Annotated in this window: 49 protein-coding genes (2 of these 49 running past the window's edge); 40 read left to right on the top strand and 9 right to left on the bottom strand. The window is 42.9% G+C overall.

Going from position 1 to position 57,671, the window contains the following annotated elements; all coding sequences use genetic code 11:
* From KIH87_RS09875 to KIH87_RS09915, 9 genes are all read left to right on the top strand, one after another.
* Positions 1-1,213, top strand: partial view of an ATP-binding protein gene (locus tag KIH87_RS09875; protein WP_232361367.1) — the 3' portion only. Its footprint begins 158 nt before the window's first position; 1,213 of the gene's 1,371 nt are visible here — the last part of the coding sequence; the start codon falls outside the window, past its left edge; it ends in the stop codon at positions 1,211-1,213.
* Positions 1,200-1,583, top strand: a complete 384-nt coding sequence (locus KIH87_RS09880; RefSeq protein ID WP_232361368.1) for a cupredoxin domain-containing protein — start codon at positions 1,200-1,202, stop codon at positions 1,581-1,583. The genes KIH87_RS09875 and KIH87_RS09880 overlap by 14 nt, the downstream gene beginning before the upstream one ends.
* Complete coding sequence (locus tag KIH87_RS09885) at positions 1,573-2,373, top strand: FTR1 family protein (protein WP_232361369.1); 801 nt, start codon at positions 1,573-1,575, stop codon at positions 2,371-2,373. The genes KIH87_RS09880 and KIH87_RS09885 overlap by 11 nt, the downstream gene beginning before the upstream one ends.
* Positions 2,370-3,071: a hypothetical protein gene (locus KIH87_RS09890; RefSeq protein ID WP_232361370.1), complete on the top strand. Its 702-nt coding sequence runs from the start codon at positions 2,370-2,372 to the stop codon at positions 3,069-3,071. Before KIH87_RS09885 ends, KIH87_RS09890 begins: the two co-directional genes overlap by 4 nt.
* 126 nt (positions 3,072-3,197) lie before the next feature.
* The gene (locus tag KIH87_RS09895; RefSeq protein ID WP_232361371.1) at positions 3,198-3,929 is read left to right on the top strand and encodes a thermostable hemolysin; all 732 of its coding nucleotides are present in this window, start codon (positions 3,198-3,200) and stop codon (positions 3,927-3,929) included.
* Positions 3,926-5,404, top strand: a complete 1,479-nt coding sequence (locus KIH87_RS09900) for an AMP-binding protein (RefSeq protein ID WP_232361372.1) — start codon at positions 3,926-3,928, stop codon at positions 5,402-5,404. Before KIH87_RS09895 ends, KIH87_RS09900 begins: the two co-directional genes overlap by 4 nt.
* A gap of 26 nt (positions 5,405-5,430) precedes the next feature.
* On the top strand, positions 5,431-6,102 hold the full coding sequence (locus KIH87_RS09905) for a TenA family transcriptional regulator (protein WP_232361373.1): 672 nt from the start codon (positions 5,431-5,433) through the stop codon (positions 6,100-6,102).
* Positions 6,103-6,133: 31 nt separating this feature from the next.
* Positions 6,134-6,952 carry an SDR family oxidoreductase gene (locus tag KIH87_RS09910; protein ID WP_232361374.1) on the top strand — a complete coding sequence of 273 codons (819 nt, stop codon included), beginning with the start codon at positions 6,134-6,136 and terminating at the stop codon, positions 6,950-6,952.
* Positions 6,949-7,614 (top strand): tetratricopeptide repeat protein, encoded by a 666-nt coding sequence (locus KIH87_RS09915; protein ID WP_232361375.1) that lies wholly within the window; start codon positions 6,949-6,951, stop codon positions 7,612-7,614. Before KIH87_RS09910 ends, KIH87_RS09915 begins: the two co-directional genes overlap by 4 nt.
* A gap of 78 nt (positions 7,615-7,692) precedes the next feature.
* Here KIH87_RS09915 and KIH87_RS09920 read toward each other — a convergent pair whose 3' ends face one another.
* The 4 genes from KIH87_RS09920 to KIH87_RS09935 all read right to left on the bottom strand — a co-directional run bounded on the left by KIH87_RS09920 (position 7,693) and on the right by KIH87_RS09935 (position 15,947).
* A complete protein-coding gene (locus KIH87_RS09920; RefSeq protein WP_232361376.1) occupies positions 7,693-8,775 on the bottom strand; it encodes a methyl-accepting chemotaxis protein in 1,083 nt (360 codons plus the stop codon).
* 144 nt (positions 8,776-8,919) lie between these two features.
* A complete protein-coding gene (locus KIH87_RS09925) occupies positions 8,920-13,464 on the bottom strand; it encodes an aminotransferase class V-fold PLP-dependent enzyme (RefSeq protein WP_232361377.1) in 4,545 nt (1,514 codons plus the stop codon).
* A gap of 223 nt (positions 13,465-13,687) precedes the next feature.
* Positions 13,688-15,334: an AMP-binding protein gene (locus tag KIH87_RS09930; protein ID WP_232361378.1), complete on the bottom strand. Its 1,647-nt coding sequence runs from the start codon at positions 15,332-15,334 to the stop codon at positions 13,688-13,690.
* Positions 15,335-15,392: 58 nt separating this feature from the next.
* Positions 15,393-15,947, bottom strand: a complete 555-nt coding sequence (locus KIH87_RS09935) for a DUF2058 domain-containing protein (RefSeq protein ID WP_232361379.1) — start codon at positions 15,945-15,947, stop codon at positions 15,393-15,395.
* A 382-nt stretch (positions 15,948-16,329) separates the two neighbouring features.
* On the opposite strand from KIH87_RS09935, the gene KIH87_RS09940 reads away from it, so the two are divergent.
* The 5 genes from KIH87_RS09940 to KIH87_RS09960 all read left to right on the top strand — a co-directional run bounded on the left by KIH87_RS09940 (position 16,330) and on the right by KIH87_RS09960 (position 23,358).
* Positions 16,330-16,746: a hypothetical protein gene (locus KIH87_RS09940; protein WP_232361380.1), complete on the top strand. Its 417-nt coding sequence runs from the start codon at positions 16,330-16,332 to the stop codon at positions 16,744-16,746.
* A gap of 389 nt (positions 16,747-17,135) precedes the next feature.
* Complete coding sequence (locus KIH87_RS09945; protein WP_232361381.1) at positions 17,136-18,536, top strand: sigma 54-interacting transcriptional regulator; 1,401 nt, start codon at positions 17,136-17,138, stop codon at positions 18,534-18,536.
* Between the two features lie 236 nt (positions 18,537-18,772).
* Positions 18,773-19,414 (top strand): hypothetical protein, encoded by a 642-nt coding sequence (locus KIH87_RS09950; protein ID WP_232361382.1) that lies wholly within the window; start codon positions 18,773-18,775, stop codon positions 19,412-19,414.
* 261 nt (positions 19,415-19,675) lie between these two features.
* The gene (locus tag KIH87_RS09955) at positions 19,676-21,262 is read left to right on the top strand and encodes a S8 family serine peptidase (protein ID WP_232361383.1); all 1,587 of its coding nucleotides are present in this window, start codon (positions 19,676-19,678) and stop codon (positions 21,260-21,262) included.
* 515 nt (positions 21,263-21,777) lie between these two features.
* Positions 21,778-23,358 carry a S8 family serine peptidase gene (locus KIH87_RS09960; RefSeq protein WP_269751491.1) on the top strand — a complete coding sequence of 527 codons (1,581 nt, stop codon included), beginning with the start codon at positions 21,778-21,780 and terminating at the stop codon, positions 23,356-23,358.
* 126 nt (positions 23,359-23,484) lie between these two features.
* Here the strand turns inward: KIH87_RS09960 and KIH87_RS09965 are convergent, their stop codons facing one another.
* On the bottom strand, positions 23,485-24,165 hold the full coding sequence (locus KIH87_RS09965) for a Fe2+-dependent dioxygenase (protein ID WP_232361384.1): 681 nt from the start codon (positions 24,163-24,165) through the stop codon (positions 23,485-23,487).
* 98 nt (positions 24,166-24,263) lie between these two features.
* Positions 24,264-26,591, bottom strand: a complete 2,328-nt coding sequence (locus KIH87_RS09970) for a TonB-dependent receptor (RefSeq protein ID WP_232361385.1) — start codon at positions 26,589-26,591, stop codon at positions 24,264-24,266.
* 578 nt (positions 26,592-27,169) lie between these two features.
* Between KIH87_RS09970 and KIH87_RS09975 the strand changes: the two genes are divergently transcribed.
* From KIH87_RS09975 to KIH87_RS10055, 17 genes are all read left to right on the top strand, one after another.
* A complete protein-coding gene (locus KIH87_RS09975; protein WP_232361386.1) occupies positions 27,170-27,409 on the top strand; it encodes a hypothetical protein in 240 nt (79 codons plus the stop codon).
* A gap of 46 nt (positions 27,410-27,455) precedes the next feature.
* On the top strand, positions 27,456-29,615 hold the full coding sequence (gene tssC, locus KIH87_RS09980; RefSeq protein ID WP_232361387.1) for a type VI secretion system contractile sheath large subunit: 2,160 nt from the start codon (positions 27,456-27,458) through the stop codon (positions 29,613-29,615).
* A gap of 24 nt (positions 29,616-29,639) precedes the next feature.
* On the top strand, positions 29,640-30,185 hold the full coding sequence (locus KIH87_RS09985) for an Hcp family type VI secretion system effector (RefSeq protein WP_232361388.1): 546 nt from the start codon (positions 29,640-29,642) through the stop codon (positions 30,183-30,185).
* Positions 30,185-30,604, top strand: coding sequence for a hypothetical protein (locus KIH87_RS09990; RefSeq protein ID WP_232361389.1), 420 nt, complete (start codon positions 30,185-30,187; stop codon positions 30,602-30,604). Before KIH87_RS09985 ends, KIH87_RS09990 begins: the two co-directional genes overlap by 1 nt.
* Positions 30,601-32,430, top strand: coding sequence for a type VI secretion system baseplate subunit TssF (gene tssF / locus KIH87_RS09995; protein ID WP_232361390.1), 1,830 nt, complete (start codon positions 30,601-30,603; stop codon positions 32,428-32,430). The genes KIH87_RS09990 and tssF overlap by 4 nt, the downstream gene beginning before the upstream one ends.
* A complete protein-coding gene (gene tssG / locus KIH87_RS10000) occupies positions 32,394-33,509 on the top strand; it encodes a type VI secretion system baseplate subunit TssG (RefSeq protein ID WP_232361391.1) in 1,116 nt (371 codons plus the stop codon). Before tssF ends, tssG begins: the two co-directional genes overlap by 37 nt.
* Entirely contained in the window at positions 33,506-36,373 is a 2,868-nt protein-coding gene (locus KIH87_RS10005; protein WP_232361392.1) for a contractile injection system protein, VgrG/Pvc8 family, read from the top strand. The genes tssG and KIH87_RS10005 overlap by 4 nt, the downstream gene beginning before the upstream one ends.
* A 2-nt stretch (positions 36,374-36,375) precedes the next feature.
* Positions 36,376-39,024, top strand: coding sequence for a DUF2169 domain-containing protein (locus tag KIH87_RS10010; RefSeq protein ID WP_232357753.1), 2,649 nt, complete (start codon positions 36,376-36,378; stop codon positions 39,022-39,024).
* Positions 39,002-40,063, top strand: coding sequence for a pentapeptide repeat-containing protein (locus KIH87_RS10015; protein WP_232357754.1), 1,062 nt, complete (start codon positions 39,002-39,004; stop codon positions 40,061-40,063). The genes KIH87_RS10010 and KIH87_RS10015 overlap by 23 nt, the downstream gene beginning before the upstream one ends.
* Before the next feature lie 10 nt (positions 40,064-40,073).
* A complete protein-coding gene (locus KIH87_RS10020) occupies positions 40,074-40,661 on the top strand; it encodes a DUF3540 domain-containing protein (protein WP_232357755.1) in 588 nt (195 codons plus the stop codon).
* A gap of 79 nt (positions 40,662-40,740) precedes the next feature.
* Entirely contained in the window at positions 40,741-41,079 is a 339-nt protein-coding gene (locus KIH87_RS10025) for a PAAR-like domain-containing protein (RefSeq protein ID WP_232357756.1), read from the top strand.
* Between the two features lie 11 nt (positions 41,080-41,090).
* Positions 41,091-41,600 carry a hypothetical protein gene (locus KIH87_RS10030; protein ID WP_232357757.1) on the top strand — a complete coding sequence of 170 codons (510 nt, stop codon included), beginning with the start codon at positions 41,091-41,093 and terminating at the stop codon, positions 41,598-41,600.
* A gap of 1 nt (position 41,601) precedes the next feature.
* Positions 41,602-43,011 (top strand): type VI secretion system baseplate subunit TssK, encoded by a 1,410-nt coding sequence (tssK, locus tag KIH87_RS10035; protein WP_232357758.1) that lies wholly within the window; start codon positions 41,602-41,604, stop codon positions 43,009-43,011.
* 15 nt (positions 43,012-43,026) lie between these two features.
* Entirely contained in the window at positions 43,027-43,878 is an 852-nt protein-coding gene (locus tag KIH87_RS10040; protein ID WP_232357759.1) for a DotU family type IV/VI secretion system protein, read from the top strand.
* Positions 43,878-47,942, top strand: a complete 4,065-nt coding sequence (locus KIH87_RS10045) for a type VI secretion system protein (protein ID WP_232357760.1) — start codon at positions 43,878-43,880, stop codon at positions 47,940-47,942. The genes KIH87_RS10040 and KIH87_RS10045 overlap by 1 nt, the downstream gene beginning before the upstream one ends.
* Positions 47,943-47,953: 11 nt before the next feature.
* Entirely contained in the window at positions 47,954-49,069 is a 1,116-nt protein-coding gene (gene tssA, locus KIH87_RS10050) for a type VI secretion system protein TssA (protein ID WP_232357761.1), read from the top strand.
* 32 nt (positions 49,070-49,101) lie between these two features.
* Entirely contained in the window at positions 49,102-49,620 is a 519-nt protein-coding gene (locus KIH87_RS10055; protein ID WP_232357762.1) for a GNAT family N-acetyltransferase, read from the top strand.
* 39 nt (positions 49,621-49,659) lie between these two features.
* On the opposite strand, the gene KIH87_RS10060 is transcribed toward KIH87_RS10055, so the two are convergent.
* Positions 49,660-50,106: a hypothetical protein gene (locus tag KIH87_RS10060; protein ID WP_232357763.1), complete on the bottom strand. Its 447-nt coding sequence runs from the start codon at positions 50,104-50,106 to the stop codon at positions 49,660-49,662.
* A gap of 124 nt (positions 50,107-50,230) precedes the next feature.
* Here KIH87_RS10060 and KIH87_RS10065 point away from each other — a divergent pair, with 124 nt between their 5' ends.
* Entirely contained in the window at positions 50,231-50,509 is a 279-nt protein-coding gene (locus KIH87_RS10065; protein ID WP_232357764.1) for a DUF6150 family protein, read from the top strand.
* 14 nt (positions 50,510-50,523) lie between these two features.
* On the opposite strand, the gene KIH87_RS10070 is transcribed toward KIH87_RS10065, so the two are convergent.
* Entirely contained in the window at positions 50,524-51,192 is a 669-nt protein-coding gene (locus KIH87_RS10070) for a hypothetical protein (protein ID WP_232357765.1), read from the bottom strand.
* Between the two features lie 243 nt (positions 51,193-51,435).
* On the opposite strand from KIH87_RS10070, the gene bfr (KIH87_RS10075) reads away from it, so the two are divergent.
* On the top strand, positions 51,436-51,906 hold the full coding sequence (bfr, locus tag KIH87_RS10075) for a bacterioferritin (protein ID WP_232357766.1): 471 nt from the start codon (positions 51,436-51,438) through the stop codon (positions 51,904-51,906).
* A 4-nt stretch (positions 51,907-51,910) separates the two neighbouring features.
* Positions 51,911-52,378: a bacterioferritin gene (bfr, locus tag KIH87_RS10080; protein WP_232357767.1), complete on the top strand. Its 468-nt coding sequence runs from the start codon at positions 51,911-51,913 to the stop codon at positions 52,376-52,378.
* 18 nt (positions 52,379-52,396) lie between these two features.
* Here bfr (KIH87_RS10080) and KIH87_RS10085 read toward each other — a convergent pair whose 3' ends face one another.
* The gene (locus tag KIH87_RS10085; RefSeq protein ID WP_232357768.1) at positions 52,397-52,867 is read right to left on the bottom strand and encodes a hypothetical protein; all 471 of its coding nucleotides are present in this window, start codon (positions 52,865-52,867) and stop codon (positions 52,397-52,399) included.
* A gap of 312 nt (positions 52,868-53,179) precedes the next feature.
* On the opposite strand from KIH87_RS10085, the gene ccoN reads away from it, so the two are divergent.
* The 6 genes from ccoN to KIH87_RS10115 all read left to right on the top strand — a co-directional run.
* Positions 53,180-54,616: a cytochrome-c oxidase, cbb3-type subunit I gene (ccoN, locus tag KIH87_RS10090; protein WP_232357769.1), complete on the top strand. Its 1,437-nt coding sequence runs from the start codon at positions 53,180-53,182 to the stop codon at positions 54,614-54,616.
* Positions 54,617-54,626: 10 nt separating this feature from the next.
* A complete protein-coding gene (gene ccoO, locus KIH87_RS10095; RefSeq protein WP_232357770.1) occupies positions 54,627-55,232 on the top strand; it encodes a cytochrome-c oxidase, cbb3-type subunit II in 606 nt (201 codons plus the stop codon).
* Positions 55,232-55,417: a cbb3-type cytochrome oxidase subunit 3 gene (locus KIH87_RS10100; protein WP_232361459.1), complete on the top strand. Its 186-nt coding sequence runs from the start codon at positions 55,232-55,234 to the stop codon at positions 55,415-55,417. Before ccoO ends, KIH87_RS10100 begins: the two co-directional genes overlap by 1 nt.
* Positions 55,414-56,364, top strand: a complete 951-nt coding sequence (gene ccoP / locus KIH87_RS10105) for a cytochrome-c oxidase, cbb3-type subunit III (RefSeq protein ID WP_232357771.1) — start codon at positions 55,414-55,416, stop codon at positions 56,362-56,364. The genes KIH87_RS10100 and ccoP overlap by 4 nt, the downstream gene beginning before the upstream one ends.
* Positions 56,365-56,454: 90 nt before the next feature.
* Complete coding sequence (locus KIH87_RS10110; protein ID WP_232357772.1) at positions 56,455-56,949, top strand: FixH family protein; 495 nt, start codon at positions 56,455-56,457, stop codon at positions 56,947-56,949.
* Positions 56,950-56,974: 25 nt separating this feature from the next.
* A protein-coding gene (locus KIH87_RS10115; RefSeq protein WP_232357773.1) for a heavy metal translocating P-type ATPase crosses the window boundary here: on the top strand, positions 56,975-57,671 show its 5' portion. The gene runs 1,775 nt beyond the window's last position; only the first 697 of its 2,472 coding nucleotides appear in the window; it begins with the start codon at positions 56,975-56,977; the stop codon falls past the right edge of the window.

The raw sequence follows: 57,671 nt of genomic DNA on the forward strand, positions 1-57,671 counted from the left end.
ACCCACAAGCAAAGACAATCCGCAATTAATAAAGCTACATCAGCAAGATCATCTGGCGTTTCAGATTTGGCATCATGATCAATTGGTACTGAGAACCGACAACACTCCTAACACCGCCATCGGCCCCTTGGAAAAAGGCTTTTACGAGCAAAACTTTTCAGGTAAACGTTGGCGCGTGTATGCCACATACGAAACAAAGAATGAGCGTTTTATTTTAGTGGCTCAATCTATTGATGAACGCTTTTCTGTTGCTGAACAGTTGATCGTCGCAGCAATGAGTCCTTTGATTATCAGTATTCCGTTTTTGGCTTTATTGATCTTTTTCCTGATTGGCGCAGGTTTAAAACCGTTACGTAAACTGTCCGACCGACTGGATACCAAAAAATCAGATGATTTTAGCGAAGTTCGATTAACCAATATTCCGGTTGAGCTAAACCCGGTTGTCAGCAAGCTCAATTCTCTACTTTCCCGTTTGGGCGCCTCGTATCAACGAGAGCGTCGATTTGCCTCGGATGCAGCCCATGAATTAAGAACGCCGCTAAGTGTGCTAACTATTTCCCTGCACAATCTGGCTAATGAACTGCAAGAACAAAACCTGGATACCGCACAAGCCAAAGCATTGAATAAAGGCGTGGAGCGAATGGGACACGTCATTGAGCAAATGTTAATGCTGAATCGCACCAATCCAGACACCTTTATGCAACAGTTTTCTACGTTCTCTCTTGATGCACTGGTTCGCGAGCAAATTGGTGATTTTTATCCCAAATTAGAAGAAAAGGAACAAACCATAGAGTTTTATGGTCAAAACGTCCGGTTAACAGGCGATGAAACCTCGGTAGGCATTTTAATCTTTAATTTATTAAGTAATGCTAACAAATACATTCCTGTTCATGGCAAGATCGTGCTCAGTTCGGAATACAGGGAACAACAACCCACCTTGATCATTGAAGACAGTGGCCCGGGCATACCAGAACAAGAATATGAACATGTTTTTCAACGTTTTTACCGTATTGGTGGAGACAGACATAATTCCAATGAATCAGGATGTGGGCTCGGCTTGGCAATAGTAAAACAAATCTGTGATCTTCATCAGGCACGTATAGAATTATCTCGCTCGGAGTCTCTGGGAGGGTTACGCATAACTATATTTTTCAATGAGAATGCTGATTCTAAGCCTAATTACGAGAATGGAGGCTCAATTGTTAAAGCTTAGAGCCCCGCGCCTGGCTTCCCTATTGTTCTTCACTTTTTCCTGTTCGGTTTTTGCCGTAACGGAAGAGTATTTCCTGACCATAGAAAACCATTTGTTCTATCCCTCAGAGCTGAAAGTACCCGCGAATCAAAAAATCAAGCTCACCATTATTAACAAGGATGATGAAGCTGAAGAGTTCGATAGCTTTGACTTAAACAGAGAAAAAGTCATCTTCGGTAATCGTAAAGGCACTATCTATATTGGGCCTCTTGAACCGGGTGAATATCATTTTATTGGTGAATACAATCCTAATTCTGCACGAGGATTAGTCATTGCCGTTTCCCCTGAACAATTGGCAACAGAAGAAACAGGAGTGAGCGATGCTAATTAATACCGTCGTTTTATTCCTGAGTGATGCTTTGCCAACCTTTTTATTGATGGCACTTCTTTTAGCGAATAGCCATAGCCCTTCATTAATGTCCTCAATGACCAAAAGTATGGTGTACGGCACGATATTGGGGGTGTTTGTGTCGATTGTATTGATGAAGATTGTGGCTAATGCATCGGACTATTTTGAAGGCAATCTCTACGAGCTCATCTTGTCGTTCCTATTACTCGTGTTTTATAGCACCGCGATGGCTTATCTATTTACCCTTAATGGTCGTTTCCAAGGTTACAACCCAGTCATTGCGTTAATCTTGATTAGTATCAGTGTGGGTATCAATGGAGCCAGCCTGTTTACCTATTTATATACATTTTGGTCGCATACCGCAGCGAATGTATTGTCATTGGGTATCGTATTAGGAACAGGGATCAGTGTGTGTGTCGCAGTGATCCTGTTTTATGCCGCACAATGGACGTACATCAGTTGGCATTACAATGCCCCTATTTGGTTGTTTATTTGTCATATCGCCGGTCAAATGCACCAAATTATCCACTACCTGGAACAAATTGGCTGGCTTCAAAGTGGTATGCCGGTCTGGAATACTCGTCAGCTATTGTCTGAGCGTTCTGAAGTTGGGCATTTCCTGACTTCATTTATCGGTTATAAAGACTCTCCCAGTATGCTGCACCTCCTTGTGTTCATGTTAGCAATAGGTTTTGGTGCTGCTATTTACTACTGGAGTAAACATAACAACTTTCAATCCACACCTCGTAAAGATACAGAGGTATTATCATGATGTTACGTCTATTACTGCTGCTGGCTATAAGCCTGTATATCACCTCAACACAAGCCAACGAAGCCATTATTGATAAGGTTTATCACCCCTATGTACTTAGCACTGAGCGTAAAGTGGAATGGCGCTTTGTCTCCCGTGAATCCGATAATGGCAACATTCTGGCGCAACGTTTGGGTTATGGTCATTCACTACGCGAAGACTTGTCCCTTGAAGTCTATCTGATCGGTGAGCGCGATAGTGAAGACAACTTCGGTATTCAAGCCTATGAAATAGAATCTCGTTGGGTGTTGACCGAACAAGGTCGCTATTGGGCTGACTGGGGAATTCTGGTCGAGCTGGAAAAAGAACGGGCTGAAAACACCTGGGAATCCTCAATTGCACTGTTGTTTGAAAAAGAAATTAATCGCACCAGCTTAACCATGAACCTGTTCGTGGGCAAAGAATGGGGAGACGATGCTGACGAAGATGAATTACAGGTCTCATTTAGAATGAATTATCGCTATCGTCTATGGCCAGAGTTTCAACCCGCTATAGAAGTGTATACCGGCGATGAAGTGTTCGGAATTGGCCCAGCTTTCACAGGTGTTTATCGTTATGAAGGGAAAAAACAACTTAATTACGATTTGGGCTTTATTTACGATACCAGTGGAAAAGGCCAAGAACGAAGCCTCAGGTTCTCTCTGGAATGGGAGTTTTAAATCATTAAAAATCAAATAGTTAAAATAAATTAATAGAAATTCCTTTAATCTTAAGCACTCCTAAGAATTTCTTAAGAACTATTGACTATTGTTGTTACCATGAAAATGATTAAAGGTAACAACAGCATGCAACTGCTTGACTCAATTTCCTTTGAATGTGCCAGTGTAGAGCCGCAATTTAAAACACCTTCTTTTGAGAATATTGTTGCTCCTGCGTTATATACCCAGCCTCTGGAAGCGCTGATAGCACAACAAGGTGATATTTCTCGTGCCACTGTCGAAGCCTTTATCAAACAAGGTTTTCAGCAGGTTCATCAGGCTTCTATTCATTCCTTTATGCCTTCACTGTTGTATTTAAGAAAGTATGGTTTGATTCAGTCAGCCCTGGGTGTACGAGTATGCTCCGAGAACACATTTCTAGCTCAATACTTTGACCAACCTTTAGCGCAAGAGCTTAATCAGTCGGGTTTTCAGGTGGAATTGCAAGATTGTGTCGAAATAGGCAACCTGCGCAGCATTTCCAACACCTATACGCAGCATCTGTTTTTAATGGCTGTTCTTGCCTTATCGTTGCGCGACAAGTCAGTCATGCTGTTTACCGCGATACCACCGGTAGTCAATATTCTGGTTAAGCACAATATTCCTTATGTGGAATTAGCGGCCGCGGATGAATCCAGAGTGTCGGGTGGCCCAGATAGCTGGGGAAGTTACTACCAACACAAACCAATGGTAATGGCCGTGCGTATTGCCGATGTTATCTCCTGTATTGCTGAATCCAAGCTGCTATCCGCTTTATCGCTAACCTTTGACGGATTAATCCAGCAATTGGCAGAGCAACTAGAGGATGCTGGTGTATGAACTCCTATTCATTTCCTTACCCAAAGGCGTCTGATTGTAATGCTCATGCCTTGGTATATGGCTCTACTACATTAACGTATTCTGATTTAAAAGAAGCCGTTGCAGAACGCGCTAACTGGTTGCAGGAAAACCAGATAGAGCGAGTGGCCATTGGCATGGATAATCATCTTGAATGGGTATTATTCGATCTGGCTTGCCTAACCAGCAATGTATGCTGTATTCCCCTGCCCGGTTATTTTACAGAAAGCCAAACCAACCACATTTTGATGGAAACCGGCACGTCATCAATATTGACGTTGAAACCCGAGCCCATTTTAAATAGAGCACTTTCCTGTGAAACGCCTTTTGATGGTGTATACCTGCAAAATGTGGAAATAGAACAAGTGGTTCACCTTCCTGAAGGAACACAGAAAATCACCTTTACCTCGGGTTCTACGGGCTCTCCCAAAGGTGTGTGTTTAAGTATTGAAAACCAGATTAACGTGGCTGAATCACTGAAAACGGTCACTGGATTATCACGCCCGGTATTTTTGAGCCTTCTTCCATTAGCGACTCTGCTTGAAAATGTAGCCGGTGTTTACGGTACGCTTATGGCTGGAGGAACCGTTGTTCTTGCTAATGAAAACGACAGAGGCTTTTCTGGAAGCAAACTGGTGTCACCCGAATCCATGTTGGTATTGTTGAGTAAAACCAGCCCCAATGCCTTAAACCTGGTGCCAGAACTGTTGATGGTATTGCTTAATGCGTGTCAACAAGGATGGAAAGCGCCGGAGTCCTTACAGTTTATTGCCGTTGGCGGCAGCAAAGTCGATCCGAAACTGCTCACTGCCGCAGCGCAGTTAGGTTTACCGGTGTATCAGGGCTATGGGTTATCGGAATGCGCATCGGTTGTTGCTATCAATCATATTAATGATAACGACCTAAACAGCGTTGGGCAGATCCTGCCTCACCTGCAAGGTCATTGCCGTATTGAAAACGGTGAGCTGGTCGTGAGCAATAATGTGTTCCTGGGCTACATTCATGATCCACAAACCTGGGCTCCTAAAGAGGTTCGAACTGGTGATCTGGCATCCCTGGGGAGTGAAAACGAGAATCGCCTTTTTATTGAAGGGCGTAAAAAGAATCTCTTGATTAACTCATTTGGTCGAAACATTTCTCCGGAATGGCCTGAATCATTGTTACTGGCGACCGGACAGTTTCGACACGTAGTTGTATTTGGTGATGCCAAGCCTTTCTGTACGGCATTATTGGTTCCACTTAACCCTATGTTGACGGCTAGCGACTTAACGCCAGTGATGGCGGCGGTAAATGCTCAACTTCCTGATTATGCACAAATTCAAAAGTGGTTCATTGCTGACCAACCGCTTAGCAGTGGCAACGGACTATTAACGGCCAATATGAGGCCAAAACGAAACGCTATTTTTAACTATTTCTCGGCACAAATCGAAGAGCTATACAGCTCCCAACAAGCGTAACGCAGTTGGACTATGGAGAACGACAAATGACTTTTTATTCTCAATTAGTAAATGCAACACTGAAAGAAAAAGAATACTTACGTTCATCAAGCATCGTACAACGTTGCTTTACGGGTGATATTTCTCTGGATGATTACGTGGCATTCCTGCAACAAGCCTATCATCACGTAAAACATACCGTTCCCCTATTAATGGCAACCGGTTCCAAAATCCCATTTGATAAAGAATGGCTACGTGAAGCCATTGGTGAATACATTGAAGAAGAAACCGGGCATCAGGAATGGATCTTGAACGACATTGCAGCCTGCGGTTATGACAAAGAGCAAGTACGTCGCAGTCAACCGGCAATGGCAACCGAGCTGATGGTTTCCTATGCCTATGATTCGATCAATCGCATTAGCCCATTGTGTTTCTTCGGCATGGTCTTTGTGCTGGAAGGTACAAGCATTGAGTTAGCTGACGCAGCTGCAAAGAGCATTGGTGACAAGTTAGCATTACCGTCGAAAGCCTTTTCTTACCTGCGTTCACATGGTGCATTGGATCAAGAACATATCGTCTTTTTCCAATCCTTGATGGATCGCATTACGGATCCACAAGAGCAAGCCCTGATCATTCATAGCGCAAAAATGTTCTTCAAACTTTATGGTGATATTTTCCACGGCCTAACGACTGAACACGGCGTTAAATTGGCTGCCTAGTCACCTGTTACAGAATGAGCGGAGAAACGAAATGAACTGGCAGAACATTAACTGTCTGTTAACTGGAGCCTCAGGAGGCATAGGGCAAGCCATCGCTTTTGAACTGGCGAGCCTTGGCGTTAACCTGACGCTAACAGGGCGCAATGAAATCAAGTTAAAAGACATGGTGCAGCAGTTATCCCTTGTCTCAGCAGGAAATCATCGCTATGTGGTTGCCGATATTGCGCAAGCAGAACAAAGAGAAGCATTGATTCAGAAATTAAAAGGATCAGGTGGCATTAATATGGTGATCAATAATGCTGGCGTGTCGAGCTTTGGTGAGTTTGACCAGCAAAAAGCCTCTGACATTCAGCAGCAAATTGAGTTGAATCTGACCATTCCCATGATGTTGATCCACGGCTTATTGCCCGTGTTAAAGCAGCAACCAGAAGCCTATATTGTCAATGTGGGTTCCACCTTTGGCAGTATCGGGTTCCCCTGCTTTACCAGCTATTGTGCCAGCAAGTTTGGGTTAAGAGGATTTACCGAAGCCTTACAGCGAGAATTGGCAGATACCAAAGTCAAAACCCTGTATTTCGCGCCTCGTACCACAACCACAAGCATTAACAGCCCAACGGTAGTGGCGATGAATCAGGCATTAGGAAACCATTCCGACACACCTGAACAGGTCGCTCGTAAACTGGTTAATCAACTACAGAGCGCTCGCGCCCGTGAATTTGTTGGTTGGCCGGAAAAACTGTTTGTTCGGGTTAACGGCTTTTTGCCAAAACTTGTCGACAACGCACTAATGAAAAAACTACCTGTTATTAAGAAATTCGCCAATTTAACTACTGTGGAGAACCAATCATGAAACCACTTATCGCTTTAACTTGTGCATTGGCTCTATATGTACCATTAAGCCAGGCCGACATGCCACAAACACCTCAAGCGACCACTTCAATGTCGACGCTTTTGGATATTCAACATAACTGGGCCAAAGCCAACTATCAGTTACGTGACGATGCTCAGGTTGCCGCTTTTGAAGCCTTGCTGAAAGATGCCAAAGCCTTATCTGACAGCGATCCACTTAAAGCTGAAAGCTGGATTTGGTTGGGTATCACTCAGTCTACCTTTGCCGGCGTAAAAGGCGGATTAGGTGCCTTGTCACTAGCCGAAGATGCAAAAAAATCATTAGAGAAAGCTCTGGAAATCAACCCGGATGCGTTACAAGGCTCAGCCTATACAAGTCTGGGGACGCTGTATCATAAAGTTCCGGGCTGGCCGATTGGCTTTGGTAGTGACAAAACCGCGAAAGAAATGCTGCAAAAGGCACTAGAGATTAACCCGGAAGGTATTGACCCTAACTATTTCTACGGTGAGTTCTTGTACGACAAACACAAATACAAAGCCGCTAAAAAATACTTACTGAAAGCGCAAAATGCCCAAAGCCGTCCAGATCGCCCTGTTGCTGACAGCGGTCGTCAGCAGGAAATTAAGGATTTGCTGGCTAAAATTGAACGTAAGCTGGATTAATCCTCTTACTGTATCGATATGATGAAATAGCAAAAAGCCCGTACAAAACGGGCTTTTTCAATTTATTTGTGCAGCGTTCTAGCCTGCCAATGAATCCAAAAGCTTCATCACTTCCTGGCTTGCTTTTTCCATAGCAAGCAGATTACGTATGCCTTCATCCTTATGACCTTGCTGAATTTGCTTAATCGCTTCAACGCCTGAGCGGTGAACTTCAGCATGAGGTCTATCCAGGTCTCTATAAGATTTGTTTTGGGCAAAACGCTGGCGACCACCATTGTTGTACCATTTTCCTAATCGGCATGAGGTGTGGTCGGCAAATTCTCCGACCGATTTATTGCTCAGCCCATAAACAACGGAATACACATCGGTTTTCCATACAATGTGATCCAGTTTAACGGTTTGAATAAAGGTTCTTAAGGAAGAATCCGAAATGGTTCCTTTCATGGAATTACAATAGGACACCATCGAATCATATTGAGAATTTAGCTGGCTAACGCCAACTGATAAGGTGTCATTGTTACTTTTAAGATCGCCAACGGCGCCAACGGCTTCTTTGGTGGAGCCGATAATACTGGTCACCAAATCAGACACTTCACTTGCCGATTTATTGGTTTCATTCGCCAATGAGCGCACTTCATCGGCAACCACACTAAAACCTCTACCTGCATCCCCTGCTCTGGCGGCTTCAATGGCAGCGTTTAATGCTAACAAGTTGGTTTGATCTGAAATGCTGGTGATGGTGGTTACGAAGGTGTTGATACTATCAGCAGTATTGGAAAGTCCGGAAATACTGGTAGTCATCCCTTCCATTTTGGTGCTCATGCCATTCATGGAAGACACAATTTCATTGAGAGAGCGAGAGGAAACGTCGAAAAGTTCATTTATAGAGGAAATGGCTTCACTTTCTTTACTGATGCGCTCATAAGCATCCAATACCGTTTGCCTGACCCCTTCAACCTGGTTGAGAGAATCAATCATGCACTGTACCAGCATATTATCGTAAGTTTTATCGACCGATTGTTCTTGTAACAATAATTCCAGTTTCAGTTCTTCGTTCTCGGCTTTAACACTTTCAAGCTCATTTTCCAGTTCAATAATACGTTGATTTAGACGCTGATTATCTGACTCTGAACCTTTGTATTTTGAGGATAGTACAAACATTAATTAGACCTTTCGCTATCACATCGCCTAAGTTACCGCAGTTTGAACGATGTTGACTTAGTGATAAAAATTCGCCGGGTATTATTCCACTCTCAAGCGTCACCTGTCGATAATTAACTGGATAAATGCTGCAATAAATAAAACTCAGGTTTCAGATTTATTTTCGCTTATTGCTTTTGAGCAGGAATGCAGATCTATTTTTCCATTAGGTAAGGTGGGTATCGTCTTAAAAATATAGATCTGCTCAGGAATCATAAAACTCGGCAAACGAGCGGCTAGCTCCCGCCTTACATGCTCTTCCACCAATATTGTATCGGCTGAATCTGATGGCTGAATGTAAGCAACAACAAATCCTTCCGATTCAGTAGCCGAATCAAGCTTCACCACTTTGGCAATTTGCACAATGGATAATTTCATTAAATGAGCTTCTATTTCATCCAGCTCTAATCTATGCCCATTAATTTTTACTTGATGATCGCTGCGACCACAAAATTCTATATTGCCATTTCGTCGTCTGGCTAAATCCCCCGTGCGATACATGCGCTCAAATCCCGCGCTTTGGGAAAAGGGATTGGCAATAAAGCAACGGTCTGTCATCGCTGGTAAGTTTTGATATTCCCGGGCTAAACAGCAACCTGACACATACACCTCACCAATAACGCCATCAGGTAATAATTTTAAATTCTGATCCAGAATATAAAGCTGGATATTGGCAATCGGTGTTCCAATAGGCACAACCGCTCTGTCTGGTACAGAATGGCTAGCCTGGAGAGAGTTTCCAAGGACTAATCGTTGAGGAATTGGGTCGTTTTCTATGATTTCTGACGCAATCTGAAGTTGATCGTTCAATACCGCTAATAAATCCTCATATCGAGTCAGTGGATTAATAGGCACAACGCGAAAAACGGTAATCTTCTCTTCGCCATAGCGCTTATGCAATATACGCGTTTTCGAGACAAAGGTTTCACCACGCAAGAATTGTTGTGTCTGGATGTCATCTGTCGCAGCACTAATCTGAGCATTTTCGGAGGCAGAATAAGGCTTCTTGTTCTGATTATCCTCAATACTGGTCGCTGTATTTCGTAATGCTTTAGGAATATAACGGTAGTTAATAATGTTTAAATCGTTCTCGCCGACCAGTTCAAAAGCGTCTGATTGCTCGATCAATTCACGAAAATAAGCCGTCTTTTCCATGCTCTGACTCAACATCCAGGAATAGCCTTGGTGTGAGAACAGGTGCAATGAGGCGTGAAGCATCAAGGAAGCGGCGGGTCGAGAACCTTCCAACGTAAATTGGCCTAAATCAAAACTACCTGATGCGGCCTGATAATCGGCATGAGTGGTAACAGCAAAGACACTTTGCGGATCCTTAAACAAACACAAGCTAATCCCTTGAGCCAGATACAGCTGCTTATGAGCACAGAAGGTAATGGTGTCGGCGTGCTCAATGCCATTGAGCTTAAATCGATAATCGTCTGAAAAAACAAATGCCCCTCCCCAAGCAGCATCAACATGGAAATGAATATCGTGCTGTTGGGCGATTTGAGCCATTTCGGGTAGAGGATCGATCGTGCCGGTTTCGGTTGCACCCGCAATACCGATGATGGCGATAATAAACTGTTTATTCTCTCTGCATTGCTGGATCTGCGCTTGTAGCTCGGCGGTTTTAATGCGTTGCTGCTCATCCTGCTCGATCAGGATCAGGTTGTTCTCGCCCAAGCCTAACAAACCAACGGTTTTCTTAATGGAATAATGGGCTAATCGCGATACAAGAATAACCGCTTTCTTATAACCCAAAGACAGCAACGCTTCGTTTGCGCCAATTTGCTGTAATTGAGCTTTATTGATGCCTTGCGCGATAAGCCCTTTATTGCGAGCACAATACAGCGCAGTGATATTGGCAAGTGAGCCTCCGCTGGTCACAATACCAAACATATTGTGAGGATCCTGAACTCGCTCACGATAATAAGCATTCTCATCATTGAAGAATAATTTGTGCAGCATTGCCATCACTTGTCGTTCCATCAAGGTCAGGCTTTTTGAGGTTTCGACTTTAACCACATTCTGGTTAGCCTGGCTTATAAAGCGGCTAAATTCGGGAATGAAATTAGGAAGCGCCGATGTCATGTGACCAATGTATTTCTTGGATGAAACATTGATCATATAAGGAAACAGATCTTGCTGTAACTGTTGAAAATAGGCTTCAAAATCTTTGGGATGCGCCGGCAATTCAACCTGTGAAAATTTCTCTTTCAGCTCTTCCAAAGGCACATTAGGTTGAGTGATCTTCTCTCCCTGATAATGGGACAATTCGGTTTTGCCTAGTTGAGAATAAGCATTTTTAAACGTTCTGGCTCCGGGAATCGAATCCTGTTCTTGCTGAAAGTATTTCAGCACTCCCATGTATTCCGGGTACTGCGCGTGGTACAGCGTTACGTCAGCACCGGTCTCAGTGGAGCCATAAACATTGACCAACTCCACTTTACCCTGAAAATACCAATGAAATTCATCAACTAAATGCTGAAACAAAGGCTCTCCACTACTAAAAACCATCTTCAATGCACGTAAGAAATGATTATTCTCGTGGGCAAGCATTGCCTGTAGTTGTGAAGGTATTAATGTAATGCGTTGAATAGAATAAGAACGGATCGCCTCAAGTAATGGAGATGCTCTATTCTCTTTTGAATCCAGCATAACCAAAGTGCTACCAGAAACCAGAGGTTGTAACACTTCGGCAATATGATCGATGAAGCTAATGCTGGTTTTACCGGCAAATACAGTATGTTTATCCGCAGGGAATTGTTCTTGAAACCACATCAAGCGATTAATAATACTGTCGTGAGTTCCGACAACGCCTTTAGGTACACCTGTTGAACCGGATGTGTACATTACATACGCTGGTAAACCGGAAGCATTCGCGATAGCCGGAAGCTGCGAAGGCATACCATCTAAATTGGAAATTATTGAGGGTGAATCCAGGGTAATGAAAGAAACATCATGGGACTTAAATACATTGCGAGTTGATTGCTCATTAATGACGTATTTCAGCGCGGAGTCACCCACCATAAAATCCAAGCGTTGTGATGGATACTCAGGATCCAGAGGCACATATTGAGCCCCGCATTTGAATATCGCCAGCATCGCAATAAGGACGTTAGGGCTATATTGCAAGCACACTCCAACGCGATCCGATTTCCCTGAACCTTTATCAGCATCTAGTCCAACGCCCATAGAAAGCAAATAATTAGCGAGCCGGTTAGCCTGTTCGTTCAAATCCCGATAGCTAAGCCGGATAACATCACCATTATTATCACGCCAAATTACAGCATCATTGTTCGCGTAACGTTGAGCTATTTTGTCTATCTGGGCGAGCAATTCATTTTCAGCACTAAAATACTCGGGTTTCTCGAACATGTTATTGGTTAATAACGACTGGCGATGCTCTTCTGAAAGCAAGGAATAACAGAATATATCGTTGCCCGGATTACGAATAGTTTGTAGCAACAATTCGCTGAATGAATTGCAAAACTGATGAATGGTTTTCAGATTAAACAAATTGGCATCATAGCCCCAGTGCCATGAGTATTCTGTTTTACTCTCTGCTTTTTGCTTCGATTCGTTCTTGGCGTTGTCCTTCTCTGTGTTGGTGCTCTCATTTTTAGCGCGTATTGTCGCAGACAGGTTTAATTCCAACTCCACATTATGAAAATGCGTCGAAATATCATTAAAAGTTTCGAAATCACTCGAAAAGTCAAAATTTCCAATTTGATTAATTACTGAGATGTTCAAAGAACAAGCTTTATGACCACTGTTCAGTAATGAATTTGGGGTTAATTCATGCTCAAATAGCGCTTCTTTCAACTGCTTTTGAACTTGAGCAAGCAATGCTAAATAAGAAGAACTATCTTCTGCGTTCACACATAAAAAGAAGGGCTGACTATTTGAAGAATTGGAAATAGTCACTTTAAGTAATGCCTGCCGACGCAGAGTGTATCTGATTAGCCAAACTGAAAAAGTGGTGAGAACATGCACAACATCTGAAAATGGCTCAAGTGATAGAGGCAATAACGTTCGTTCTTGTGCTTTTGCTTTTAATTCTGGTTTTAGCTCAGAAAGTGCGACACTTAGCTCGTCAGGAAAATCAGGCACGGTTTCAAGCATAAATGACTTTTGTTTTGCCTGCTTTGGCTTGTCGTAGGGTAAGCCGACATTTGTGGTTAAGAATCGCTTGATAAACGCTTCAAGATTACCTTGCTTTCTACGATTACGTTCCAACCAGTAACGGTTAATGCTTGATATATCTTCGCTATAGGGCAACATGATGGGAAAACAGCATTCAGGATATTGGCTTTGCAACCTGGTTTCCAACTCCCAAACAAGGTTCGTCAATTCCGTTGATCCTGAAGAAGAATATTGATTCCTGTTTATTTCTTGTGCTTCCAATGCTGGAGAAATTAACAGCAAAATCTCCCCTTGAGCTGTGCCTTCTACCACTTCAACGGCTTGAACTGAGTCTATAAATGGTTCGGAACTTAAAAGCTGAATCAATTCATCTACAGAGATGCCCTGCTCCTTCATCGCATTATTCATGCGGCAGTGCGAAATAATAAAATCGCTGGATATAGGTTTTAAAGATGCAATGACGGAAGAACGAGGCGATGACTTCGCCTCAATTTGCTTGTTTGACATTCAACTACACCAGATACGGAAAGGTATTTGATCCTAAGCTACAGCTATTGGGAAAATAAGTATTCTTGTTGTTCCAAACATAAGCAAATCTTCTTATTCAATCGGCCTATATCTGAAATCACCTATACCTGAAATTATTTGGGGCGTGAGTTTAACACAGTCAAGATAGAAAAAGAGAGCGCTATACGCTCTCTTCTTAAACAATTTGATTTGTCCGCAAGCTTTATTGCCAAATGACCTGCCCTGGTTTTACCTTTTGAGCTTCATCCAGGTACTGCTTTTCAACTACATGTCTTTTCACTTTTAGCGTTGGGGTCAATTCACCACTTTCTGTTGTCCAGTTTGTATTGGTCACAATGATGCCACCTACTTTTTCATGGGACTCCAGCTTTTCATTAATCTGGTGCATAGTATTCGCTAAACTTTCCTGCAACACTTCTCTGGCAACGCCATCAGCATGAGAGCTCAAGTTTGCAATTAAAATAGGCTGAACCAAATGAGTTCCCATCAGGCACATCTGTTCGATATATTCATTTTCGGCAAACTCAGATTCGATAGGAATTGGCGCAACGTACTTGCCCTTTTCAGTTTTGAAGATATCTTTCTTACGACCAACGATAGAAACATAACCATCTTCCATTTTCCCTAGATCGCCAGTATGAAAGAAACCGTCAGAACGTAGTATTTCTCGACTTTTTTCTTCATCCTTAAAATATCCCATCATGGCAGACGTCGACTTCAACAAGATTTCATCGTCATCGGCGATCTTGATATCAACCTCAAATCCTGGCTGCGAAATAGTGCCGAATCTCACTTCGGTATTTGGTCCTGGCAAGCAGCCACAAGCGAAGGTCTCGGTCATGCCCCATCCTTCCGCGATATGGATATCCAGCTTTTTATACCATTGCAACAGTTTCTCAGACAAAGGCGCAGAACCACTTAAAAACACTCTGGCACTGCTTAGCCCCATCTGCTTCTTGATCTTGTTTTTAACAATGCCGCTCACTACTGGAATTTTCAGTAATAGCTGTAACTTTCTATTGGGAAGTTTGTGCAAAATCTTCTTTTGAAACTGAGTCCAAAGTCGGGGAACTGAACCAAAAACCGTAGGATTGGCATAAATGAGGTTGTCTGCAAACGTCTCAAGTGATTCAACAAAATAGGCATTGAAACCATAATTGATGAAAACTGAACACACATAATTTCGCTCGGTACAGTGTGACATAGGCAAGTAAGACAAAATGCGATCCTGTGGTGTCGCTTGCATACTTGCCCCAGTGTTTTTCCCTGAACGCACAAAGCTGTCGTAGCTATGCATGGCTCCCTTGGGGTCTCCCGTACTACCAGAAGTATAGAGAATGGTCATTAAATCAGAGCCTTCAACTTCTGGCACATCATAATCAGGCTCATATTCATCCATAATATCCTGCCATTGAAACTGAGCTGGCATTGTAGGATATGGCATAGAAACTCTAGGGATGTCTTGCGGAATAGCTTGCTCGACCGACTTCCAGTCATCCAGCTTACCCACGACAACAAACTTGCATTCCGCATGTTGCAGGATATAAGAAATGGTTTCGGCATTTGCAGTAGGATATATAGGAATACTGACATACCCGCCTAACATCAAGGCAAGGTCGGCAATAATCCATTCAGCACAGTTTTTTGACAAAATAGCAACGGTGTCGCCTTTATTAAGCCCTTGGCGTTTTAAGAAAGCGAATAGTCGATGCGCATTGTCAGATATTTGTTTCCAGTTGTAAGTTTTATATTGCCCGTTAACAGGTTGATGCAGTACGGCTCTATCACCATCGTTCTCGACCCAATATGCCAGCTTGTCTTTCGGTAGAGGGATATGCGTTGTATTCATTATTATTTCCTCGGTATAGGGCACGTTTCAGGTAGCTGTTCTATTGTTTTTTACTGCTTTACCACATCAAATCATCCGGTACTTTGAAGTCTGCATACCAATCATCTTCATCTGAGCTTGATGTTTCCTGTGGCGATTCATTATCAGAGACATATACAACGATATCCGCGTCTCTTTGTGAGATTTTGTCTGCTGCTGGCATAGGAATGATCTCGTAACCATCCTGATAACTTACAATTGCCAGTTTCCCATCTTGAAGAGCCTGCTGTGTGCGAACATCTACGTGAATGCGCTTGATGAGATTGTCATGAGTAAAATTAAATGAAATATCACCGTTCTTAATATCAATTTTATTAAGTTGGATAATTTGCAATATTTGATAAGCAATCGCTTTTCTTTCAGCTTCTTCTTTAGTCTTTTGGTTCAAAGCTCTATCGCGTGCTTTCTTCTCTTCAATCTGTTGCTCAACAGACAGCTTGGTTTCGTCAACATCCACACGCTTTTGGGTACGCTTGATTTTATCTTTCTTGCGTTTTTCCTGTTTAATTTGCTGTGATTTCTTTTTATCAGCGAGACCAGCTTTAAGTAATTGTTCCTGTAGTGACAAAGCCATGCCTTAACCTACCGTAATACATTGAAAAATGTGGAGTATACCACCACGAAATGAAGTAAGCGTATATGCTACTTCAGGTTTAAATTCATTAACACCTTTTTAAACTAACCAGAGATACGCATAAGAAGAGTCTATGCCAGTGATTTCGTTGCCTCATAAACATTTTGATATAGATAAACATACCCGATTCAACACCTTAAAACAGCTTTTTTCCCTTGAGATGCTAGACCCATTGGCGGTTTTAAACAGTTGCCAAATAGATTAATTAAAATACAATACAGGCATAAAAGTATTACTAATCGTACTTTTAGATCCCTATTAAGATGTTTCAGGGAAACTTCTGGGCACTGGATATAGTTATAACTGAGGTTATCCGAAGTAGATGTTCGATAAAAAATTACAAGTAGAAAAAGTCGAAATGGTGAAGAAGATCATTCGCCAGAATAGCTACCTCAACTTCGACAAGTCACACAAACAATGTATAGAGCTTGGCATTCGAGTAAACCGCCCCGCTCTGGACAACTTCGGCAAGAAGCTTAAACAGCTTGATCTCGCTAAAAAGCCCCCAAATGCAAAAGAGCAGAATAGTAATCGCATTCACTCTGGCGGTGAAATTCTGGAATTCAAGAAACCGGGTTCCAATGGAAAGAGCAATGTAGCCATTGATATCGTTTCCATGACACTGGAAGAAGCTAAACAACGAGAAACAGAAATTACGTACGAACTCGGGGAATTAAAAATTAAGGAGAATGCACTATTAAATGAATTGGCAGTTATTAATAAAAAATTTGGATTGTAATTCATATCTGCTTTTTCCAATTTCTTCTGTTTTTATTGGCTATGTTTTCTTATTCGGTTTTGTCCAAGTTACAGCTTTGCGTTAAACAAAATCACTCTACAAACCCGATCCCCTCAAGCAATTAAAAAGATAAATTTAAATCAAATAAACCGATCAATAACTCACTGGTCTGACTAGAGTTTTTTACCTTTTAACTCATTTATCTTTAGACAAAACTCACCTTTCACTGTATGTAAAAACATGATTTTGATCTAAAAAAAACCGCCCTTTGTTACGCGTAACCAATATTATGAAAAAATGTGTATATTTTTGGTAAATTTGCTTGAAAAAACGTGAGTATTTAACTAATCATATTCGTTCCGTAGCAAAAAAATTAATTTGGTTTCAGCATGATACTTAGGGATTCACAGGTACGTGTTGTATCTTTCGTTGATGAATATACAAGCTATTCCGTAATCGAATTACTCGGTTCGGGGCAAATTAAAACGCGTCAATTTGAAACGATTACACACGAGGAAACAGATAATAGTGCACCAATTATTTGGTTGATACTTATTAATAATGTTGATCAGATCTCTGAAATTGATATTCGTCGTTATCATGCCAACCACGAGCAATACATATATCTTGTATGTAACCAGCTCCCTACTGTATTACCGTCACAATTAAGTCATAACACCATATTCTTAAAAACAGGTGAGAATAACCTGCTTGAATCCATTGCATACTCAGAGCAGCGAATACTGCAACGACAGCATTTTGTGCCCCTGGATGTGGATGAGGCATTCATTAAACTTAATTTCTACGGTCGTTCTAGCCAATTTGTCAAAGCAGTTAAATTAATCAAGAAAGTATCCAAAGCCGATGCCAACGTTTTTATCAAAGGCGAAACCGGTACAGGTAAGGAATTAACAGCAAGAGCCATTCACTATCTTAGTGAGCGTAAAGAAGCCCCCTTTATACCCATTAACTGTGGTGCATTTTCTGATGATCTGATCCTTAGTGAGTTATTTGGCCATGAAAAAGGTGCATTTACCGGCGCAGATAAATCCAAGAAAGGCCTATTGGAAATGGCTGATAATGGAACTGTCTTCCTGGATGAAGTCGACAGCTTGTCCAGCAAAGCTCAGGTTGCCCTTTTACGCTATTTGCAAGACAGTGAAGTTCGCCAAATCGGTAGTAACAAGTTCAAAAAGCTCAATGTAAGAATTATCGCAGCGAGTAACGCAAATATCCGAGAACATATCTCTAACGGTTCATTCCGGGAAGATTTAATGTATCGTCTGGATGTGCTGCAAGTCACTTTGCCACAACTCAAAAAACGTGGTGAAGATATTCAGTTGTTAGCGCAACACTTTTTAGCTGGTCTTGCTCTCGTCAACGATAACAAAGTTAAAGTGTTTCACCCCTCCCTTATTGCAGCTATGCATACCTATAATTGGGAAGGTAACGTCAGGGAATTGGATAACTTCGTTAAACGCGCCTATTTTCTTACGGAAGATTATGTCATTAATGATTCATCTTTACTTTCAGGATTGGAAGATCTTGATGGTGAACTTCAAGCATTACCAATGGCTACAATTAAACCCCGACTGGGAAGTAGTTTTCAGGATGCAAAAGATCAACTCATCTATCAATTTGAGCGTGATTATCTGGCTCAATTGCTCACACACACCCGTGGCAATGTGTCAAAAGCGGCAAAAATCGCCAAAAAAGAGCGTCGTTCTTTCTGTCGTTTGATGCAAAAACACGGTCTGGATAGAAGCCAATTTATTGTCCAGGCGCAGTAACTTTTAAGCTCCCAAACATCCTTTACCAAACATCTCTAAAAAGTTAATCGTTTTAGATTTTCTGTTTAATCTCAATTTCTATTAACGATATTTCTACTACGAGAAAGCTTCTATAGCTATCTTAAAAAATTTTAAATCTGGATGATAGAAATAAAATTATTAACTCATTGAAATATAAATATTTAAATATCAATTTTGAGGTTTTGTCGCGTGCAATAATTTCACCCCGCTGCATAATGTATTCTTCGGTTAAAAAAGGGAACTATTTATCTTTAAAACCTTTTTTAGACCTAAATCAAAATGATCAATGGGATGAAAATGAAGAGTTCCTATCAGAAGTAAATTTGATACAGAAAAATAAAACATTTAGAAAAAACGTTACAAACAACAGCATTAAACTTTATGGAATAGATGCTTACAATCCCAAAACATACACCATTGATGATGAGGAATTAAACAACCCTTTCATTACGCCAAAATATCAGGATATTAAACTTGAATCTCATCCTGGTGGTGAAGTTGAGCTTAAAATTCCTTTTTATATTCATTTTGAAATTGAAGGAGAAATTCAACTCTTTGATGATGATAACAATCCCATAGAGCGAGTCGGCCAACTGCCTCTTAATCTATACAAATATAATGATGATGAACAGGGAAATGAACAACCCGAGCTATTTAAAACATACTGGTCAGAGCCTGATGGCTTCTATGTTTTGGATAAGGTAAGGCCAGGAAAATACATGCTTAGGATAGATAATGAATTTATTGCTGGACAAGAAATAACCTGTACCACATGTGAATTTATTCTAAATACCGAAGAAGCCAAAGATTATGTTTTATTTGCGAATACACTTACTTTAAAAAAACAAAAAAGATAACATTAAATATAAACCCCATTTGTTTCACTTATATAAAAAAAACCATCCTTTATTTAACATCCACAAAAACAGAAATAACCAATTTTTATTTTTATTTATCTTAATTAAGAATTGCAGCCAATACCTTATAACTAAAAGGGATAAATATTATCACCATTTTGTTTGCACAAAACTTAATTCAAGTGCATTAATATATCTACGGTTACTATATTAACCGTTAATAATAGTCTTTCATCTAACAACTATATGAGAGTACATATAATGAAAAAATTAAATAACAAGTTTGTAGGAATAGGTGTTTCAGCGTTGTCATTAATTGCTTCTGGCGTTATGGCAGCAGGTCTTAACCATGTAGGCACTACTGAAAGTGCGGCATCATTAAAACTTGCCGGCACTAATGGGCAAGGCGCACAAGTTGAGATACAAGGTCGTTATATCATTGTATATAAACCTGAAGTATCCAAATTCACTGACAATGCTCAGTCTCGCACTGCTCAAGTCAATGCGATTGAAGCTGCCGGTGGTAAATTCATTAGCGCAATTAAAGGCCAACGCATGGCTGTCGCTAATCTGGATAAAATGGCATACAACAAGCTATTAAAAGACGAAAGCATTGAATCAATCTCTCTTGATGCCAAGCGCTACTTAATGGCTCAAAGCACACCATTTGGTATTCCAATGGTGCAAGCTGACCTGTTAAACCAACCTAATAAAACCGCACGTAAAGTGTGTATTATTGATACGGGTTATTCTTATGGTCACGAAGATTTACCAACCGACGTAACGGGCGTAGCGAATAGCAGCCAGGTAGGTAGCTGGAACAACGACGGTCACGGCCACGGTTCTCACGTTGCTGGTACTATTGCTGGATTAGACAACACTGTAGGCGTTGTGGGCGTATACCCAGATGTTGATTTGCACATCGTTAAAATCTTCAACGATCAGGGTAGCTGGACTCAATCTTCAGACCTGATCGTGGGTATGCAACAGTGTGCTGATGCTGGCGCGAACGTTATCAGCATGAGTTTGGGTGGTGGCGCTTCTTCTGCCGCTGAAGAAAATGCCGTTAATGGTTTCGTAAGCCAAGGTATTTTACTGATTGCTGCTGCGGGTAACGATGGTAACAGCAGTATGTCTTACCCTGCATCTTATGACGGCATCATGTCTGTTGCTGCGGTAGACTCTTCTTCTAATGTTGCGTCTTTCTCTCAGTACAACAGCCAGGTTGAAATTGCAGCACCAGGTGTTGCTGTAAACTCAACTTTGCCTGGTAATACTTATGCAGCATGGAGCGGTACTTCCATGGCAACGCCTCACGTTTCAGGTGTCGCAGCATTGGTATGGTCGTTCTATCAACAATGTTCTAACGAGCAAATTCGTGAAGCATTACAAGCAACTGCACAAGATCGCGGCGCGGCAGGTAAAGACAACTTCTATGGTTGGGGTATCGTTAAAGCCAAAGACGCTTATGATTACCTGAATACTTGGGGTTGTGCTGGTGATCCTAACTTCCCACCAACTGGTGGTGGCGGTGGCGGTGGCGTTGATCCCGTATCTGGTTCTTTAAGCAACCTATCTGGAAACAGAGGCGCATGGGATCACTACACTTGGGATATCCCAGCTGGTGTTGCTGTGATGACAGTATCTATCTCTGGCGGTACGGGTGATGCCGACTTGTACACAAGATTCGGAGCAACTCCTACCAGTACAGTATATGATTGCCGTCCATACCTGGCTGGTAACAACGAGACTTGTACTCACAGTAGCCCACAAGCCGGTACATGGTATATCAGTCTACACGCTTACCAGAAGTACAGCGGCGTAACCATGAATTACAGCTACGAGTAATCATTACTCGAAGAAAATTCATGAATGATGAAGCCCGGGATCTCCCGGGCTTTTTTGAATTTGAACCCTACATAACTGTTCCAAATAATCAGTCACCGACAGAAAGTTGGGAGCAGACCCACAGCCGCAAGGGATTGATTTACGGCGAGTCTGCGACCAATTTCTGTAGGTAGCTTGCAGTTATACACACTTATTTAGACCACCAATCAAAGCAGGTGATTATCATGTAATTGCAGCGTAGCTTTCTCTTCCTACAACAATTCCCCATACTCTTCTTCATATTCTGATTAACTTTCTATATCAGTTAGTTACATGACTTTTCACCCTAAACCGCTTTTTGAGTATTCGCTGTATTTAAATGCCATGTAATAAATATGAAATATCTTATGCACAAACAGGATAGTTATTTTCTCGTTTATTGTTTGCACTTGGAAAATTTTTAGGCATAAATATAAATGGGTTAAATATGTAACCAGATTGAAAACAAGAATTACATTCACTAACGAGAAACAATAATGAAAAACCTAAATACCAAAGTTGTAGGATTGGGCGTATCTGCTCTTTCTTTAGTTGCAGCCAGTGTAATGGCCGCAGGTATTGAACATGTAGGAACGTCATACGAAGCCCCTGCCCTTAAACTGGTTGGTGCAAACGGCAATGCAAGCGAACAGAAGCAATACATCGTTGTATTTAAAGAAGGTGCTCAAAACCTTGCTAACGAAGGCGAGTCTCGCACTGGTCAACTAAACTCTATCAGCGCTGCTGGCGGTAAGTTCATTAACTCTATCCGTGGTCAACGTATGGCTGTTGCCAAGCTTGACAAAAAGGCTTACAACGCGCTGATTAACGACAGAAATGTTGAAACTATCTCTGAAGACCCTAAGCGTTACCTGATGGCTCAAACAGCACCATTCGGTATTGCGATGGTTCAAGCTGACCAACTGTCTCAGCCTAACAAAACTGCACGTAAAGTATGTATCATTGATACTGGTTATTCTTTGGGCCATGAAGACTTGCCTACTGATGTAACGGGTCAGGCAAACAACAGTCAGGTTGGTAGCTGGAACAACGACGGTCATGGTCACGGTTCTCACGTTGCGGGTACTATCGCTGGTTTAGATAACACTGTAGGTGTTGTGGGCGTATATCCTGATGCAGACCTGCATATCGTTAAAATCTTTAACGATTCTGGTAGCTGGACTTCAGCATCTGACCTGATCACTGGTATGCAACAGTGTGCGGACGCTGGCGCAAACGTAATCAGCATGAGCTTGGGTGGTGGCGCAGCTTCTACTGCAGAAGAAACTGCGGTAAATAATCTGGTTAGCCAAGGCATCCTATTGATCGCAGCTGCGGGTAACGATGGTAACAGCACCATGTCTTACCCAGCATCTTACGACGGCATCATGTCTGTTGCTGCGGTAGACTCTTCTTCAAATGTTGCGTCTTTCTCTCAATACAACAGCCAAGTTGAAATTGCAGCTCCTGGTGTAGCGGTTAACTCAACTTTGCCTGGTAATACTTATGCAGCATGGAGCGGTACTTCCATGGCAACGCCTCACGTTTCTGGTGTTGCAGCATTGGTTTGGTCTTTCTTCCAACAATGTACTAACGAGCAAATCCGTGAAGCATTGCAAGCAACTGCACAAGATCGTGGCGCGTCTGGTAAAGACAACTTCTACGGCTGGGGTATTGTAAAAGCGCAAGACGCTTACGATTACCTGAACACTTGGGGCTGTGACGGCGATCCTGCATTCCCACCAACGGGGGGCGGCGGTGGCGGCGGTACTGTTGATCCAGTATCTGGCACCTTGACTAAACTAAGCGGCAGAACTGGTGCTTGGGACAACTATACATTAGACGTTCCAGATGGCGCAGCAGTCCTGAATGTAAACATTTCAGGTGGTTCTGGTGATGCAGACCTATACGTCAAGTATGGTTCTCAACCTACTTCCAGCAACTATGACTGCCGTCCTTACCTGACTGGCAACAACGAATCTTGTACTTTTGCAAGCCCAGCAGCTGGCACTTATCATGTTAGCTTGTACGCTTACGCAAGATACAGAAACGTGACTATGAACTACAGCTACGAGTAATCGATACGCTAGCTTTATCGTTCATCAAATGAAGAAGCCCGGGAATTCCCGGGCTTCTTTTGTTTTTTACAAGTCATCCTGTTAGCGTCTGTCAGACCTTCTCAGTCAACGCAATTCCGTACTGCATTAAACCTGTGAAAACTGACGAATTAAATTGTGATAAACATGATGTAAATTGTCGAGTTGCTGGCGATTGGCGTTGCTATCTATTGCCAGACTTTGAATGGTTTGATCCAATTGAAATAGCGTTTGTCGCATAGATTGGTCTGTCACCAGACTTTGCATCCAGGTAATGGCCGCAATTCTTGTACCTTGAGTCACTGGCGTTACTTTGTGCAGGCTGCTGGAAGGATACACAATGGCATCTCCCGCCTGACATTTAACTCTATGCTCGCCAAATTCCGTGGCAATGACCAATTCCCCGCCCTGATATTCATCGGGCTCGCTGAGAAATAGCGTCATCGACATATCGCTGCGGATCACATCCTGACTATTCGGCAACCGCATAATCGCAGCATCAACATGGAAACCATAGGTTTCGTGCTCACTGTAGCGATTAAAACAAGGCGGAAATATTTTGTGTGGCAAGGCGGCAGACACCAATTTGGGTGTTGTCCCCATTTTGGCAAGGACGCCGTTTGCCAGTTGTTGTACCTGGGCGTCATTGGCATCTGCCTGACCGTTTTGTTTCACATCGGCGGCCATTCCCATGGCGGTTTGCTTACCGTCGTTCCACGGAACCTGCTTAAGTGCAAAGCGATATTGATGCACTTCATCCTTGCTAAAAAATTGCTCAATAATAACCATAATTCAATATTGCCTCAGAAATAAGATAGGTGCCCTTTTAGGCACCTACCGTTGTAATAATGGCTGTCATGACTAGAGCACGCTCTAGTGAAATCTGATTAGAATTTCCAGGTCACTGTTCCACGAATACTACGCGCTTCACCAAGATACATAAAGGAACCGGAACGATATGCCGCAGTCCAGTATTCTTTGTCAGTGATGTTGCCAATGTTCAAGCCAAAGTTAATGTCTTCTGAGTAATAATAGTTAGCAAACACATCAAACACGGTATAGCTTGGTACAACAATGGAGTATTCACCCAGAGTCGAGTTGTATCCCGCTGCGGTATCGGGTTGACCACCGTACATTTCGCCCTGATAAGTCACCGATGCACCAAAGGCAAAACTGTCATTTGGCTGATAACGAAGCTGAGTATAGAAGCTTTCTTCTGCAAAGTTACTGAGCGCCAGGCCAATACTGTCTTCATTGAAGGAATCCAATACCTCAGAATCCATTTTTGTGGCACTTAACTGAATGCTCAAGGCTTCAGTAATCGCACCCGTCAATGAAATCTCAATCCCTTTGACTCTGTTTTCACCCGTATTCAGAGTACCCAATGATGAATAGGCATCACCGACACTTTCCATGACATCCGATTTAGTGATTTGGAAAATTGCCGCAGTAGCAAGCAATTTGTCGTCGAACAACTGCCATTTAGTACCAATTTCAATGTTTTTAACGCGCTCAGGATCTGACATCTGCACTTGATCCGGTGAACCACATAACCCACCGTAACCACAACTGCCACCCACATCCGACTCGCCACCATTGATATTGGTCGCGGTGCTGTATGTCAGGTAAATGTTGCCATCTTCGACAATCTTGTACACAAGGCCAATGTGACCATTGAACAAGTCGTCAGAATATTCATAAATAGCGCTATTGCCACCGCTAAGTACATCATTCTTATACTCAAAGCTATCGTTACGCAGACCAAAGAAAAGATCAGCGTCTTCAGACAGGCTCAACGTATTCATGAAATACAAAGAGGTGGTTTCAATATCCGATTGTGCATCAGGAGCACCGCGCTCAAAACTGCGTTGCATTAACCCTCGCAAGTTTTCAACCACATTACCGTTGCCATCCAGTGCACAGAATCCCTCAGTTACGCCACGACGACCAGCAACAAGACAATTAGACTGTCCCTGGGTTGTTATGTTGTAAACACCGTTATCAACAGATTCATCCGAATAATCAAACCCAAAGACCCACTTGCTTGGCATGGACGCAATGCTTGTTTCCCAGAACAAATTGAACTGAGTCGCCACATAATCCACTTCTTGCCACCCCTGATGGGTACTCAAAGTTATGGTCGCAGCGCCAGGAGCAACAGTATCACTGGCATCACGATTGGAACCACGAGCTCCCGTGGTAATGTAACCATTGTTGGTTTTACCCACACGAGTCGCGTTGTAAAAACGCCAGTTATCATTGATGTCGTAATGGGTTCGCAACGTTAAAGCCGTTACTTCAGTGTCAAGAAAGTCTTCGTTCTGCGCATAAACAGGAATGTTGCTAATGGGCTTACGAGCCTGAGAATCAAAGTAACTGCCAAGATCCGGAACATCTTCAGCATTGAGATAGTAAACATCACCAATGAAGGACAGCTTGTCGGTCGCTTCGGTGTAACCCGAAAGTAACAAACCCTGACGAGAACGCTCAATACCGTCACGATCGGGGATGGTTTCATCGGCTTGCAATACATTGATACGAATGGCGTTGTTTTCATTAATAGCAATGTTACTGTCCAATACAACGCGATAGTGTTCGTCAGAACCAATGCTGGCATCGACACGGTTAAAATCAAAATTTGGGGAAGCCTGTTTTGTGATGCTGTTAACTGCACCGCCGGAAGAACCGCGCCCCGCAAATGTTGCACTTGGGCCTTTGGTGATCTCGATTTGCTCTGAAGCAAAACTTTCACGAGTGGTCATGCCTGGATCTCGCAATCCATCAACAAATACATCGCTACGAGCTTCATGACCACGAATAATATATCGGTCACCAAATGCGTTACCGTTTTCTCCCGTGCCCAAAGTAATACCGGCTTGAGCCGACAGCACTTCTTTTAAATCAGATTTGCCTGAATCCTGTAGTTGCTGTTGCGTTAAAATTTGCAGTGTTTGAGGCAAATCAGCCAAATCGGCAAGCCGACGTTCATCACCTGAGCGTTCAGCACGATAAGGAGACAGTGCGTTGCCATACACTTCAATCAGCTCAATTTGCTTGCTGTCATCTTTTTTATTTACACATACAGCAGCATTGTTTTGCTTACCTTTGTCTGTGCAAAGGTCGTTACTCTCCGCCCCCGCTAGTGTTGGAGCGGCAGCCAATGCTACTAATAGAGCCTGTGATCCCAATGTTCGGGTGGTTTTAGAGTGTGTCAAGTGTGTACTCCGATTGCAGTATGATGAAAATTTCACGTGGAGTATAAGCAGAGATTTATAAAATGTATACACAAATGATAACTATTATCATTCGCATAAGTATCAATATGACTTAACAGTAACAATAAGACTCCTCTTTATGAATTTATGAACAACATGAGCCTTGGTGTCGTTATGCCTACTACCTTAATGCTCATTCAAGCTAACTGCTCATTCCAATCTGATAGTCCCATAAGCACTGATCAATCAGGATGCCAGTGCCGATTCCTACCTAAATCCCTTTTATGTTCAAAATTCAACCTATTGATATTAATCATAATTTTCACTGTATAAATGGCTAGGGCTAAATCGCCCTACTGTGTCACAAAGCGCCCAATTTGCATTTAACCCGTATTTTTTCTCGCCTAAGGTGCAATTGTTTATTTTTTAATAGGGCATTTTGGCCTCAGAACAAAAAACAAACAGTTTTTTATTTCCTTTAAATTCAATAAGTTAAATAGGTTTCAGGTTGGCACGATTTGTGAGTGTATGAGGGTTGGTTACAAGCCTACTGCAACAACTTAATCGGATCTAAAAACATGGCATCACAACCAGTTATCGTCGAAAACATTGCCATGGAAATAAAAGAATATTTCCAGGGTAACCCTAATGCTGGGGACACGGTGGATGGGATAGCAAATTGGTGGGTCACCAAACAAAGCTTGAACAACGCCAAAGATCTCGTGCAGCAAGCCCTTGAGTTCCTGGTAGCGAAAGGTGAATTGCATAAACGAGTCTACGGAGGACGCGTCATATATGTTCGAGAAGCACTTCACTAGTGCCTGGAACATGTACGCTAAGTTTAATTAAACGGAGGCTAGTCGAATGTCGAATAGCATACAACACAAACTGAGTAGAGTACGCCCTCCCAGGGTTCAAATCACATACGATGTTGAAACGGGGGGAGCGATTGAGAAGAAGGAACTCCCTTTTATAGTAGGGATTATCGCACCACTATCAGCGAAATCTGATAAGAAAATGCCACCATTGCGTGACAGAAAAATGGTGCAAATAGACCGCGACAATTTCAACAAAGTCATGGAATCCATTGAGCCGCGACTCAAGTACAGTGTTCCTAATACACTGCCAGGAGAAAAGGAACCAATGCAGGTAAACGTTGCGTTTCACCACATTGACGATTTCGATCCTGTTGCAGTGGTTAATCGCGTACCGAAACTAAAAGCGCTTTATGATGAACGCAGCAGACTGCGTGACTTCCTGGCCAAATTAGACGGTAACGACGGATTAAATAACATTCTGGTTAATATCTTGAAAGACAAAGATAAACTGGATGCCATTAAAGCAGTCATCGACGGCGCTAAAGAAACATTAGCGGCAAATCGCGAGAAACTTGCGAAAAGCGAACTGGATCAGAAAGCCTACGATGACGCAACACTGGAGTTGTTCAAAGATGAACTGGCAGACGGTAAAGACATCAACAGTATGTTAACCGACGGCCAATTGATTTTGGATCAACCACAAAAGCCTTATGCGTTAGAACTGATTGCAGAATATGTGACTCAGATCCTGGCTAATGACGATCTTATCCCGAAAGCTGAAGGTAAAGATGCCCCTGACTATAACATCGGTGGCATGATCACAACACGTATCGCGCAAAAAGATAAAGTCATCAGCCGACAGTTAAACCACATTATCCATCATGATGAATTCCAGGCTCTGGAAGGCAGCTGGCGTGGTTTACACTTCCTGGTAATGAACACTGAAACCAGCACCAAGTTGAAGTTGAAATTGTTGAACGTGTCATACGACGACCTTTACAAAGACTTGGATAAAGCGGTTGAGTTTGATCAAAGCGCCCTATTCAAAATCGTTTATGAAGAAGAATACGGTACATTTGGTGGCGAACCCTACAGTGTACTGATTGGTGACTACCAATTAGGCCGTACAGCCCGAGACATCAAGTTCCTGGAAATGATCAGCGGTGTTGCAGCAGCAGCTCACGCCCCATTCATTGCCTCAGCTTACGCGAAACTGTTTGACCTGGAAGATTACGCCAACCTGTACAAACCAAGAGATCTGAGCAAGATCTTCGAAAGTGCCGAGCTAATCAAATGGCGTTCGTTCCGTGAAACAGAAGATTCACGCTACGTTACCCTGACCTTACCTCGCGTTATGCTTCGCTTACCTTATCATCATGAAAACAACCCGGTTGAAGGTATCTACTTCGACGAAGATGTTGCAGTAAACCTGTATAAAACCGACGATGATGGCAATCTGGTACTTGAAGGTGGCAAACCGGTTTGGGTTCTGGACAAAGACGACGACGGCATTGAGTTCGAGAAAACCATTAAGCAAGTTGATGCTCGCAAGATTTTGTGGGGCAACCCGGCTTATATTCTTGGACAACGTATCACCAACGCTTTCTCACTGCACGGCTGGACTGCCGCTATTCGTGGTGTTGAAGGTGGTGGATTGGTTGAAGGCTTACCTGCCTATACCTTTGAAACCGAAAACGGTGACATCGATCTAACCTGCCCGACTGAAGTGTCTATTACTGACCGTCGTGAGAAGGAATTGAACGACTTGGGCTTCATGGCTATTTGTCACTGTAAAGGTACGGATAAAGCCGCCTTCTTCGGTGGTCAAAGCACCAACAAGCCAAAACAATATCTGACTGACAGTGCAACGGCAAATGCGCGCATTTCGTCCATGTTGCCATACGTTATGTCAGCCTCTCGTTTTGCTCACTACATCAAGGTATTGATGCGCGAGAAGATTGGTAGCTTCATGACTCGTCAAAACGTTGAAGCTTACCTGAACACATGGATTGCTCAATATGTATTGCTGGATGACACTCCACCTCAACATATCAAGGCTAAATATCCATTACGTGAAGCTCGCATTAACGTCACCGACGTACCAGGGAAGCCGGGAGCATACCGTGCCACGGTATTCTTGAAACCTCATTTTCAGTTAGAAGAACTCTCCACCTCGATTCGTCTGGTGGCAGATCTTCCTTCCTGATCAACAAATTAAGAGGAATAGATTATGGATTTAGTACTGTTAAAACCCGGTCTTTCAGACTTGGCTGGAGCCAGTTTGATTGACGGTGATTTGGTTGATGCGGGAGATGATCTGTCAGGTTGTATTGAGCTGGTATCCATGCACTTTGGCATGAAACAGCAAATGACGACTGATGTTAGTAACTCTGCTCGTACCTCTGGTCGTCCAGTGTTAAACGACATCACAGCAGTAAAGTATCTGGATAAAACATCCCCGCTACTTTACAAACACTGTTTGTCTGCAACACCTATTGACGATGGCTCTGAGCCAACACAAATTTTCTTGTGTCGTAACGCCAATATGGACGGAGACGGTAACAGCATCATTGGTAACATCATGACAGTTAAGCTGTACAACTGCATGATCAGCTCGGTAGAAGCGCAATCGCATCCAAACGATATGGCGACTGAGCAAATTACCTTGAACTTTACCGATATCGAGTGGACAACCTCTCATCAGGATAGCCAAGCTCTTATTACGGGTAGCTTCGTTTACTCCTGGAGTGTTGCTCGTAATAGAGGTCCGATGTAATGCAGCGCTTCCTCTTTGATAGATTATGCGCACCTTTGCAACCCGAGCCGACTGATGAGTTCAGTCAGCTTGCGTTGCTGCGCCAATCTATCACTGAGGAGCTACAGAGATTGGTCTCGGGAAGAGCCTATTTCGATGGCATTAAACCAGGATATATGGGACATAAGTCTGTGCTCAATTGGGGCATAGACAGTCCTGTAGATTTTGGGAATAACTATGGCGATGCCAAAATTCTGATGGATCAGATTCTGGAATTAATCAGGGCTTTCGAGCCACGGATTATTAATCCCAAAGTGCAACTACGTAAAACCAATAATCAATTATCACCCGCCGCAGTAGAGATCTCCGGTCAGATTAAAGTTGATCGCATTTCAGCGCCGTTTAATCACAAAATCAGTTTTAGCGGAGCCAGACAATGAACGAAGTGCGTGAACAATTAACCGATTATTTTAAATCTGAGCTGGCAGAGCTGCGCTCGGATGCCCTGCAATTCGCCCATGATTACCCTCGCATTGCAGAAGAACTGTCCTTCAACGGTGACAAGTCGCGCGATCCACATATTGAGCTATTGTTGCAATCCTTTTCCTGGATGACAGGACGGTTACGCCAAAATATGGAAGCAGAAGCCAAGCAACTGCCATCCATGTTGTTACAGCAACTGTACCCACAATTAATGACTTCCATTCCTTCTATGGCAATCATGGAATGTGAAGTTCACGGTAGCAGTGCTGATTTTGATAAAGGTTATCGCTTCGAAGGCAACCGCCTTTTTGAACCGTCAAAAATAGAAGCAAAACCGGAAACTGCAAACAAGTTATCCAATTGCCGCTTTTCTTCCTGCCACTCGCAATTGTTGTGGCCGTTGAAAGTGGCCTCTGTTGCCAAGTTCCCGGTTAACCAGCAAGAATACGTCACCAGCCATTTTCCCAGAGCGCAGTCCATTATTGATATCAATATCAAATCGACGCCTGAGGATTCCAATGATGGATTGATGCTAAGTAAACCACTGCGTTTCTTTATGAATCTGGACGAGAACAGCAAGTTTCCTTTTTATGACTTGATGGCTTGTCACTTTATTGGAGCCGTGGTTTTTGATGCTGAAGGCAATCGTGTTGCAACACTGAACAAAGACAACCTGAAATTTGCCGGCTTTGCGGATCATGAAAGAAGCTTGCCAGCCACCAAACAGCAAGATTTGGGTTTAACCCTGCTATTGGATTACATGAGCTTTCCAGAAAAGTTCCTGTTTTTCGATTTAACCGGTATGGAGCACATTCAGTTCAAGCAAAATCTGCGCATTATGCTGGTGTTGGATAATGCCATTCCCAAAAGCATTCAGTTAACCAACCAATCGTTGAAATTAAACTGTATTCCCGTGGTGAATTTGTTCCAGAAAACCTCGGAGCCCATTCCACTCACCTACAAAGATTACCGCTACAAGCTTTTCCCAAGCAGAGAACAATACGACTGCTACGAAATCTACCGTATTAATAAAGTGTTCTCCATGAATCGTCGCGGTGCATCACGAGAGCTATTGCCCTATTTTTGTTTAAGTCGCCGCGACCAGTTAAAAACCGACTATCGTTGGCAGGCGCAAATTGAAGCCAGTCATAAAAAACAATTGCCTGGTAGCGAAACCTATATTTCGTTGTTTAACAAAGATTACGCTCGAGACTGCCCGCAAGGTGAGACCATTTACGCGCAAACCTTGTGCTGCAACCGAACCATTGCCGAATTTTTCAATACCGGACAAACCTTCTCGGTCATTGGTAGCTCGCCCATTGTTAAGGCGACCATGTTAACGCGCCCTACCCGTTATCGCGGCGTGAAAGCAAATCAGCAACATCTGTGGAAAGTGCTGTCGCATTTATCTTTGTACTATGTGTCGTTAACCGACAAAGAGCTGGCGCAAGATACATTAACCACCATTTTAGAGCTGTATACCTCGGCAGAAAACTCGGTGAATCAGCGTCAAATTGAAAGTATTGAAAGCTTTACCGCTCATGAAGACGTTTACCCTGTCACCAAACATGGTTGGCGCGGTTACTATCAAGGTGTGAATTTTAAATTAACTTTATTCGACCGCAAATTTGATAACGCAAGCACCATCCTGTTCGGCTCTGTGCTGAATCAGTTTCTTGCGTTGTTTTGTCATATCAATTCGTTTGTGCGATTGGAAATGTTTATCGGTAGCAAAAAGGTGTATGAATGGAAACCGTTGAGTGGCCACAAGCATCTAGCCTAGACATGCTCACAGCGCAAGCTGAGGAGTTTAATTTCTATCAGGCGATCCGAATGTTGGAAAGTTCAACTGACCAGCATGGGAAGCGCTTTGACATTTCCTATGAGGCAGTCAACACCCAGGCATTCAAGCCCAACTTTATTGATGACATAGAAATTGACAAGCATCATCGTAAAGCCAAAGTCAGTGTCAATGGCTTTAGCATTGCCGGGCAGCAAGGCCCTCTGCCTGATGTATTTGCGGAATTACTGCAAAGAGAAAAAAATTCTGGCAACAAAGGCCCCGACGCCTTTATTAACCTGTTTAATAATCGTTTGATAAAGCTGCTTTACGACATTAAAAAGCAACTTAATCCCATGCTGTTTAACGATTCCGTTGAAAACAGCAATACCTATGACATGCTCAGCGCTATTGCTGGCCATCAAACCATGGAAGTCTATGATCGCCTGCCACTCTGCCCTGAACAATTATTAAGCTTTGCCAGTTTATTGGTGGGTAACAGACAAAATTACTCGGTTTTAAAGAACATTCTGGAAACGGTGTTTGATTGCGAACTGGAAATTGAACCCTGCGTTGGTGCATGGAAAAAATTGCCAGAACGCTATCGAACCAAATTGGGCGATAGTACCGCCATATTGGGCTCAGGTGTGGGCCTTGGTAAACACTTTTGGGATAACCAGGCCGCAATCGGACTGAAAATGCGAGTACGCAGCATCGAATATTGCCACAAACTCATGCCTAATGGCTCTTTGCATAATATTCTGGCATCCATGCTGTCAATGCTAACCGATGGGCTGTACCAGATTAATGTCGAATTAGAATTGAACTGGGAAACCATTCCTCTCTCTGATTTTTCCAACGGCATTCCCATGTATCTAGGTCATTCCAGCTGGCTCAGAGGCCGAGTTTCATTGAAAACCGGTATGAGATTGGGCGACTTGCCACAAGAAAATGTCAGCACTGAAAAACGCGATAGAGAATCACTCTATCAACAGGAAGTGTATAAACATTTCGGCATGAACACGCCCGGCTTTACGGTGCATCCTTCTCTTGAACATAAGTTTGGGAGTTTCGCACTATGAAGTACAAAACCGGACACAACACTCAACAAATATTGGAACGTTTGGACTATACCAATCTTCCAAACCCTAAACCGACAGACTTTGTTCCACCTCCTCGCTGTAGTCTGGATTTCTATATTGAACTGGATGATGGAACCATACTGGATGATCAAGTGTTTCGTATTCAACAATTTGGCGGCCATGAAAACCTGTCGCAAATGTTTGAATTTAACGCAACATTACATGCCAATACCTTCACATCAAGTGGTCAAAACCAGCCTTGGGGGACATTAATTGCTGGCGCTGGAGACTATGGTTCATTGTTACAGGAAGGCGGCCCAACCAGTCAAAAGATAGACTTCAATAAAATTCTGGGAGCTAAAGCCTGTATTCGTATGGGTTTACCGGAAACCTCCAAAGACGAATTAGAAGGTGAATACCCTGAAGATCGCCCTGTGGTGTTTTATAACGGCATTATCAGCAGCTTCTCAATGGCTGAACGTGGTGTTTATCAGGCCAGCATAAAACCTGCATTGTTCAAACTCACCTTACAGAACAACTATCGCCTGTTTTCTCAGAAAACTATTCTTGAAGTCATCATTGAAGTGCTGTCAGAGAACAATATCTCCTTCAATAAAATGGAATTGGAAGCCGCCCCTAACAAAATTATCAGAGGTTTGGCCAACTACCGTAAGCAAGACTGGTTACAGGCTGGCGAAACCGACATGGACTTCCTGAACCGCCTGATGCACAAGGTACACTTGTTCTATTACTTTACCCATAGTAACGACACGCACACCATGATCATTACGGATCAACCCTATTATCAAAACATTTACCGACGCGAAGTGGGTGACAGCGGCAGATTTGAAGAAACGGAAGATCTGAAGCCCATGTATTTGAGTTTCAGTAAGCAACAAACCCTGGATAGAGACGACTACATTACCCAGTTTAACTATCAGCAAAACCTGACAACGTCGGGCATTACTACGGTATTGGCACAAAAAGAAGCAAACTGGGAATCTCAGAAAACGGCACAAACCTCGCCTATTTATCTGGATTTCATGAACACGACTGAAAAATTGAACATGGAAATGTTGCACATCGTTCAGTATGGCGCTACGGAAAAAGAGATGGAGCACCTTGCCCATACCAATATGAATATATTGACGGCATCGCGATTCAGCTTTTCAGGCTCATCAACCTGCAACGAATTCAAACCCGGATATAAGTTTTTATTAAAGCAGCGCGACGGCAAAGGCTCTGGCTACAATGATGTGCCTATATTTCCAACACTGGAAGATCAGGAATTTGTCGTCATTTCAGTGCAACATCACGGCACGGTCGAAGGCGAATACAGTAACCAGTTTCAGGCTGCCGACGCCAGAGGCTTGGCAATGCCCTTCTCCAGCCAAACCGGCAACATGGGTAGCATTTTGGCTAAGGTCATTGATAACAGTGCAGCAAAAGCAGCTCAGGCAGCAAAAGAAGAAGATTACGAAGGCAGCGTCGATATCATCAAACAACAAGGCTCACCCGAAAAATACCTGAAAAAAGACGTATTCAGCTTCGACAGTAAAGATTTTTACTACGACGACTCTCAAGAAAGCTTCAAATGCAAAGGCATCTTTGTGCGTTTTATCGACCAGCCAGAAGATGTCTCTCCAACCTGGGTTAAATTGGCAGAGCATATGCAAACCATCCCGGAAGTGGATACCTTTGTCACCGTAGGCCGATCAAACGATGACACAGAAATTCCAGAAGTTCAGCAAAGCCTGCAAGCCAAGGGCTCGAAAGTGATTATGCCCGAGGACTACACGTGCCACACCAGCGTGGGTAATAACTACAATACCAACTACGGTGACAGCACCAGTATTAGTTTTGGTTGGGATGTCACTCGCCCACTAAGCTTTGCCAAAAACATCGTTGAAACCGAGCGTAAAACCAATAACTACAATGGCGTCAGTTACAGCGAAAGCAGTAATTACAGCTATTCCATTAGCAAACGTTCGCACAATATTTCCCGAACCGGAGACGGCCCGGATCAGCCCTTTAATCCGTCAGATATGATGTCCTACGTCAGTTATGGTAATCAAACCACTTACGGCAACACCTATAACAAGTCGGTACATACCGGTAACAGCAATATGTACAACACCCAAACCGGGCATTCGTACAGTGAATCGAACCAGACGGGCGGCTCTACCAGCGTCCAAAATATTGACTGGACCGACAGCACCTCCACTATCGGCAGCTCAAGCAGCATGTCTACTATTGGCTCTTCGGATAACACCAGCCTTGTTGGCACCAGTAGTAACATCTCTATCACTGGGCAACAAACAGGGATCAACGTAACCGGGATCGCGGGCAATGTTTCCACAACGGGCGTCTCGGTGAGTGCAAACCTGACGGGGATGACAATGAACTCGTCCATGACCGGCATGAGTATCAATACCAATATGTTGGGGCTGTCTGTTGACATGTCGATGATTGGCCTGACAAGCAGTACCAGTGAAATTGGTACAACAAACAGTACGTCAATGATTGGGGTGAGCAACAGTACCAATATGGTTGGTGTTTCCAATAACACCTCGTTAACTGGCGCTGCCATTAGTACAGGACTCACCGGTGCATCGTCGTCAACCAACCTTACTGGATCGTCCGACAGCACCAACCTGACGGGTAGCTCTGTTAGCACTAACCTGACAGGAAGCAATACCTCGACCAATATTACGGGCAGTAGCACAGACACCAGTATTACAGGTTCATCCAACTCCATTTCAATTACCGGCGGTGGTTCATACATTAGCCTGAATGCGGCTGTGAACTTATTAACCACCGAAATGGAAAATGAGATCATTGCTGTCATGAGATCGGTGCTATAGCCATGAAATTGATTAAACCAATGAAAATGGGACTCTTGCATAAAACCTACACATTCAGGTTTGAGCATCATACTGTCATTTCGCCATTGGTCTTTTTCCAATTAGCCGACCATGATTCTCTGGAAACCGAACACCCACATATTGGTGAAGTGTTAACAGAGAACATGCAATGGCCATTAATTATGGAAGCGTTAGGACAAGACATCCTCGACATGGTAATGCCCAAGCCTAACGCAGAGGTATTGGTTGCTGGTAGCGCATTTAATCCAGCCCCGGAAACTAACACATTTCAGGCTGCAATTGAGCTCGGTAATGTTCGAAAAGCCTTGAACCTGTTTGGCGAAAGAGAATGGAAAAAAGCGCTGGTAGGGTATAGCGCAACCCAGGCACTTCCCGTGCAATCAGTTTCGTTATCTGCCGCCAACAGTTTTGGTGGAGAAGGCTTTCAGGATAACCCCAAAGGAAGTGGTTATTATGAAGATCGTTCTAAATCTCCACTGCGCTTAGCGCCTATAGAAGATTTGCATTTTAACGTTACGTCCATCCGTCAAAAACCCGCTCCGGCAGGATTTGGACAGTTGGATATGACCCATTCCCAACGCGCCAAATATAACGGGGACTACACTAAAAAAGATTGGTTAGAAAATCACTGCCCTGCTCTGGCTCCCGACACGGATATGCGCTTATTTCAGGCCGCCAGAGACGATCAACAATTTAAAGGCTATCTGCAAGGCAACGAAGCCTACACGCTGATCAATCTGAATGAATCCTTCCCGGTAATTAGCGGGATACTTCCCGACATTCGACCGCGAGCATTTATTACTCGCAATCCTCTTTTTGCCAGTGAACAAGGGAAATCCCCTCTGGCTATAGAAGAGTTATCGCTCAATTTAGACACAGTCTGGTTTTTCCCTAATCAACGCATTGGCTGCCTTATTTATCGCGGTCAAACCAAAGTGAACGACCCGGATGGATTGGACATTAGCAATGTCATGCTCGCTTATGAAAAGCAAGCCGATGAGCCTCGCCCAATTGCCTACTATCAACAGGTATTGGAAGAACGTCTGGATCCAGAAATTGGGGCTTTGGTAAGCATGGATGAATCTCAATTATCCCCGGTTAAAACCGAGCAACAACTGGCTCAGGAACAACAGGAAATAGAAGATGAAAAAGCTCAGGCAGCCGAAATTATGGCTGAACAACAAGCTCAAACCATTGAAGACATCAAGGCCGCGAACAATGGCAAACTGCCTGAAGGTTTTACGGCGCCTACATTGCCAGAACCCAAAATACTAATATCAAAAGCGGCTATCGCTCGTGGAGACTTCAATGCCAAAGCGTTAGTAGACGACGCCAAACAGCAAAAAGCGGAATTAGAAGCCAAACAAGCGCAATTACAAGCCCAGTTCGACCAGGAAAAGAGCAAAGCTGAAGCCAAAAAAGCAACCGCTGACCCGGATATTCTTGCAGCAGCAGAAAAGAAAGAACCACTTTCCGTTACATTTCCCAAATTAAAAGCCATGGCTGCAGACCGAGGCATTGAGCTGGATGAAGAACAAATGGCAAAGCTTGAAGAACTACAGCTTCAAGCACCCAAATTCAATATGAGCCCGTTAGAAAACAGGCCTGAAGACGCCATTGCCCAACAAAAACGTGCGGTATTCATCGCCGCACTTGAAGCTGGTGAAGCTCTGAATGCCAGAGATTGGTCGGGTTGCGACTTATCTCATCTGGATTTATCAGGCCAAGATTTATCGCAATGCAACTTTGAAAACTGCAATTTCGAAGGTTCGCTATTAAACCAATCCAATCTGTCTGGCACTGCCTTTACCGGCGCGCGTTTAATTAAAACCCAATTTAATGCGGCAAACTTGCAAGAAGCGAACTTATCAAGCGCGGTAGGAACACAAGCATCGTTCAATCAAAGCAAGATGGAAAAAACCATTATTGCGAAAGCCTTCCTAAGCAACTGCAATTTTTCCCATTGCCACTTTACTCAGGCAACAATAATGGAATCTGTGCTGACAGGAAGCCAATTCAATCACTGTAAAGTGGTGAAATCGGTGCTTGTGGGTTCCCACCTTCCCGACTGTGATTTCAACCATAGCCAGATAGAAATGACCAGCGTGATGAAGTGCAACTTGGCCTTAACTCGTTGGAATGAATCGCAAATGGAACGTTGTGCGTTTTTGGATTGCCAACTGCCTGTCAGCAGCTTTGCCCAAGCCAAGCTCAATAAGTGCCAATTTAGCGGTAAAAACGACTTAAATGGCAGCCAATTTAGCAAAGCGCAATTGGAACAATGCGGTTTACGTCGTATATCAGGTAATTATTTACGCGCAGTTAGCACCTTGTTTAATCAATGCGATATGGGTGACAGCGAATTCAAATACGCCAGGTTTACAAAAGCTCAATGTATTCAGGCGATTATGTCTGACAGTATTTTCCTGGGCGCGGATTTTAGCCAGGCGAATTTATATACGTCACTATTAAGAAAAACACGCTTACTACATTGCAATTTGACCAAAGCGAACTTTTTAGAAACGGATTCAGTCATGACTATTGCCAACTACAGCAATTACAAAGATGCGCTGAATGTCGCGCCATTAGCATTACGGAGGTGGAAAGATGCCGAACGCAATGCTGCATAAAAAAGCTCGACTATTTCGCCCTATTGAACAACCCGACATGGTAGATGTTCAACTGGCTAATATTGCCCTTAAAGATGCAGTATTTAGTGGTGTGCATTTTACCGAGGCTAATTTTACCGGCGCGACGCTAGAAAAAGTGACCTTCTTGAATTGCACTTTTGATCTTGCTGTTTTTAATCAGGCAACGCTTGAAATCTGTACCTTCCAGAATTGCCGGTTACTGCAATCGAACTGGACTGACGCTAATTTGAGCAAATGTACCTTTAGCCGTTGTGATCTCACAAACGCGTTAATGAATCAAACTCAAATAAAAGCATGCACCTTCTCCGAATGCCATTGCCCGGAAATACAGTTTATATCAGCCAGAATACAAGAATCGGCCTGGTTTAAAACGGAATTGCTTCAAAGCACATTTAAGCAATGTGTAATGAATAACTTTCTCATGGGAGAAACCGATTTCACCCATATCAACCTGTTAAATAACGATATTTCGCAAGGCTTAATGCTGAAGTGTCAGTTTAATCAGAAAGACTTTCAGGGTACTCAATGGCGTTACTGCACCTTTAGTGAAAGCACCTTTAATGAGTGCAATTTCGCCACTTCGAACCTGGAAGGATTGAATTTCTCCAGCGCGACCCTAAATCAGTGCGTCTTTGATCAGGCTCGGCTAACGCAAAGCCTGTTTATCAAGGCCAAAATAACCGATTCGTCCTTTGTTAATTGCACCATGCCAGAGTGTAATTTTTCTGAAGCCGTAATCAGCCAATGCCATTGGAATAACAGCAAGGCCGAAAAAGGACAGTTTCAGAAAACCCAATTTAACGAGTGCCAACTACAGCAAGTGCAATTTTCCATGGCTGATTTTTCCCATGCTGTTTTTGATCATTCGAATGTGACTCAGTGCCAGTTTGAATTTGCCAACTGGCATGAGACTACGCGAAAAGATGGAAAATGGAAAAATAACAATCAAAACATGTTACGCAAAACCGACCCAGAACGACAAAAAGCTGAACAAGCAATAAATGCTCAGGCTGCGTAAGGAAAAAATCATGAATCAGTTAAATAACACCTACAATGTCACTCCGCTTCCCGTTCAACCTGCGTTAGGTATGAAATCGGGGGTAATCAGCTATGTTGAAGGCAATGTATATGTTATCGACGGCACATTACCGGCTCAGCAAGCATTGAGTTGCCTGATCAAACCGACAATGGACGACAAGGTTTTATATTGTGTACAAGGTGACGAATGCTGGATTTTGGCTGTGCTTTACAGCACAAATCAAGGCAACGCAGCCCAAGAAAACACAGAGCAAGACAGTAGAGAAATAGCGCTGCCGAATCGCGCACCGATGCAAATGAATACACGCAAACTCACCGTCAATGCCAGTGAGCAGATTGATATGAACAGTATGGGTGATATCAACCTCAATTCAGTCATGGGCAAGCTCAGCATGTCGGCAAAGCGTTGCTATCAAACGATTCAGGATTCTTTTATCCAGCTTGCCAAACATATCGTGCATCGAGGTGAGTACATCGATCATCAAGCTGACAAGCTGTTAAAAACTCATGCGGCTCAGCATTTGATGACAGCCGACAACGATATCAAGATTGATGCTGAACGCATCAATATGGGATAAGGAATAGGAGTGATATATGTTTTGTAAAACACAAATGTTCTCAATATCGTTCGCTTTCCCTGACACTTGCAAAATATTAATGCCGGCGCCGACCCCTACGCCATTGCCTAACTTTGCATTTTCAACAATGGCGATCCCCAACATTTTTAACTTTTTCATTACCGCCATGCCGGTTCATAACCTGGGCACCACAACCTCAATTAGCACTGGCAATGAAGTTTCCGCAGCTGGCGGCGGCGGTGTGGTATCAAACCTGTTTATTGGTTCCAAACGTAATTCTCTAGGAAGTTTTAAGACTTTCTTTTCTTGTATGCCTTCTACGCGAATGCTGGATATGAGCTTACAAAATGGCGCAGCAAGCAATATTCCAGGGTTAAATTTATCCCCCTGCCAAATCAAAATACTGATATTAGCGTAGGAGCATTGGCGATGAGAATGTTAACGAAAACCACCACCCACATACTTGCACTCTTACTTAGCCTCTGGCTATCGGGATGCTCAACCATTCAGAGCATTAACGAGTCCATGCCCTGGCATTCTGGTAATGAAGTGGAAAGCATCGCGTTACAGGTGAAGTTTGATGCTCAGTTACAACATGCAGTATCGGTGGATGTGGTGTTCGTTTATGACGATAATCTCATTGCTCTTTTAAGCAATGCCAGTGCCGCGCAATGGTTTATGGAGAAAAAGGGCTACATGGCAAACTACGGTATTAACATGGATATTATCCATCGTGAAATTGTACCGGGTTACAGCGAAAGCATTGTTGAACTACCCGACAGGCACAAAGATGCCAAATCGGTTATCGCATTTGCCCTTTATCCGCAAAACCCTAATGCCAAAGCCGACTTAACCCTATTAGCTACCCCTTGGCTGCTATTCGATGCACAGCAAATGCAAGTTGCCGCAGCAGCGCCTACTACACCTGGAGTCAAATAAGATGAGCACCCTGCAACAAATACCAGATCAAGTACAATGGTTTGAAGGAATGCTGCTTTCTCCGCAACACTTCCAGCAAAACAATTTTTACTTTGAACAGCTCATCAACCAAAAAATAGCTCTAACACAGCCTTTTTATTGGGGCATTACCCGACTGGAAATCGATTCAACCGCGATTACCCGTAACGAAATCCACGTTAAGCAGGTTGAAGGCATCATGCCTGACGGCACTTATGTGCGTTATGGCCTGGAAACGCCCGAACAGGAAAAGAAACAACCTACGGGAGATACTCACCTTGAAGTTGATCACTGTTTAAAGCTGGAACTGAAAAAGCTTGAGCAGGTGAAAACCGGCACGATCCTGACAGTGTTTCTGGCCGTGCCCATTATGTCAGATGCCTGCGCCAGTGACGATGAGAGTGAGCGTAAGCGTTACGACAGCGTGAATGTGGGTAAAATCATCGACAACAACGATATCAACAACAAAGTGGATTTGGTGCGTTTACGCCCTCGCCTGCAACTTTTGGTGGGAGAGCAATACGATAAATCCAAATATAGCGGCATTCCGTTGTTTAAGTTAAAAGCCATTAACGATGGTGACTTCACGCAAGAGCCTTTCACGCCGCCTATTTTGTCGGTAACGAAAACAGCGATCCCTCATAATGTGACTATTGGTAAACGTCTGGAAAAGCTGCTCACAGATATTCATAATAAAGCCAAAGGGTTACGTGACTTTTTTGTTGATAGAAGCAATGATTTCAACATCGTCAGTAACTTACAAAAACAGCGTATTCACCACATGATGGCACATTACCCCAATGTGGAAATGCTGTTAAATACAGAACAGGTTCACCCGTTTGAACTTTATAAAGCTTTGGTAAGCATGGTGGGACAAATTGCCTTGTTGCATTCGTCTAATATGCCCCCGTCAATTCCCGGTTATTACCATGATGATATTGATGCAACATTTAATACAGTAATCCAATTTATCTCCGAGATTATCAACGAAATTTCGCTTAATTTTACAGCAGTGCCATTTCAGGAAATTGAGAACAATAAATTTGAAGTCTTTGTTGATAAATTGCCCACAAAAGATGAGCCATTTAAGATTGTTTGCCAACACTCAAAAGGCTCTTCTCCTGAAATGTTGCAAAAATGGATGCAATCGGCTCAAATTAGCTCGGAAAGTTATTGGGGCGATCTTTTACTTTCACGTATATCGGGAGCTGAAAGGAAAATTGTTAAACAATTTAGTGATTTAAAAGTGACTCTGGGCGATAAAGAAGTATTCTTTGAAATCAGCAATACAGATAACTTAATAAAGGAAAATGATAAACTGATTATCGGCGGTACAGAGGACTCCTTAAAGGAGCACAAACCCGCGTTTATTAATTGGTATATCGCGAAATAAAAAGGCTTTGAAATAATGACGTTAGCACCTTCGGCCATGTACAACAATAGAGTGATTCTTCACCGTTTTGAAGAATCGCTGGCCTATTGGTGCGAGCTAAAACAAAAACTGCAAGAACATGCAAAATCAGGTACGCAATTGGGTGACAATAAGCAAACCCAAATTACAGATGTCCCTTTATATACTCACTCATTATTGATGGAACATTTCACCCATCAGGAAAATGAAGTGAAAAGTATTTCATCCAGCGCTCAATTCCATCTATACAAGCAAGCTCAATACGCCATTGTGGCGTTAATTGATGATCAACTGCTGAAAAATCCGCCCTGGAAAGATGATTCATGGTTGAATTATTTATTGGAGAATAAACTGTTTTATAGCCGCATTGCCGGACAACGACTAATTGGTGAAATAGAAAAGCTGGTTGACGTTGATGCCACTCAAAAACAAATAACAGCCCAAACCAAACAGCTGGCTTATATATACCTGAGTGTGTTGTGGCAAGGCTTTAAAGGTAAATTATTCAACAAGGAAGAACGTCTGAAAGAACTACAGTCTTCTTTGATTCAATTAACCGAATACACACCTGTTAACCTCAACGCAGATCGCTTATTAGAACAGCCATATAACTTTAATAGCGAAGAAGAAGAGGAAGAAGCAGAGAACCGCCGTTTAGCACCGATATCCCGATGGCACAGAGTGGTATTATTTGGCATCGCTTTATATGCCATTGTTAGTACAGGCATATGGTACGGCTTTACCTGGGATCTTAAAAATACGCTTGAGAATATCACTCATTCCGACAGCAAAGCGGTGAAAAAAGAAAACAGCCCTGCTGAACAGAATAAAAACAAGGAGGTTAAATAATGAATTTTACTTCCTTGCAACATTCGTTAAGCCGCTCATTTAATGCTGCCAACCAATACGGCCTTGGCTGGTTGTTGATTATTGTCGTCGTTGGCTTTTTGATTTGGTATTTTGCCAAAGGGAACAAGATCTCATTCAGAATCCCCTTCTTGCCGCGTTTTATGAACAAGGTTTCTTTCTCTAAAGATGATCTTAGCGCGTTAAAAGATAAGGCCGAAGCCAGTATGTCGAAAAGCGCTTCGGCTGATCCCATTGCATCTGAAAGTACGACCTCGTCAGGTTCCAAACCACTGCCATTTGAAAGTACCTTTAAATTGTTATTCGGTGTTCAGGAACGTCGCTATAAAATCCCGACTTATATGCTGATTAGCGGCGATACGGCTGACAATGACAGCGAAATGCTGAAAGAAATGGAAAATGTGTTAGGGAAAAAAGAGCGCCTGATCCTGAAAAGCCTGGGTAACTCACAAAAATACTGGCATGTGTACCAACGAGGCTGTGTGTTACATGATCAGGATCCCGCGAACATCGTCAACGAGCTCAAACAATATCGGCCTGAGCGCCCTGTTGATGGCCTGATCGTAACCTTGCCTCTTTCCAAATTACAGTCCCGCACTGAAAGAGAACTGGAAAGCTGGGCTGGTACAATTTATAAGCACATCTGGCATGTTCAGCAAAATACCGGGTTCATTTTACCGATTTACCTTTTGGTCACTGAATGCCACGAATTGAAAGGCTTTAATTCATTTTGGGGAAGAGGCAAGCTTGCCGACAAACTGGATCAACAGTTTGGCTGGGCGAATCCTTACAACCATTCTGAAGCTTATCAACCAAGCTGGATCAACGAAGCGATTACCATGCTTGGCAAGCATATTCGCAATATTCAAATTGCCTTTATGCGCAATGAGGGAACTCAATCCAATACCGACGCCAACAATGCCGAGAAAAAGCAGGATAGTTCAAATGATGAAAAATCATTGCAATATCTGCTATTGGCGAATGAATTTGAAAGACTGCGTCCGGCAATTACACTGTTCTGTAATGTATTGTTTTCCAAAACCATTTTGCAATCCCCTCTCATGCTAAGAGGGTTGTATTTTACTGGTAAACATTCTGTTGAGTTGGAGAATGGCAAGCCTGAGATGCGCCATTTGTTCCTAAAAGAACTCCTGGAACAGAAAGTTTTTGCTGAAAATTCAATGGCTTTCGCACCACAAAGCAAGCTGTTGTCGAGTAACTCAAAATTACGTGCTTATCAGTATTCGAGTATTGTGGCATTTGTTACCTTAAGCTTATTGCTCACTATTGATTCTCTCGCCTTAAGAGATCAAACCGTTAGCCTTGTCAGTTCCATGAATAGTGAGCCCAAGGAAATAAATTATAAGAGAGAAATCGACTACATTAATGCGGTCATTGACCACGTTGCCGATATGGATGCGGGAAGTATCAATTACCTTAGCCTTCCGTTGTCATGGAACACACCTTTTAACGGTGAGCTGGAAAACTATTTCTCCAAACATACCTTTGGCGAAATCATGTTCCCGCAATTGCAATGTGATATGCAACGAAGCCTGCAATCACGCATGAATGACATTTCCCAAAAACAATCCATTGACAGTTTCTCAAGCTGGCTCGATGACTTCGCAGTGAACGTTTCCAAAGGGAAGCAACTGGATGACCTTATCCATAAAGTCCACGATCCGGATAATGTGCTTAGGTCTCTGGAAGATATCGTTCTCTATTTGTACAACCACCCACTGCCAAACAGTTTTTATCAACGTTCAGACTTGTATGTGCGTGCCATTGCCAATAGCGACAATTCATCCAAACAATCTCATTGCAAGATCCGCTTTGAAGATAAGCAACAAGCCTGGGAAACCATTATGGCCTATGCCAATGGCGAAGTGGATGTCATCGTTGATGAATTAGCCGCGCCTCGCGACTTTTTCAGTATCAGCGAACAAATGAACAGCCTGCCAAGCGTTGTCAGTTGGTACAGCAAAATTCCCGAGTTTTCCGATGCCTTGAGTCATTACACAAAATGGTCGACTCATATTCGCGACTATTGGTTAACAGGGCATGCCAAGCCTAACGAATGTGGTCGCATATACCATGCGCTAAGCGGCATATCAAAAGAGATCTTCCCCGAAGGTGAAAAAGCAGCAGAAACATTCCTGTATACCTGCCTGACTCGTGCCGAAAAGGTTCTGATAAATGATAACCGTCAATTAGGCGTGACGCTGTACATGACCAAGCAAGCCGCAGGCGTTAAATCGGAAGATAACTCTGGTTTGGTTCATCCTTTCACGCTAACAGAAGAAGCACAAACCCTGTTTCGCGAAGTGGATGCCCTTAATGAGCTTTCATACATAGGCCACCATACATCGAATGATAAAGAAGCAATGGAATCCGGTTTCTTCTGGTCAATTGAAAACCTGAATCGTGCATTAGCACTGCAAGAAGAATATGAAACCTTTGCTTTGGCTGAATATAAGAGCCTTTGGCTACCTAAAAAAGCGGGGAGCGACACAGCCAAGTATTTTGCCCAAGGCATTGCGTTAAAACAACTTCAATATGCAATGAACGACTATGTACTAAATGCTCAGGTACATGAAACGACCGAATTCAGCCCTGAACATTTACGTCCTGTTAGCCAGCAAGAAGCGTATCTGGCCGCCGCCATTGGCAACTTTAAAAAATCAATGGATTCAGTGATGGCACTGTTGCTGGCGTTCAAACAGCTTGAATTCACTGAGAGCCATCGCTGGTTACAGCAAATTAGTCAGGCTCACGCCTATGAGTTGCTGCGCCAGGTCGATCGCCTGTATCAAGATAACCATATTTTCAAACCTTTAGATAAAGCAAGATGGTCAGCGCATCAATACAATGATGTTTTATTTGCCATTACCAGTGAAGGTCAATTACAGGATTACCTGGCTGCACAAACCGAAAGAGCCAATTACATTGCTTTTGAATACGCAGAGCCTTTGGTTGTGTTCTTGCTTAATACCAAAGGTAAATATGTCAATTACAAACTATTTGGCAAATGGCAGAACTCATTAATTGAACTAAATAAATCGCAAAGCAAAAATCCGTCCAACAGTGTCGATTATTTAAAACAATTCATGAGTAACCAGATGGCAGTCATTGATCAAAGTAACTGCTTTGACAAAACAAAAGAATTGGATGCACCTGCCGGTAGCGACATTTTTGCCGACAATCAACGTACTATTATTCAACGCGCGATAGACCACTGTAACAGCTTTAGAGCTGACAAAATCAAAAAAGAATATGCTCAAATTGTTGCGTTGTTTAATCAATATCTTGCTGGGAAAGCGCCCTTTAGTCGTTCAGCTAAAGCGAAACAGATTTCACCACAAGATATGCAAAGCTTCCTCACCCAATATCGAGCTGTTTCAGACGGATTATCACATCGCATGGGGCTTATGGTGTGGAAAGATACGCGTTACAAGGATGCTCAGGAATTTTTGAATCAGTTAGATAAATCAGTGCTGCTATTCGACAATATTCTTGGGGCAACATCGAGCAAAGACAGCGTCGGCGTTGAAATGAACATTGAATTCAATGTTATGGAAAGTAATGCTGGCTTTGTACGCCATTTGAGTCAATGGCAATTCCAGTCAGGAAGTGAACTGACCACCTACCCCGGTGAATCAAAAGCGATATTCTGGAAACCTGGTGATAACTTACAACTAACCTTGAATTGGGCCGAACAATCGCCTTACAAAGCATTTGCCATCAACGGCTCAAGCAGACTACAGAATCAGCTGGAGTATTCTGCCAACGGGCTTTGGAGCTTACTCGATTTTATAAAAACATACTCTAGCAGCATCTATGATGATGAAAGTTTGAATGAGCATTCCCGGTTATTGGCATTTGAAGCCAAGGTATTACCCAAAGAAGCTCAATCCGCAGCACCAGAATCTAATCAACTTAAAGCTTATGCTCGGTTGGTGTTGTACGGTAATGATCCAAAAGACAATAAGAAGATAGTTTTAGAATTCCCGGATTCATTCCCGGACTCCGCGCCAAAGGCATTATAAAAGGTACGACCATGAGTACAGAAATAAGTGTATTAGAGAAACAGTTTGAACAGTTGGTTGGTGTACCGATTGAATCGCTATTGCAGGATATTGATAAAGAGAACCGTTATGGTTCAAACCTGAAATATAATGGCGTGTATTCTGCTATCAACGCGGCGCGTACTGCTGATGATCCCAGTGTACCGATGGGACAGTGGGAACACGACTTAAACACGGCAGACTGGGAAGAAGTAAAGCGTTTGGCGCTTGATGCATTAAGCAACAAGAGCAAAGACCTGCAAATTGCGATCTGGTTAATGGAAGCGATGATCCATCAGAATGGTTTCTCTGCCATTGGCCCTTGTTTTCATCTGTTGCATCAGTTAACAGAAAACTTTTGGGATGGTTTGTATCCACAAATCGAAGATGAGAATGATCTTGATTATCGAACAAATTTGATCGCATGGGTAAATGACAAACTTCAACCCGTAATCAAATTGCTTCCGCTCACGTTTACCCGTAATGAACAGATTTTCACTTGGGCAGATTGGGAAATGGCTGCGCATTTCGAGCAGCTTCCAGCCGATCAGAAAAAAGCGCTGGCCAAAGACTACGTGCAAACCAATAGTATTGTCACCGCAATTATTGCAACGCCTATCGAATTTTATAAACGCTTGTTTAAAGACATCGACCAGGCACTGAGTGCAATTGATAATTATTCCAAGTTGCTGGATAAGCTCTGTGCTGATGAAGCCCCTTCTCTTCTCGCTTTTCGAACCTTGCTACAAGAGATTTACGAAACTTTGTATAGCCATGTAAAACATCGCGCGGGAGAAACCAATAATGCATCTCAACCAGAAGAAAGCTCAACCGCAGCTGCAATCAATGACCTGCAAGGCGGTGGTGGTAATGGTTCTGGCCCAATTAAAAACCGGATGGATGCTTATGCTCGACTGGCAGAAGCGGCCGAATATCTGGCAATGGACGACCCCCATAGCCCAGTACCCTATCTGGTTTACAAGGCCATTGAATGGGGGCAATTAAATACGGCTGAGTTATATCAGGAGCTGTTTGTACAGTATCAGGGACAACTCAATATCTTTGATTTGCTTGGTCTTGAGTTAGATCCAAAACAACAAAAACGCTAAGCATCAGGTAAGGAAACAGACAGGTTAACGCAATGCAACAACCCAACGACATTCAACTACCAGAGTACGAAGTACGCAGCTTTGAGATCCCTACTCAAGCTGGCAACTTCCTGCTGGAAACAGGAATGGCACCGTTGGGTAAACGCGAACATCCCATTGAAGCAAAAATTGCCAATTTGGAAACGCAACAGCTTGGTTTCCATGCTCTGGAATATGAAGGTTATATCAACCTGTTCGATGAGCAAGAGCAATTAGTTGGTGGTTTGCAATTACAACGTCGTTGGAACATAGCCAAACTGTATTCACTTTGGGTAGAGCCTGAACTTAGAGGTTTAGGTTTGGGACAAGCGTTAATGCAATCAGCAGAAGAGCTGTCTTTATCCATGGGCGCAAATGCCATTATGCTGGAAACCAGCACTCTGCATAACTATGAGTTTTATCTTAAGCTCGGTTTTGAAATAGCTAATGAGTTTACCGGTTTTATTCCGGGAGCCAGCTACTTTTTCATGATGAAGAACTTAATTCCTGAAAATACAGGAATGCCAGCATGATGATAATGGCTAATAGAACATTGGAAAAACGGGCAACACTTACAACTGGAAGTTGTAATCACCACGAACTGTGCGCAGTACCATTCCACCCAACGTATGGACAACCGGGCTTACTGTGCTACTTGGCTTCGGTTGCGTCGCAATTGCCGCACCAAGGTGGACGGAATCCAGCTCCGGACGCGGCTGAAAATGATTACGCCCCTTATTTTCAATTGGACGTAATCCGCCACGCAGTTGGCTTTGGAGATGTGGTGAAAGCTGATGAGCAAGAATGGACTGCTCTCGAGCCGGTAGAGGTTCTTTTATGCTAGCGCCCTCGTCTGTTGCTCTGCCATTGTACTCAATACCCCAGGCAGCGTTAACAGCTGATCGAGGATCAGTAGCACTACCGTATTCCCGGCCAAATTGTATGGCTGGTTCAAACGGCGCATTTATTCCGATCAATCGAACCGGATTTCGCCCTAAACGATTATCAGCAACAGTCATTTAACCCCTGACAAATTAACTAAGAGTATCCTTATACGAGAGCAAAAAGATATCAACGATACATCGACAATAGATTCAATTTACTTATATTTCAAACACTATTTTAAATTTAGTGGGTATTTTTGTGCGTGTATTTCAAACATTTAACCGCAATGAAGCTCGTCGAGTTATACATATCACGCAACATAAAGGACAGGCTGATCTCTGCGTATACATAGTAAAATCAAAGTCTCTAGCCTATAAGGAAGCTTATTGGTATATCAGTAAAAACAAGCTCGATTCCGATGCCGCTTTTTATTTTGGTAGCCGAGGCTCGGCATGCGTAAACGTTTACTTTGTAAACAGCCAAGCACAGGCAGGCTGGCAAAATGATCATCCACTTAAAGGCCGTTTAAAATATTAAAGAATGAAGAAGTGCTACTTTTTAGGTTCTGCCGGGGGGCTTTCGCTTTGCTCTGAAATAGCCTCTACCAATTTCTTCACCAACTCTGTTTTTTCGTCCTTTTTCTCTTCTTCTTTCTCTGGAAAACGAACGATTTGAAGATTTAGGTCATACCTGGACTCTAAACGCAATTTTTCACTATATGCTTTTCCTTCATCGTCATACTTACCTATAGTGATCAATGTAACTTTTTTATTGGTTGGCGTTTTGAATTTGAATTTTTGTACCAGTTTAGGATCCAGTTCGAGGCTTTTGATTTCTGAATCGGCTAACGCATCATTTAAAAATGTACCGAAATAGATAGTAGTAGAGGCTGGCTTGGTAGGGTTACGTAACAAATCCGCCTGTGTGAAATAATCGGCATCATCCTCTTCTGGCTGTGCCTGAGTAGCTTGCGCTTGCTCGTCCGTTTGAGCTCCTGGAGTTTGTCCGTCAGCAGTTACCTGTTGAATATCAGAAGAGGCTTGTTGTGTTTCTTCCTGAATATCCTGCTCAGCCGTTTCTGCCCCCCCTTTCATTTTAATGATAAGCGCATTTACAGGTTCCTTCACCTGATCGGCTATATCACTGGGTAAAGGGAAAAAGATAGCGGCACCATATCCTAAAGCTATCAACAATGCTGCGATCAGCAATTTCTTGATCATCCTGGCAACTCAAACCTGCAACTAACTAATAAATAAAGGATAAGCATAAACTGAATTGGGAATATTTGAGAGTAAAACATAGTAAATATTACCCAAATCAAAAACGAATTGATAACAATGGTCTAAACAAGAATCATTATTGTTGTTATCTCATTGTTTTTTATCGGTTTTTCTTTGATCTAAATCAATTTTGCGACTACACTTCTCTACGATTACTAACTAACAGACTTGAGCGACATCACTATGCAAGGCAATACGAGCATCATTACGCTCCTAAATGAAGTGCTTACCCAGGAATTAACATCTATAAACCAGTTTTTCCTACACGCACGCATGTATAAAAATTGGGGATTAGGCAAGCTCAATGATGTTTGCTACAAGAAATCCATTCTTGATATGAAGCAAGCCGATAAATTAATGGAGCGAATTCTGTTTTTAGAAGGACTTCCCAATCTACAGAATTTAGGCAAGTTGCAGATTGGTGAACACACGGAGGAAATGCTGAAGTGTGATTATGATTTCGAAGTAGCTCAATTACCGAAAATTAAACAGGCAATCATGACTTGTGAACAAGAAAAAGACTTTGTTACTCGTGAATTGCTTGTGGAATTACTGGATAAAGAAGAAGAGCATATTGATTGGCTGGAAACGCAATTTTATCAAATTGATAAAATGGGAATTGAAACTTACCTGCAAGCTCAACTAGAGGATTAATATCATGCAAGGCAAACAAAAAGTGATTGATGCATTAAATACATTACTCCGCAATGAGCTAACAGCGATGGATCAGTATTTTATTCATTCCAGAATGTATCAGGATTGGGGACTCAATAAATTATATGAGCGCATTGATCATGAGTTCGACGATGAAAAACAACATGCTTCATTATTAATTGAGCGTATTTTGTTTTTGGAAGGTACGCCTGATATGAGTCAGCGTGATCCACTAATGATTGGCAAAGACGTCCCTTCTATGCTGGAGAACGATCTAAAAGTAGAATATCTGGTTGATACCTTGCTTAAAGATACCATCGCATTATGTGAACAAGAGCAGGATTACGTTACTCGAAATATGCTCCACACATTAATTGAAGATACGGAAATGGATCATGCTTATTGGCTGGAAAAACAACTTGGCTTAATTAAGCGCATTGGTTTAAACAATTATTTGCAATCGCAAATGTAAATAAATTGCATTATTTAATTAACGATTTGTAAAAAAATCGTAAGTCGAAATAACAGTTTGGTTAGCAGATAACCCTAATGCATCTTTATCAGCTTGCCATTCTGTTGTTATTCGCCAATGCATTTTTGGTTCACTACAACTCCCAAGAAACATTATTGCGGTAATTTCTTTATTTTGATGATGAATATCCTCGATAATTAAAGGTGATTTCCCCATATACATATTTACACCTTCAACCCACGCTTTTTTTAAATTCCATCCATCAGAAAGATACAATTTAACCCTGATTTCAGCTTCAACAACCACGGGATCAGGCGAAAAAGCAATCTGTAAACGAGCTTTATTCAAACATGCATCCCCGTCCAAACACACTGTTTCCGTAGGACTCAGCGCATTATCATGCTCAGGAATAACCAGCTTATTCCATACTCCAATAAAAACGAGAGTCATGAGCAATAAAAATACCGGAAGATAATTGCGAATTTGCACAAGTATTAATCTCTTCTAAATTCATTGTTGATTCAAATAATTCTATTAATTGATCAAGATCAAGTTAATTCATAAGTCGCTGTTAATTTAGTAAGAAAAACCGTATTATCGGCGCGAATTTGTTTAGCGGCTTTGGTGCATATTTGACTACTTTTTTTTTAAAGTATGTCTATGCTTTATTAACTGGTTAATTAAACCAGTTTAACAAGAAATGGCAGTTTAAACATTTTTAACAGTAGTACGTAGCTATCGCTTATGGTGCTACGGAGTCAACCGCATAAAATATTAGTAACAAGTGGAAGAATCCCGAAAATGAGTGAAACGAGTCACACACTCCCAGACTATAACTATAAAATAGTTAGACAATTCGCAGTCATGACTGTGATATGGGGAATTGTCGGAATGACAGTTGGTGTTTTGCTTGCGGCACAGTTAATTTGGCCCGAGCTAAACTTTAATACCCCTTGGTTAACCTACTCACGTTTAAGGCCGTTGCACACCAACGCGGTAATTTTTGCATTTGGTGGCTGTGCCCTGTTCGCAACCTCTTACTATGTTGTGCAACGAACGTGTCAAACCCGCATATTTAGTGACAAGTTAGCTTCTTTCACTTTCTGGGGATGGCAAGCAGTAATTCTTTGTGCTGCATTATCGTTGCCACTGGGATACACCACATCAAAAGAATATGCAGAACTGGAATGGCCAATTGATATTCTAATTGCGGTGGTTTGGATTGCTTATCTGATTAACTTCTTTGCTACGTTGGTGATTCGTAAAGTGTCCCATATTTACGTTGCAAACTGGTTTTTTGGTGCGTTTATCGTAACAGTCGCAGTGCTGCATATCGGTAACAGCATGGCGATTCCGGTTTCATTTACCAAGTCCTACTCAATTTATGCGGGTGCGGTAGATGCCATGATGCAATGGTGGTACGGGCACAATGCTGTAGGCTTCTTCCTGACAGCAGGTTTCCTGGGCATGATGTACTACTTCGTACCCAAGCAAGCTGGTCGTCCGGTTTACTCCTATCGCTTATCGGTTATTCACTTTTGGGCTTTGATTTCTCTTTATATCTGGGCAGGCCCTCACCATTTACATTACACAGCATTGCCTGACTGGACTCAGTCTTTAGGCATGGTAATGTCAATTATTCTGTTTGTTCCATCCTGGGGTGGCATGATCAACGGTATCATGACGCTATCTGGCGCTTGGCACAAACTACGTTCAGACCCTATTTTGCGCTTCCTGATTGTATCCCTGTCTTTCTATGGTATGTCTACCTTTGAAGGCCCGATGATGTCAATCAAGACAGTAAACGCACTTTCTCACTACACAGACTGGACCATTGGTCACGTTCACTCAGGAGCTTTAGGTTGGGTAGCCATGGTTTCAATTGGTTCTATTTACCACCTAATCCCTATTTTGTTCGGTCAAGCACAAATGCATAGCGTTCGTCTGATTAACGTTCATTTCTGGTTAACCACTATTGGCGTTGTACTGTACATCGTTGCCATGTGGATATCCGGTATCATGCAAGGTTTGATGTGGCGCGCAGTGAATGCTGACGGAACACTCACCTATAGCTTTGTAGAAAGTGTTGAAGCTTCAATGCCTTACTACTTCATGCGCTTTCTGGGTGGCTGCTTCATCGTTGTAGGTATGTTTGTCATGGCCTATAACGTTTACCGCACTATTGCTGCTCCAAAAGCAGAAGCGGAAAACAAAGAATTAGAAGCACAGCCGGCATAAGGAGAAGCACATGAAAAACGTACATGAAATAGTAGAAAAGAATACTGGCCTACTCGCTATATTCATTTTGATTGCTATCAGCTTCGGTGCCATGGTTGAGATTGCTCCACTAATGTATCAACAACAAACCATGACACCTGTTGATGGCCTTAAGCCTTACTCAGCCCTGCAATTGGAAGGCCGCGATATTTATATTCGCGAAGGCTGTGTGGGTTGCCATAGTCAGATGATCCGTCCATTCAGAGCGGAAACTGAGCGTTATGGTCACTACTCAGTCGCCGGTGAATCTGTATGGGAACATCCTTTCTTGTGGGGTTCCAAACGTACAGGTCCGGATCTGGCTCGAGTAGGTGGTCGTTATAGTGATGATTGGCACAGAGTTCATTTAACCAACCCAAGAGCTGTAGTACCAGAATCCAATATGCCAGCCTATCCATGGTTGTTAGAAAACAAGCTGGATGGCAAACATACCGCCAAGAAAATGGAAGTCTTTCAGTCCTTCGGTGTTCCTTACACGAAAGAAGACATTGAAGGTGCCCAGAAAGCTGTTGCAGGTAAAACTGAAATGGAAGCGCTTATTTCATATCTGCAATCTTTGGGAACTGCACTGAAATGATGGACTACGGCATAGTCGGTAGCATTTTCACAGTGCTGGTATTGGTATTTTTTATTGGGATTGTTATTTGGGCGTTTAGCAAAAAATCCCAGAAAGGCTTTGACGAAGCAGCCAATCTGGTTTTTGACGACGAACAAGATAATAAGGCTTCAGCCGAGTATAAACGGGAGTCATCGTTAAAATGAGTAGTTTTTGGAGCATTTGGATCAGCATAATCAGCTTGGGTACAATAATGGGTTGCTTCCTATTATTGCGCTGGTGCTTGAAAAACAAAACAGGCGTAAAAGAAGGTGACGATATGCATCATGAATTTGATGGTATCGTTGAAATTAACAACCAGTTGCCGCGTTGGTGGACAATCATGTTCTACGCAACGTCGGTTTGGGCTTTGGTTTATCTGGCACTCTACCCAGGTTTAGGTAATTTTGAAGGCTTGTTAGGCTGGAAGAGTTCGAATCAGGGCGTATTGTCGATGGCTGAATCTAAAGCAGCGGTTGAAGAAGCCAGCAAAAACGGCAAACTGGTTCAGTATGACCGTGAAATGAGAATGGCAGAAGAACGCTTTGACCCTATTTTCAAAGCCTATGCAGCTAAGCCAACAACGGATTTGATTAACGATCCGGAAGCCATGAAAGTAGGCCAGCGTTTGTTCTTGCAGAACTGTTCTCAGTGTCATGGTTCAGACGCTCGCGGTCAACGCGGCTTCCCTAACCTGACCGACAATGACTGGTTGTATGGTGGTACACCTGACAAAATCAAGGAAACCATTTTGCATGGACGTCACGGCAACATGCCTTCATGGGCATCGTTTGGCGAGCAAGGTGTTAAAGAAGTTGTTGCTTATGCACTAAGCTTAAGCGGACGTTCTGTTGATGAAGACCTGCAAGAAAAAGGTAAAGCCCGTTTCGCAGTTTGTGCCGGTTGTCACGGTATGGATGCTAAAGGTAATCAAGCTCTTGGCGCACCAAACCTGACCGACAACATCTGGTTATACGGCGCAAGTGAAAAAGCGGTGACAGAAAGTGTTACAAATGGTCGTGCTGGTGTTATGCCTGCGTTTAAAGACCGTTTAGGCGAAGACAAAGTACACGTTCTAGCATCGTATATTTACAGCCTCTCACAAGAACAATAAAATCTGTTCTTAAAGCCCCGGCATTTACCGGGGCTTTGATTATGTACCTCTAGAACACAGCATTTCCTTAAGGAACAACAAGTAGCATCCATGTTCAAAGACAACGACAAATTGCCTTGGCATAAACAATTCTGGCCCTGGTTTCTTATTACCATGCCAGTTCTTTCCGTAGCCTTAGGCATACTTATGCTGGTATTGGCAACCACCACCGAAAACAGTCTGGTACGGGACGATTACTACAAAGAAGGCAAAGCAATTAACATCAATATTGAAAAATTGCGTCATGCCAAAGAGTTAGGCATTGAAGCTGAGCTCAAAGTGTCACCCGATAAAGTGCAATTAACGTTCATTCATGCGGAGCCTGAAGATAAAGCCGCATTAATGCTAGAGTTTTATCATTCAACACAGGAAGAGAAAGACGTTAATGTTCTACTGACCCGTAATCTCCAAGGGGTCTACGAAGCCAGTTTAAGCGAGCCCTTGCAAGGAAAATGGCAAATCACCTTATGGCCACATCACAAGGAATGGAAAATTCAGGAAACGATTGGTCTTCCTCAAAGTGGCACAATTAAATTAATCCCCTAGCCGTCCATTAGACTAGCAACGAACAATGCATCCAGATAGCCATACCTGTTTTCACTGCGCTCAACCCTTACCTGCTGATCAGAAGTTCAAGGTGAGTATTCTTGGACACGACGAATCATTTTGCTGCCCGGGATGCCAAGCCGTGGCTCAAGCTGTGGTAGACAATGGGCTGGAAGACTATTATCGCTTCCGCTCCGAACCAGCAGAAAAAGCCTCAGATGAAGACGAATTAGTCAGCCAGTTACAGTTGTACGACAACCCTGTTCTGCGCGACGAACTGGTATTGGATGAAGGCGATACCAGTACAATCCAGCTCACCATTGAAGGTATGAAGTGTGCAGCCTGCGCCTGGCTCATTGAAAAGCAGGTATTACAGCTCAACGGCGTTCTACGTATTGGCGTTGATGTCAGTGCCAACCGTGCAACCGTTGTCTGGCAGAAAAGCCAGCTACCGCTAAGTAGAATACTGGAATGTATTGCAGAAATTGGTTATCAGGCACGTCCTTTTCAACCTGACGCTTTTGAAGAAAACTATAAAACCGAAACCAAACGTTTTCTTAAAAAGCTCGGTTTGTCTGGCTTGCTTTCCATGCAAGTCATGATGTTCGCTTTCGGCCTGTATTTCGGTATTTTCGGAGACATAGACGCCGAAACGCAAACCTATTTCCACTGGATAAGCCTCATTCTCACCGTGCCTGTTGTTGTTTACTCAGGCTCTGAAT

The sequence above is a fragment of the Paraneptunicella aestuarii genome (assembly GCF_019900845.1).
Lineage (GTDB): Bacteria > Pseudomonadota > Gammaproteobacteria > Enterobacterales > Alteromonadaceae > Paraneptunicella > Paraneptunicella aestuarii.

Excerpts from the sequence above, each read along its gene's own strand:
- KIH87_RS09920 (WP_232361376.1), bottom strand. The coding sequence starts at position 8,775 with ATGTTTGTACTATCCTCAAAATACAAAGGTTCAGAGTCAGATAATCAG.
- KIH87_RS09915 (WP_232361375.1), top strand. The coding sequence starts at position 6,949 with ATGAAACCACTTATCGCTTTAACTTGTGCATTGGCTCTATATGTACCA.
- KIH87_RS10110 (WP_232357772.1), top strand. The coding sequence starts at position 56,455 with ATGTTCAAAGACAACGACAAATTGCCTTGGCATAAACAATTCTGGCCC.
- KIH87_RS09895 (WP_232361371.1), top strand. The coding sequence starts at position 3,198 with ATGCAACTGCTTGACTCAATTTCCTTTGAATGTGCCAGTGTAGAGCCG.
- KIH87_RS09945 (WP_232361381.1), top strand. The coding sequence starts at position 17,136 with ATGATACTTAGGGATTCACAGGTACGTGTTGTATCTTTCGTTGATGAA.
- KIH87_RS10100 (WP_232361459.1), top strand. The coding sequence starts at position 55,232 with ATGGACTACGGCATAGTCGGTAGCATTTTCACAGTGCTGGTATTGGTA.
- KIH87_RS10040 (WP_232357759.1), top strand. The coding sequence starts at position 43,027 with ATGACGTTAGCACCTTCGGCCATGTACAACAATAGAGTGATTCTTCAC.
- KIH87_RS10045 (WP_232357760.1), top strand. The coding sequence starts at position 43,878 with ATGAATTTTACTTCCTTGCAACATTCGTTAAGCCGCTCATTTAATGCT.
- KIH87_RS09890 (WP_232361370.1), top strand. The coding sequence starts at position 2,370 with ATGATGTTACGTCTATTACTGCTGCTGGCTATAAGCCTGTATATCACC.
- KIH87_RS09940 (WP_232361380.1), top strand. The coding sequence starts at position 16,330 with ATGTTCGATAAAAAATTACAAGTAGAAAAAGTCGAAATGGTGAAGAAG.
- KIH87_RS10005 (WP_232361392.1), top strand. The coding sequence starts at position 33,506 with ATGAAGTACAAAACCGGACACAACACTCAACAAATATTGGAACGTTTG.
- ccoN (WP_232357769.1), top strand. The coding sequence starts at position 53,180 with ATGAGTGAAACGAGTCACACACTCCCAGACTATAACTATAAAATAGTT.
- bfr (WP_232357767.1), top strand. The coding sequence starts at position 51,911 with ATGCAAGGCAAACAAAAAGTGATTGATGCATTAAATACATTACTCCGC.
- KIH87_RS09935 (WP_232361379.1), bottom strand. The coding sequence starts at position 15,947 with ATGGCTTTGTCACTACAGGAACAATTACTTAAAGCTGGTCTCGCTGAT.
- KIH87_RS10030 (WP_232357757.1), top strand. The coding sequence starts at position 41,091 with ATGAGAATGTTAACGAAAACCACCACCCACATACTTGCACTCTTACTT.
- KIH87_RS10025 (WP_232357756.1), top strand. The coding sequence starts at position 40,741 with ATGCCGGCGCCGACCCCTACGCCATTGCCTAACTTTGCATTTTCAACA.
- KIH87_RS09960 (WP_269751491.1), top strand. The coding sequence starts at position 21,778 with ATGAAAAACCTAAATACCAAAGTTGTAGGATTGGGCGTATCTGCTCTT.
- KIH87_RS09950 (WP_232361382.1), top strand. The coding sequence starts at position 18,773 with ATGTATTCTTCGGTTAAAAAAGGGAACTATTTATCTTTAAAACCTTTT.
- KIH87_RS10020 (WP_232357755.1), top strand. The coding sequence starts at position 40,074 with ATGAATCAGTTAAATAACACCTACAATGTCACTCCGCTTCCCGTTCAA.
- KIH87_RS09965 (WP_232361384.1), bottom strand. The coding sequence starts at position 24,165 with ATGGTTATTATTGAGCAATTTTTTAGCAAGGATGAAGTGCATCAATAT.
- KIH87_RS09925 (WP_232361377.1), bottom strand. The coding sequence starts at position 13,464 with ATGTCAAACAAGCAAATTGAGGCGAAGTCATCGCCTCGTTCTTCCGTC.
- ccoO (WP_232357770.1), top strand. The coding sequence starts at position 54,627 with ATGAAAAACGTACATGAAATAGTAGAAAAGAATACTGGCCTACTCGCT.
- tssG (WP_232361391.1), top strand. The coding sequence starts at position 32,394 with ATGGAAACCGTTGAGTGGCCACAAGCATCTAGCCTAGACATGCTCACA.
- KIH87_RS09910 (WP_232361374.1), top strand. The coding sequence starts at position 6,134 with ATGAACTGGCAGAACATTAACTGTCTGTTAACTGGAGCCTCAGGAGGC.
- ccoP (WP_232357771.1), top strand. The coding sequence starts at position 55,414 with ATGAGTAGTTTTTGGAGCATTTGGATCAGCATAATCAGCTTGGGTACA.
- KIH87_RS10055 (WP_232357762.1), top strand. The coding sequence starts at position 49,102 with ATGCAACAACCCAACGACATTCAACTACCAGAGTACGAAGTACGCAGC.
- tssA (WP_232357761.1), top strand. The coding sequence starts at position 47,954 with ATGAGTACAGAAATAAGTGTATTAGAGAAACAGTTTGAACAGTTGGTT.
- tssC (WP_232361387.1), top strand. The coding sequence starts at position 27,456 with ATGTCGAATAGCATACAACACAAACTGAGTAGAGTACGCCCTCCCAGG.
- KIH87_RS10070 (WP_232357765.1), bottom strand. The coding sequence starts at position 51,192 with ATGATCAAGAAATTGCTGATCGCAGCATTGTTGATAGCTTTAGGATAT.
- tssF (WP_232361390.1), top strand. The coding sequence starts at position 30,601 with ATGAACGAAGTGCGTGAACAATTAACCGATTATTTTAAATCTGAGCTG.
- KIH87_RS10015 (WP_232357754.1), top strand. The coding sequence starts at position 39,002 with ATGCCGAACGCAATGCTGCATAAAAAAGCTCGACTATTTCGCCCTATT.
- KIH87_RS09900 (WP_232361372.1), top strand. The coding sequence starts at position 3,926 with ATGAACTCCTATTCATTTCCTTACCCAAAGGCGTCTGATTGTAATGCT.
- KIH87_RS10060 (WP_232357763.1), bottom strand. The coding sequence starts at position 50,106 with ATGACTGTTGCTGATAATCGTTTAGGGCGAAATCCGGTTCGATTGATC.
- bfr (WP_232357766.1), top strand. The coding sequence starts at position 51,436 with ATGCAAGGCAATACGAGCATCATTACGCTCCTAAATGAAGTGCTTACC.
- KIH87_RS09905 (WP_232361373.1), top strand. The coding sequence starts at position 5,431 with ATGACTTTTTATTCTCAATTAGTAAATGCAACACTGAAAGAAAAAGAA.
- KIH87_RS09955 (WP_232361383.1), top strand. The coding sequence starts at position 19,676 with ATGAAAAAATTAAATAACAAGTTTGTAGGAATAGGTGTTTCAGCGTTG.
- tssK (WP_232357758.1), top strand. The coding sequence starts at position 41,602 with ATGAGCACCCTGCAACAAATACCAGATCAAGTACAATGGTTTGAAGGA.
- KIH87_RS10010 (WP_232357753.1), top strand. The coding sequence starts at position 36,376 with ATGAAATTGATTAAACCAATGAAAATGGGACTCTTGCATAAAACCTAC.
- KIH87_RS09990 (WP_232361389.1), top strand. The coding sequence starts at position 30,185 with ATGCAGCGCTTCCTCTTTGATAGATTATGCGCACCTTTGCAACCCGAG.
- KIH87_RS09985 (WP_232361388.1), top strand. The coding sequence starts at position 29,640 with ATGGATTTAGTACTGTTAAAACCCGGTCTTTCAGACTTGGCTGGAGCC.
- KIH87_RS09930 (WP_232361378.1), bottom strand. The coding sequence starts at position 15,334 with ATGAATACAACGCATATCCCTCTACCGAAAGACAAGCTGGCATATTGG.
- KIH87_RS09975 (WP_232361386.1), top strand. The coding sequence starts at position 27,170 with ATGGCATCACAACCAGTTATCGTCGAAAACATTGCCATGGAAATAAAA.
- KIH87_RS09885 (WP_232361369.1), top strand. The coding sequence starts at position 1,573 with ATGCTAATTAATACCGTCGTTTTATTCCTGAGTGATGCTTTGCCAACC.